General features: G+C 64.6%; 49 protein-coding genes and 1 pseudogene (1 of these 50 cut by a window edge). 17 read left to right on the top strand and 33 right to left on the bottom strand.

Annotation, left to right across the window (positions count from 1 at the left end):
- From NCR38_RS28190 to NCR38_RS28200, 3 genes are all read left to right on the top strand, one after another.
- Positions 1–860, top strand: the 3' portion of a protein-coding gene (locus NCR38_RS28190) for an acyl-CoA dehydrogenase family protein (protein WP_284502513.1). 289 nt of this gene lie to the left of the window's left edge; only the last 860 of its 1,149 coding nucleotides appear in the window; the start codon falls outside the window, past its left edge; its stop codon occupies positions 858–860.
- Positions 861–1,048: 188 nt separating this feature from the next.
- Complete coding sequence (locus NCR38_RS28195) at positions 1,049–2,701, top strand: sulfatase-like hydrolase/transferase (protein WP_284502515.1); 1,653 nt, start codon at positions 1,049–1,051, stop codon at positions 2,699–2,701.
- Positions 2,702–2,757: 56 nt separating this feature from the next.
- A complete protein-coding gene (locus tag NCR38_RS28200; RefSeq protein ID WP_250477977.1) occupies positions 2,758–3,885 on the top strand; it encodes a formylglycine-generating enzyme family protein in 1,128 nt (375 codons plus the stop codon).
- Positions 3,886–3,954: 69 nt separating this feature from the next.
- Here the strand turns inward: NCR38_RS28200 and NCR38_RS28205 are convergent, their stop codons facing one another.
- The 9 genes from NCR38_RS28205 to NCR38_RS28245 all read right to left on the bottom strand — a co-directional run bounded on the left by NCR38_RS28205 (position 3,955) and on the right by NCR38_RS28245 (position 14,042).
- Entirely contained in the window at positions 3,955–5,817 is a 1,863-nt protein-coding gene (locus NCR38_RS28205) for an acyl-CoA dehydrogenase (protein WP_250477978.1), read from the bottom strand.
- Between the two features lie 86 nt (positions 5,818–5,903).
- On the bottom strand, positions 5,904–6,344 hold the full coding sequence (locus tag NCR38_RS28210) for a thioesterase family protein (protein ID WP_250477979.1): 441 nt from the start codon (positions 6,342–6,344) through the stop codon (positions 5,904–5,906).
- A gap of 168 nt (positions 6,345–6,512) precedes the next feature.
- A complete protein-coding gene (locus NCR38_RS28215; protein ID WP_250477980.1) occupies positions 6,513–6,725 on the bottom strand; it encodes a hypothetical protein in 213 nt (70 codons plus the stop codon).
- A 283-nt stretch (positions 6,726–7,008) separates the two neighbouring features.
- Entirely contained in the window at positions 7,009–8,211 is a 1,203-nt protein-coding gene (locus tag NCR38_RS28220) for an acyl-CoA dehydrogenase family protein (RefSeq protein ID WP_250477981.1), read from the bottom strand.
- Positions 8,212–8,245: 34 nt separating this feature from the next.
- Positions 8,246–9,943: an ABC transporter ATP-binding protein gene (locus tag NCR38_RS28225; protein ID WP_250477982.1), complete on the bottom strand. Its 1,698-nt coding sequence runs from the start codon at positions 9,941–9,943 to the stop codon at positions 8,246–8,248.
- A 13-nt stretch (positions 9,944–9,956) separates the two neighbouring features.
- Positions 9,957–10,910 (bottom strand): ABC transporter permease, encoded by a 954-nt coding sequence (locus tag NCR38_RS28230; RefSeq protein WP_061118695.1) that lies wholly within the window; start codon positions 10,908–10,910, stop codon positions 9,957–9,959.
- Between the two features lie 19 nt (positions 10,911–10,929).
- Complete coding sequence (locus NCR38_RS28235; RefSeq protein WP_250477983.1) at positions 10,930–11,910, bottom strand: ABC transporter permease; 981 nt, start codon at positions 11,908–11,910, stop codon at positions 10,930–10,932.
- A gap of 12 nt (positions 11,911–11,922) precedes the next feature.
- Positions 11,923–13,521, bottom strand: coding sequence for an ABC transporter substrate-binding protein (locus tag NCR38_RS28240; RefSeq protein ID WP_061118697.1), 1,599 nt, complete (start codon positions 13,519–13,521; stop codon positions 11,923–11,925).
- 176 nt (positions 13,522–13,697) lie between these two features.
- Complete coding sequence (locus NCR38_RS28245; RefSeq protein ID WP_250477984.1) at positions 13,698–14,042, bottom strand: response regulator; 345 nt, start codon at positions 14,040–14,042, stop codon at positions 13,698–13,700.
- Here NCR38_RS28245 and NCR38_RS34370 point away from each other — a divergent pair.
- The 4 genes from NCR38_RS34370 (at position 14,041) to NCR38_RS28270 (ending at position 19,274) form a co-directional block, all read left to right on the top strand.
- On the top strand, positions 14,041–15,378 hold the full coding sequence (locus NCR38_RS34370) for a transglutaminase family protein (RefSeq protein WP_311765935.1): 1,338 nt from the start codon (positions 14,041–14,043) through the stop codon (positions 15,376–15,378). The two genes, NCR38_RS28245 and NCR38_RS34370, sit on opposite strands and share 2 nt — an antisense overlap.
- A 42-nt stretch (positions 15,379–15,420) precedes the next feature.
- Positions 15,421–16,479: a putative zinc-binding metallopeptidase gene (locus NCR38_RS28255; protein ID WP_250477985.1), complete on the top strand. Its 1,059-nt coding sequence runs from the start codon at positions 15,421–15,423 to the stop codon at positions 16,477–16,479.
- A 1,072-nt stretch (positions 16,480–17,551) separates the two neighbouring features.
- Positions 17,552–17,917: a BON domain-containing protein gene (locus tag NCR38_RS28265; protein ID WP_250477986.1), complete on the top strand. Its 366-nt coding sequence runs from the start codon at positions 17,552–17,554 to the stop codon at positions 17,915–17,917.
- A gap of 220 nt (positions 17,918–18,137) precedes the next feature.
- On the top strand, positions 18,138–19,274 hold the full coding sequence (locus tag NCR38_RS28270) for a branched-chain amino acid ABC transporter substrate-binding protein (RefSeq protein ID WP_250477987.1): 1,137 nt from the start codon (positions 18,138–18,140) through the stop codon (positions 19,272–19,274).
- Positions 19,275–19,381: 107 nt separating this feature from the next.
- On the opposite strand, the gene bluB is transcribed toward NCR38_RS28270, so the two are convergent.
- Positions 19,382–20,032, bottom strand: a complete 651-nt coding sequence (gene bluB, locus NCR38_RS28275) for a 5,6-dimethylbenzimidazole synthase (protein ID WP_250477988.1) — start codon at positions 20,030–20,032, stop codon at positions 19,382–19,384.
- 212 nt (positions 20,033–20,244) lie between these two features.
- On the opposite strand from bluB, the gene NCR38_RS28280 reads away from it, so the two are divergent.
- A complete protein-coding gene (locus NCR38_RS28280; protein ID WP_250478015.1) occupies positions 20,245–20,700 on the top strand; it encodes a ribonuclease in 456 nt (151 codons plus the stop codon).
- Between the two features lie 110 nt (positions 20,701–20,810).
- Here NCR38_RS28280 and NCR38_RS28285 read toward each other — a convergent pair whose 3' ends face one another.
- Positions 20,811–22,058, bottom strand: a complete 1,248-nt coding sequence (locus NCR38_RS28285) for an NAD(P)/FAD-dependent oxidoreductase (protein ID WP_250477989.1) — start codon at positions 22,056–22,058, stop codon at positions 20,811–20,813.
- Positions 22,059–22,183: 125 nt separating this feature from the next.
- Here NCR38_RS28285 and NCR38_RS28290 point away from each other — a divergent pair, with 125 nt between their 5' ends.
- Positions 22,184–22,924 (top strand): class I SAM-dependent methyltransferase, encoded by a 741-nt coding sequence (locus NCR38_RS28290; protein ID WP_250477990.1) that lies wholly within the window; start codon positions 22,184–22,186, stop codon positions 22,922–22,924.
- 51 nt (positions 22,925–22,975) lie between these two features.
- Here NCR38_RS28290 and NCR38_RS28295 read toward each other — a convergent pair whose 3' ends face one another.
- From NCR38_RS28295 to NCR38_RS28385, 19 genes are all read right to left on the bottom strand, one after another.
- Positions 22,976–23,410 carry a hypothetical protein gene (locus NCR38_RS28295; protein ID WP_061118706.1) on the bottom strand — a complete coding sequence of 145 codons (435 nt, stop codon included), beginning with the start codon at positions 23,408–23,410 and terminating at the stop codon, positions 22,976–22,978.
- A gap of 25 nt (positions 23,411–23,435) precedes the next feature.
- Positions 23,436–23,861, bottom strand: a complete 426-nt coding sequence (locus tag NCR38_RS28300; RefSeq protein ID WP_250477991.1) for a hypothetical protein — start codon at positions 23,859–23,861, stop codon at positions 23,436–23,438.
- A 59-nt stretch (positions 23,862–23,920) separates the two neighbouring features.
- A complete protein-coding gene (locus NCR38_RS28305; RefSeq protein ID WP_250477992.1) occupies positions 23,921–25,156 on the bottom strand; it encodes a beta-ketoacyl synthase in 1,236 nt (411 codons plus the stop codon).
- Positions 25,153–26,379 (bottom strand): beta-ketoacyl-ACP synthase, encoded by a 1,227-nt coding sequence (locus NCR38_RS28310; RefSeq protein ID WP_250477993.1) that lies wholly within the window; start codon positions 26,377–26,379, stop codon positions 25,153–25,155. Before NCR38_RS28310 ends, NCR38_RS28305 begins: the two co-directional genes overlap by 4 nt.
- Positions 26,379–27,104, bottom strand: a complete 726-nt coding sequence (locus NCR38_RS28315) for a 3-ketoacyl-ACP reductase FabG2 (protein ID WP_250477994.1) — start codon at positions 27,102–27,104, stop codon at positions 26,379–26,381. The genes NCR38_RS28310 and NCR38_RS28315 overlap by 1 nt, the downstream gene beginning before the upstream one ends.
- On the bottom strand, positions 27,101–27,583 hold the full coding sequence (locus NCR38_RS28320) for a hotdog family protein (RefSeq protein ID WP_250477995.1): 483 nt from the start codon (positions 27,581–27,583) through the stop codon (positions 27,101–27,103). Before NCR38_RS28320 ends, NCR38_RS28315 begins: the two co-directional genes overlap by 4 nt.
- Before the next feature lie 5 nt (positions 27,584–27,588).
- On the bottom strand, positions 27,589–28,770 hold the full coding sequence (locus NCR38_RS28325; protein WP_250477996.1) for a beta-ketoacyl-[acyl-carrier-protein] synthase family protein: 1,182 nt from the start codon (positions 28,768–28,770) through the stop codon (positions 27,589–27,591).
- Positions 28,767–31,196, bottom strand: a complete 2,430-nt coding sequence (locus NCR38_RS28330) for an MMPL family transporter (RefSeq protein ID WP_250477997.1) — start codon at positions 31,194–31,196, stop codon at positions 28,767–28,769. The genes NCR38_RS28325 and NCR38_RS28330 overlap by 4 nt, the downstream gene beginning before the upstream one ends.
- Positions 31,193–31,828: an outer membrane lipoprotein carrier protein LolA gene (locus NCR38_RS28335; protein ID WP_250477998.1), complete on the bottom strand. Its 636-nt coding sequence runs from the start codon at positions 31,826–31,828 to the stop codon at positions 31,193–31,195. The genes NCR38_RS28330 and NCR38_RS28335 overlap by 4 nt, the downstream gene beginning before the upstream one ends.
- Positions 31,816–32,253, bottom strand: a complete 438-nt coding sequence (locus NCR38_RS28340; protein ID WP_061118714.1) for a thioesterase family protein — start codon at positions 32,251–32,253, stop codon at positions 31,816–31,818. Before NCR38_RS28340 ends, NCR38_RS28335 begins: the two co-directional genes overlap by 13 nt.
- The gene (gene hutH / locus NCR38_RS28345) at positions 32,246–33,826 is read right to left on the bottom strand and encodes a histidine ammonia-lyase (protein WP_250477999.1); all 1,581 of its coding nucleotides are present in this window, start codon (positions 33,824–33,826) and stop codon (positions 32,246–32,248) included. The genes NCR38_RS28340 and hutH overlap by 8 nt, the downstream gene beginning before the upstream one ends.
- A complete protein-coding gene (locus NCR38_RS28350; protein ID WP_250478000.1) occupies positions 33,813–35,576 on the bottom strand; it encodes a glycosyltransferase in 1,764 nt (587 codons plus the stop codon). Before NCR38_RS28350 ends, hutH begins: the two co-directional genes overlap by 14 nt.
- Positions 35,573–37,276 carry an AMP-binding protein gene (locus NCR38_RS28355; RefSeq protein ID WP_250478001.1) on the bottom strand — a complete coding sequence of 568 codons (1,704 nt, stop codon included), beginning with the start codon at positions 37,274–37,276 and terminating at the stop codon, positions 35,573–35,575. The genes NCR38_RS28350 and NCR38_RS28355 overlap by 4 nt, the downstream gene beginning before the upstream one ends.
- Positions 37,273–37,923, bottom strand: coding sequence for a hypothetical protein (locus NCR38_RS28360; protein WP_250478002.1), 651 nt, complete (start codon positions 37,921–37,923; stop codon positions 37,273–37,275). The genes NCR38_RS28355 and NCR38_RS28360 overlap by 4 nt, the downstream gene beginning before the upstream one ends.
- Positions 37,920–38,177: an acyl carrier protein gene (locus tag NCR38_RS28365; protein ID WP_061118719.1), complete on the bottom strand. Its 258-nt coding sequence runs from the start codon at positions 38,175–38,177 to the stop codon at positions 37,920–37,922. Before NCR38_RS28365 ends, NCR38_RS28360 begins: the two co-directional genes overlap by 4 nt.
- Positions 38,174–38,473: a phosphopantetheine-binding protein gene (locus NCR38_RS28370; RefSeq protein WP_061118720.1), complete on the bottom strand. Its 300-nt coding sequence runs from the start codon at positions 38,471–38,473 to the stop codon at positions 38,174–38,176. Before NCR38_RS28370 ends, NCR38_RS28365 begins: the two co-directional genes overlap by 4 nt.
- The gene (locus tag NCR38_RS28375; RefSeq protein ID WP_061118721.1) at positions 38,454–39,245 is read right to left on the bottom strand and encodes a 1-acyl-sn-glycerol-3-phosphate acyltransferase; all 792 of its coding nucleotides are present in this window, start codon (positions 39,243–39,245) and stop codon (positions 38,454–38,456) included. Before NCR38_RS28375 ends, NCR38_RS28370 begins: the two co-directional genes overlap by 20 nt.
- Positions 39,232–39,927, bottom strand: coding sequence for a beta-ketoacyl synthase chain length factor (locus tag NCR38_RS28380; RefSeq protein ID WP_250478003.1), 696 nt, complete (start codon positions 39,925–39,927; stop codon positions 39,232–39,234). The genes NCR38_RS28375 and NCR38_RS28380 overlap by 14 nt, the downstream gene beginning before the upstream one ends.
- 533 nt (positions 39,928–40,460) lie before the next feature.
- Positions 40,461–40,781: a hypothetical protein gene (locus NCR38_RS28385; RefSeq protein WP_250478004.1), complete on the bottom strand. Its 321-nt coding sequence runs from the start codon at positions 40,779–40,781 to the stop codon at positions 40,461–40,463.
- 203 nt (positions 40,782–40,984) lie between these two features.
- Here NCR38_RS28385 and NCR38_RS28390 point away from each other — a divergent pair, with 203 nt between their 5' ends.
- Positions 40,985–41,263, top strand: a complete 279-nt coding sequence (locus NCR38_RS28390; protein WP_250478005.1) for a hypothetical protein — start codon at positions 40,985–40,987, stop codon at positions 41,261–41,263.
- 51 nt (positions 41,264–41,314) lie between these two features.
- Here the strand turns inward: NCR38_RS28390 and NCR38_RS28395 are convergent, their stop codons facing one another.
- Positions 41,315–42,343: a sensor domain-containing diguanylate cyclase gene (locus tag NCR38_RS28395; RefSeq protein WP_061118725.1), complete on the bottom strand. Its 1,029-nt coding sequence runs from the start codon at positions 42,341–42,343 to the stop codon at positions 41,315–41,317.
- Positions 42,344–42,488: 145 nt separating this feature from the next.
- Here NCR38_RS28395 and NCR38_RS28400 point away from each other — a divergent pair, with 145 nt between their 5' ends.
- From NCR38_RS28400 to NCR38_RS28410, 3 genes are all read left to right on the top strand, one after another.
- Entirely contained in the window at positions 42,489–42,869 is a 381-nt protein-coding gene (locus NCR38_RS28400; RefSeq protein WP_409219320.1) for a helix-turn-helix domain-containing protein, read from the top strand.
- Entirely contained in the window at positions 42,869–44,200 is a 1,332-nt protein-coding gene (locus NCR38_RS28405; RefSeq protein WP_250478017.1) for a type II toxin-antitoxin system HipA family toxin, read from the top strand. Before NCR38_RS28400 ends, NCR38_RS28405 begins: the two co-directional genes overlap by 1 nt.
- A 290-nt stretch (positions 44,201–44,490) precedes the next feature.
- Positions 44,491–44,937, top strand: a complete 447-nt coding sequence (locus NCR38_RS28410; protein ID WP_250478018.1) for a DUF2501 domain-containing protein — start codon at positions 44,491–44,493, stop codon at positions 44,935–44,937.
- Positions 44,938–44,973: 36 nt separating this feature from the next.
- Here the strand turns inward: NCR38_RS28410 and NCR38_RS28415 are convergent, their stop codons facing one another.
- A complete protein-coding gene (locus NCR38_RS28415; protein ID WP_250478006.1) occupies positions 44,974–46,221 on the bottom strand; it encodes a DUF1479 domain-containing protein in 1,248 nt (415 codons plus the stop codon).
- 94 nt (positions 46,222–46,315) lie between these two features.
- Between NCR38_RS28415 and NCR38_RS28420 the strand changes: the two genes are divergently transcribed.
- Together NCR38_RS28420 and NCR38_RS28425 are read left to right on the top strand one after the other, a co-directional pair.
- Entirely contained in the window at positions 46,316–47,251 is a 936-nt protein-coding gene (locus tag NCR38_RS28420; protein WP_250478007.1) for an AraC family transcriptional regulator, read from the top strand.
- Between the two features lie 145 nt (positions 47,252–47,396).
- Positions 47,397–49,193, top strand: coding sequence for an ABC transporter transmembrane domain-containing protein (locus NCR38_RS28425; protein ID WP_250478008.1), 1,797 nt, complete (start codon positions 47,397–47,399; stop codon positions 49,191–49,193).
- Here NCR38_RS28425 and prpR read toward each other — a convergent pair.
- The gene (gene prpR / locus NCR38_RS28430) at positions 49,177–51,123 is read right to left on the bottom strand and encodes a propionate catabolism operon regulatory protein PrpR (protein WP_250478009.1); all 1,947 of its coding nucleotides are present in this window, start codon (positions 51,121–51,123) and stop codon (positions 49,177–49,179) included. The genes NCR38_RS28425 and prpR overlap by 17 nt on opposite strands.
- Positions 51,124–51,321: 198 nt before the next feature.
- Between prpR and prpB the strand changes: the two genes are divergently transcribed.
- Positions 51,322–52,218, top strand: coding sequence for a methylisocitrate lyase (gene prpB / locus NCR38_RS28435; protein ID WP_061118732.1), 897 nt, complete (start codon positions 51,322–51,324; stop codon positions 52,216–52,218).
- 23 nt (positions 52,219–52,241) lie between these two features.
- Positions 52,242–52,357 (top strand): annotated as a pseudogene (locus NCR38_RS28440) (2-methylcitrate synthase); the annotation flags it as partial.

Raw genomic sequence — 52,357 nt, forward strand, 5'->3', positions numbered from 1 at the left:
TCACGGCGATGTGCATCGCGGAGCACGGCACCGAGGCGCAGAAGCAGCGCTTCCTGCCCGCGATGGCGAGCGGCGAGTCGATCGGCGCCTTCCTGCTCTCCGAAGCGCATGCCGGCTCGGACACGGCGGCACTGCGCACGAGCGCGGTGCGCGACGGCGATCACTACGTTCTCAACGGCTCGAAGCAGTTCATCTCGAACGGGAGCGAGGCCGGCGTCGGCGTGGCATTCGCCATCACCGACAAGGCAGCGGGCAAGCGCGGCGCAACGACGTTCATCGTCGATCCGTCGCAGCCTGGCTACGCCACGACGCGCGTCGAGGAGAAGCTCGGCCAGCATACCGCCCACACGGCGCAGATCGCGCTCGAAAACTGTCGCGTGCCCGTGGAGCACCGGCTCGGCGCGGAGGGTGACGGCTACCGGACGGTGATGAGCGGTTTGTCGGATGGCCGCATCGGCATCGCGTTCATCGCTGCGGGCGCGGCGCGCGGCGCGCTCGACGCGGCGGTGAAATATGCCAATGAACGCGAGGCGTATGGCGCGCCCATCGCGCAGCTCCAGGCCGTCGCGTTCGATCTGGCCGACATGGCCGCGCAGGTCGACGTCGCGTTCCAGTATTGCGTTCACGCCGCGCGCTTGCGCGACACCGGCGTGGATTGCGTGAAGGAAGCGTCGATCGCCAAGCTCTTCGCGAGCGAGATGGCCGAGAAGGTCTGCTCGAGCGCGCTCCAGATTCACGGCGGCTACGGTTATCTGTGCGACTTCCCGGTGGAGCGCTATCTGCGCGACGTGCGCGTCTGCAAGATCTACGAAGGCACGAGCCACATTCAGAAGCTCATCATCTCGCGCAAGCTGGGCTGATACGCACTCGAAGCGCGCCCCCTATTCACGAGGGGTATTCGACGCGTCCGACGCTGTTAATTTCGCAAGTGAGTCGCGTCCCGGGCGCAACGACTGCGCCTGCGAACCGCGTGGCCGCGTGCGTCCCCCGCTCCCACGCGCCGTTCGCCGGCCAGTCGCCGTCCATTACTACAACAGCAGGAGACGCCATGAAACGCATCATCCCGGTCTTGCTTCTTGCAGCAGGAGCAGCACTGGCCATCTCGCACGCCGTCGGCGCGCAGACGATCACCGAACCGACCAGACAACAGGGCCTGGCCGGCTATGACCAGCCCAACCAGTATCTGGCGTCCCGCACGGTCAAGCTCGCGGACAACATGGAGCCGGTCGTCGCGCACGCCGATCAGGAGCAGGAGGCCGTCCGCAAGCTGGAGGCCCTGCAGAAGAAGACCGGCAAGCGTCCGAACATCGTGGTCTTCCTGCTCGACGACGTCGGCTATAGCGACTTCGGCTTCAACGGGGGCGGCGAGGCCGTGGGCAATGCGACGCCGGACATCGACCGCATCGCAAACCAGAGCCTCGTCTTGAGTTCGGCCTATTCCCAGCCGAGCTGCTCGCCCACTCGCGCGACGATCATGACCGGCCAGAACATGGCCCATCACGGCATCCAGATTCCGCCGATGTACGGCCAGCCGGGCGGCCTCGCCGGTCTCACCACACTGCCGCAACTGCTCTCGAACGCGGGTTACACGACCCAGGCGGTCGGCAAGTGGCACATGGGCGAGAACACGGGCTCGCAGCCGCAGAACGTGGGCTTCGACGACTTCCGCGGCTTCCTGTCGGTCTCCGATATGTACACCGAATGGCGCGACCCGCAGTACAACCCGGAAATCGCGCTGAGTCCCGAGCGCTATCGCTACATCGCCAATCTGCCGTTCAACAAGAGCGACGTGCACGCCGTGAAGGGCGGCAAGATCGAAAGCCTGTACGAAATCAACACCGATACCATCAAGGACCTGGACACGAAGTGGCTCGACTACACCGTCGATTTCCTGAACCGCGAGAAGAACGCGACTAAGCCCTTCTTCCTGTACTACGCGCCGCGCGCGTGCCACTTCGACAACTATCCCAACGCGCATTACGCCGGACGCTCGGCATCGCGCACGAACTATGGCGACTGCATCGTGGAGGTCAACGACATGTTCAAGAAGTTGATCGACACGCTGCAGGCGAACGGCCAGCTGGATAACACGATCGTGTTCTTCGCGTCGGACAACGGCCCGGAGCAGGAAGTCCAGCCGGCGGCACGCTCGATGTTTCGCGGCGGCAAGGGCTCGACGTGGGAAGGCGCGGTGCGCTCGCCCTTCTTCGTCTACTGGAAAGGCATGATCGAGCCGCGCCGCTCCGACGGCCTCTTCGATTTTGCCGACCTGTTCAATACGTCGATCGCGCTCGCCGGCACGCCGGACAAGGGCCTTTCGAAACTCGTGCCTTCGACGACCTACATCGACGGCATCGACCAGACTTCGTTCCTGCTCGCTGACAAGGGTGTCTCGAACCGGCGCAGCGTCATGTACTTCTGGAACGACGAGCTTTCGGCCGTGCGCGTCGACGAATTCAAGATGATGAAGAAGTTTCAGCTTCCGGACGCCGCGACCCGGAAGGGTTACAACGGCGGCTTCGCGGGGATGGTCGGCGACGCGTGGACCGTGCTGGTCTTCAACCTCTACGCGGACCCGAAGGAAGAGGAGTCGATCGCGATCCGCCATATCCCGGCCAGCGTCCCGCTCGTGATGGAGTTCGCCCGCTACCAGCAGGTGCTCAAGAAGTATCCGCCCAGAACGCAGGCCTCGTTGAAGTAGGCTCGAAACGCGCCGATGTCCAGCCCGACGTCGGCGCTTTCGGCATTGGACAAGCAATGAAGTCATCGAACAAGCATTGGCACAAGGCGGGCGCCGTCGCGCTCGCGCTTTTCCTGACCGGCACCGCCATCGCCGCGTATCAGCACTTCAAGGGCCCCGCACCGCTCGCCGTGGGCGACGGCGCGGCCGGCCCGAAAGACATGGTATGGATTCCCGGCGGCGATTTCCTGATGGGCAGCGAGCACCCGCGCGCGTTGCCCAACGAACGGCCCGCACACGAGGTCAGGCTGCATGGCTACTGGATCGACCGCCACGACGTCACCAACGCGCAATTCGCCCGATTCGTCGCCGCGACCGGCTATCTCACGACAGCCGAGCGCAAGCCGCGCTGGGAAGATCTGGCGGTTCAGCTTCCGCCCGGCACGCCGCGCCCCGCCGACGACACGCTCGTTCCCGGCGGCCTTGTTTTCACCGGCACCGACGCGCCCGTCGCGCTGAACGACTATTCGCGCTGGTGGAAGTTCGTGCCCGGCGCGAACTGGCGGCATCCGACCGGGCCGGACAGCAGTATCGCCGGCAAGGAGACGCATCCCGTCGTGCAGGTGTCCTATGAAGATGCGCTCGCTTACGCGCACTGGGCGCACAAGCGGCTCCCGACTGAAGCGGAGTGGGAATATGCGGCGCGCGGCGGTCTGGAACAGGCCGACTATGCGTGGGGCAACGAATTCACGCCGCGCGGCAAAAAGATGGCCAATACCTGGGACGATACGGCCCGACCATTTCCCGTCACGCTGGATCGCGGCAGCCAGGAGAAGGTTCAGGTGGGCACGACGGCCGTGGGCAGCTTCGCGCCGAATGGCTATGGTCTCTACGATATGGCCGGCAACGTCTGGCAATGGGTGGCCGACTGGTATCGCGCGGACGCGTTTCGCATCGAGTCGGCGTCAGGACGTGTCGTCAGCAATCCTTCCGGGCCTTCGTCGAGCTACGACCCGGATAACGGCCCGACCGCGTCGGCACCCGAACGCGTGACGCGCGGCGGCTCGTTCCTCTGCAGCGAAACGTACTGCATCAGCTATCGGACCAGCGCACGCCGCGGCACGGACCCGATGAACGGCATGTCGCATCTCGGCTTCCGGCTCGCCATGGACCAGGACGACTGGGAACGCGAAGCCCGCCATTGAGTTTGCGTCGTGCCGGGAATGGCGCCGCTGCATCGTCGAATGCAGCGGCGAATCAGGCTCTCGCGCGCTTCAGAACCACGCGTCCTGCATGTCGAACGCCGTGCGATCCAGCGACGCGAGCAGCGTCAACTGCGGACCGACGCGCGGCAATTCCCATCGATAGAAATACGCTGTTGCGGCGAGCTTGCCGCGATAGAACGCGCGGTCGTACTCGTCGCCGGTGCTGACGAGCGCGGCCTGCGCCGCGAGCGCCTGCTCGAGCCATATCCACGCCATCACGACGTGACCGAACGCCTCCAGATAAACCGAAGCGTTCGCGAGCGTCAACGCGGGATCGCCGGCGGCCCATAGTGTGTCGCTGACGTGCAGGAGGCGCGTCACGGTCTCATCGAGCGTCGCGCCGTATTCGACGAGCGCCGTATCGGCGGCCGCCGTCGCGCGCGCGGCGCTGGCCCGCATCCGCTCGACCAGCACGCGTAACGCCTTGCCGTCCTTCATCGTGACCTTGCGGCCGAGCAGGTCCAGCGCCTGAATGCCGTGCGTCCCCTCGTGGATCGGATTGAGGCGGTTGTCGCGATAAAACTGCTCGACGTTATATTCGCGCGTGTAGCCATAGCCGCCGTGCACCTGAATCGCGAGGTTATTGGCTTCGAGACACCATTGCGACGGCCAGCTTTTGGCGATCGGAGTCAGGATGTCGAGCAACAGCGAATATTTCTCCGTTGCCCGAGCGGCGTCCGCGGCCTCGGCGGCACGCGCTTCATCGACGAGCTTCGCGCAATATAAGTTCAGCGCGAGTCCGCCCTCCGCGTAGCTCTTCTGCGCCAGCAGCATGCGGCGGATGTCCGCGTGCTCCACGAGCCTCACCTGCGGGCTCGCCGGGTCCTTGCCGCCCGCTCCCGTGACCCGTCCCTGCGGACGGTTGCGCGCGTAGTCGAGCGCATGCAGATAGCCGGTGTAACCGAGCGCCGCCGCCCCGAGCCCGACCCCGATGCGCGCCTCGTTCATCATGTGGAACATATAGGTGAGTCCCTGGCCGGCCTCGCCCACGCGATAGCCGATCGCACCCGCCCGGCCTTCCGGCCGATGCTTCACGCCCTCGCCGAAATTCAGCAGGCAGTTGGTCGCGCCTCGATAGCCCATCTTGTGGTTCAGACCCGCGAGGACCACGTCGTTGTGCTCGCCGCGCGAGCCGTCCTCGCCGACCAGATACTTCGGCACGATGAAGAGCGAAATGCCCTTCACGCCCGGCAGCAGCTTGCCGTCGGGGCCGGGGATCTTCGCGAGCACGAGATGCACGATATTCTCCGACAGATCATGCTCCCCGCCGGAGATCCACATCTTGTTGCCACGCAGACGGTATTGCGCGCCGAGCGGCGAGTCGCTCTCGTACTCGGCTCGCGTCGCGATGTCCGAAAGCGACGAACCCGCCTGCGGTTCGGACAGGCACATCGTGCCGAAGAAGCGACCCTCCATTTCCGGCCGCACGAACGTGTCGATCTGCTGACGTGTGCCGTGGGCCAGCAGCAGATTAGCGTTGCCGATGGTGAGAAACGGATACGTCGTCGTGCCGATATTCGCTGCGTTGAACCAGGCAAAGGCCGCTTTTTCGAGCACCATCGGCAGTTGCATGCCGCCCAGCTCGTAGTCCTGGCCCGCAGCCATCAGGCCGGCTTCGCAAAAGGCGGTGAGCGCGCGCCTGACTTCGGGAATGATGTGCACGGTTTCGCCGTCGAAACGCGGCTCCTGCTCGTCGTTCTTCTTGTTATGCGTGGCGAAGAGATCGGTGGCGATCTTCTCGCAGGTGTCCAGTGCGGCGTCGAAGGTTTCGCGGGAATGGTCCGCATAACGCGCGGCGACCGTCAGCTTCTCGACATCGAGCCATTCGTACAGCAGGAAGTCCAGGTCGCGGCGCGAGAGGATCAATGACATTGCAGTCTCCTTTTCAACGAGTTTTCGTCGGCACCGCCTCGGGGCTCGGCATGGCGCCGAAGTCGTTCATCGACGGAAACGCGCGTTCATCGCGCCACTTCGACAGTCTGAAGCGCCCGGCGCAGTTCGGGCGACAGCGGCATCGGCCTGCGTGTCACCCGATCGACGTACACGTGTACGAAGTGGCCCTGCGCCGAGGCTATCTGGCCGTCGTTGGCAAATAGCCCGACTTCGTACTGCACGCTCGACGTGCCGAGCCGAGCCACACGCAACCCGGCATGCACGAGGTCGGGGAAAGCGATGGACGAGAAGTAATTGCAGGTCGTTTCCACGACGAGACCGACCGCGGGACTTGCGGCAAAGTCCAACATTTTCTGTTCCAGCAGCCAGGCGTTGACGACGGTATCGAACCAACTGTAATAGACGACGTTGTTGACGTGGGCGTAGACGTCGTTGTCCATCCATCGCGTGGTGATTTCGCGGAAGTAGCGGTAGGCGCTACGGCCTTGCGGTTGCGGCTTGCTCATCGCTTCAGGCCTCCGCTGCCGTGCGACGCACGCGGATACCGGCCGGCCTTGGTCTGAGCCGATCGACCGCGCCTCATGATGTGAATCACGTGATTCTCCTTTGGATCTGAGATGCAACACGGCACAAGGTGCGCCGTGGCATCGGCGCTTGCCTTTCAACGCATTCTTTCAACGCATTGCGTCGCGTGCCGCCTTGGGGCGCAACATGTCGTCGAAATCGTCCATCGACGGAAAGCGCAGCGGTTCCAGTTCATCGAGTCGCCGCAGCCGCTGTCGATATTGCTCGAGCATCGCCGTACGCTGTTCGGCTTGATGTAGGGCACATGCCAAGCGACGAAAGGCGGCAGCACGGTCATGCTGCAAGACGACTGCCTGCGACATCGAATGGATATGCCTCAGGAGTCTAGGATCGACGATGGCCGCGCGCCCCTTCCTTTTCGGACGGGGACGCGCGGCACTTGTCCGTGAAATGCACCGCTGCGAGCGACTGCTTGACCTCATCGCGCTCGTTTTTGTGACGAGAAATTGTGCGACTTGAAACGGGATCGAGGCTCGAGTCCGGCCCGCGCGGTAGCGCGCTCATGCCCGGACTTTGCAGCGTCATGGCGCCGGCTATCGCGCAGCGGGCTATCGCATCAGCGTCATCGACGCAACGCGTCACGCATCAGAACACGCGCCCTTCGGTCAGATGCGTCGTCACGCCGTTCAGCGCGTAATCGCCTATCACGCGCGCCTTGTGCAGCAGCGGGTTGTGACTGAAGATCGTGCGCAGGTTGCGCCAGTGGCGGTCGAAGTTGTGCGCCCGCGATGTCGCCGATGCGCCGCCCGCCTCGAACATGCGCTCCGCCGCACTCAATGCGAGCTTGCTGACGACGATCTGCGTCCTGGCGGTCGCGAGCGCGCCTTCGAGCACGAGCGCGTCGGCGTTCGCATCGCCGTTGCGGATCGCTTGCGACGATCGTTCGAGCACGCGCGCGTTGTCGCGCACGAGCGCGTCGATCGCGTGGCTGTTCGCCGTGAGTTCGCCGACGACCTGCTGAATGAACGCATCCTCGCGCGCCGACGGCGCCGCGCTGTGCAGCACCGGACGCCCGTGCTTCAGCACATAGCGCTGCGCATCCGCGACGACATTGCGCACGATGCCCGCCGCCACCGCCACCAGATGCAACTGGCGCAATGCGCCGCCGTGGCGCCCCGCGAGCGTCGTCTGCACGCGCGGCGTGACTTCGTCGGCGTGCACGATGAGATCGTCGAACTCGAGGCTGCCGCTCGCGGTCATGCGCTGCCCCATGCCATCCCAGTCGTCGAGCACGCTCAGACCCTCGCGTCGAACCGGCACGACCGCAATCGCCGCTTCGCCGTGTTCGTCCTGCACGTTCAGGCGCGCGTAGTCGGAAAACGCCGTGCCCGTTGCGTAATACTTGCGCCCGGTAAGACGAAAGTGATCGCCTTCGCGCCGCAGTTGCGTCGTGATTTCACCGGGACGCGAGGTGCCCGCTTCCGTCGATGCGCCGCCGAAAATCGCGCCTTCCGCCACGCGCCTGATCTGCAATTCGTTGAACGGCGTGCGCGGCGAGAGCAGCAACGCTTCGGTCTGGTCGTAGTGGATGCGCAGTGCGTGCGCGACGTTGCTTTCGTGCGCGGCGAGCGTCGCGATCACCTCGAAAACGTCTTCGAGCGAGCCGCCGAGCCCGCCCCACTCCAGCGGGAAACGCAGCTTGCCCAAGCCCGATCGACGAAAGAGCGCGAACGCCTCGAAGGGCAGTTCACGACGCGTCTCGCGCGCGGCGGCGTCTTCGCCGATGGCCTTTGCCAGCTCGGGCAATGCGGCGAGCGCGGCTTCGAGGTTCTGATTTCTGTTCGACATGTGACGTGAATTTCCTGTTGTCCTGATGCGGGTTCTACGCGGCCTGCGCATCGAAGCGCTTCCCGGGGATCGCATCGAGCAGCGTGCGCGTGTAGGCATGCTGCGGCGCGCGCCATATTTCGCGATGATCTCCGCTCTCGACGATGCGCCCGCCGTGCATCACATGCACGCGATCGGCGATATAGCGCACCACCGAAAGATCGTGCGATATGAAGAGATAGGCGAGCCCGAGATCGCGCTTGAGCTCGACGAGCAGATTGAGTATTTGCGCCTGAATCGACACGTCGAGGGCGGACACGGGCTCGTCGCAAATCAGCAGCGACGGTTCGAGCACGAGCGCACGCGCAATGCCGATGCGTTGCCGCTGTCCGCCCGAAAACTCGTGCGGAAAGCGCTTGAGCGCAATGCTCGGCAGGCCGACGCGATCGAGCATCGTCGCGGCGCGCGTGCGTCTTCGATGCGCGTCGCCGATACCGTTCACGGCCATCACCGTCTCCAGAATCTCACCGACGGTGCGTCGCGGGTTCAGCGATGCATACGGGTCCTGAAACACCATCTGCACCTGACGGCGCAGCGGCCGCAATGCGCGCTCCGACAGCGGCACGAGATCGGCACCGCGCAAGCGTATCGCGCCATGCGTTGCAGGCACGAGTCGCAGGATCGCTTTCGACAGCGTCGATTTTCCGCAGCCGGACTCACCGACGAGCCCGACGGTCTCGCCTCGCGCGATATCGAACGACACCCCATCCACCGCACGCAATGCGCCCTTGCCGTGCCGATGCGCGTACTCCACCGTCAGATCCTGCAGCGAAAGCAACGGCGCGCTTTCATCGTGCGCGACGCCGTCCGCGCGCGCGGCGCTCACAGGCGCGAGCGGCGTGACATTGAACGCGGGCGCGCCGTCGTCGCTGCGCACGTGCCGGATCTCCGGCAGCTTCCAGTCGCGGTAATGCAGATCCGTCGATACATTGAGCGATGCGCCCAGCAGACCGCGCGTGTAAGCGTGCGACGGCCGCTCGAAAAGCTGCGCGACGGGCGCTTCCTCGACTTTCTCGCCCGCGAGCATTACCGCAACGCGGTCCGCGTGCTCGGCCACGACACCGAGATCGTGCGTGATGAGCAGCAGCGACATCGACAGTTCGCGCCGCAACTCGGCGAGCAAGTCGAGAATGCGCGCCTGAATCGTGACATCGAGCGCGGTGGTCGGCTCATCGGCGATCAAAAGACGCGGACGACAGGCCACGGCCATCGCGATCATCACGCGCTGCCGCTGACCGCCTGACAGCTCATGCGGATAGTCGGCCACGCGCCGGTGCGGCTCCGGGATATGCACGCGATCGAGCAGTTCGATCGCGCGCCGCGCCGCCGCTTCCTTCGACAGCGATTCATGCCGTCGCAAGGTCTCGACGATTTGCGCGCCGATGGACAGCACCGGGTTCAGCGACGTCATCGGCTCCTGAAAGATCATCGAAATCTGACTGCCGCGCACATCGCGCATCTCACGCGGCGTCAGGGCGAGCACGTCGCGTCCGTCGAAACGCACGCTGCCCGTCACGCGGCCGGGCTCGGGCACGAGCCGCATCAGCGAGAGCGCAGTCGCGGACTTGCCGCAGCCCGATTCGCCGACGAGCGCAAGCGTCTCCCCTTCGGCCAGGTCGAGGTCGATGCCGCGCACGGCGCGATGCGCGCCGAAACTCACACGCAAATCGCGCACTTCAAGAAGATTCGCCATGTATCGGCCTCGGTCAGGAACGTTCGCGCATGCGCGGATTGAGTGCGTCGTTGAGGCCGTCGCCGAGCAGATTGAGCGCGAGCACCGCGAGCACGATCGCCGCGCCCGGGAGCGCCGTCAGATACCACGCGGTACGCAACGAATCGCGCCCCGCGCCGATCATGCCGCCCCACGTGACGACGTTAGGGTCGCCCATGCCGAGAAACGACAGCGACGATTCGATCAGAATCGCGCTCGCGACCATCACCGATGCGGTGACGATCACCGGCGGCAGCGCGTTCGGCAGGATCTCGCCGAAGATGAGGCGCGCGTCGGAAAAGCCCTGACTGCGCGCGGCGAGCACGAAGTCCGCCTGGCGCAGCGTGCGGAATTCGGCGCGCACGATACGCGCGACCGTCGGCCATGAAGCAACGCCGATGGCGAGCGCGATCACCGTCACGCTCGGCCGTCCGATGGCGACGATCACGATCACGAGCAGAAACGACGGCACGGTCTGAAACAGCTCCGTGATGCGCACGAGGAGATCGTCGATCACGCCGCCGAAGAAGCCTGCGATCGCGCCGACGAGCGTGCCGATGACGAGCCCGATCGCCGCCGCCGATGCCCCGATCAGCAGCGATACGCGCGTGCCGTGCGCGATGCCCGCGGCGACGTCGCGGCCGAGCGAATCGGTGCCGAGCCGGTAGAGCGGATCGCTGCCGGGCCATTCGAAAGGCGCCGCGACCATGTCGAGCGGATCGCCGGGAAAGAGATGGGGCGCGGCGAGCGCGAGCGCAATGAACGCCGTCAGCAGGACGATGCCCGCGAGCGCCGAAGGATTGCCGAGCAGCGCACGCCAGACGCCCCGCGAGGCGTGCGCGGACGGCACGCCCCGAGCGCTTCGCGCGCCGAAGAGCGCGCCCGCGAGTTGTCGCCGCCATGCCGAGCCATGAGCGGATGAAGCAAGTTCGGTGGAATCGGAAGCCATGCGTATTCGAGTTGACGAGTCAGGCGATGCGCGGATCGAGCCACGCCTGCAACAGATCGACTGCCACGTTGGCGACGATCACGAGCAGCGACGAGAGCAGCAGCACGCCGAGCAGCACGCTGAAATCGCGGGCCATGACGGCATCCAGTGCGAGACGCCCGAGGCCCGGCCAGCTGAAGACGGTCTCGGTGACAGCCGCGCCGCCGAGCAGCGTGCCGAAATGAATGCCGATCATGGTCGTGAGCGGCATCAGCGCGTTGCGCAGCACGTGGCGCACCGTGACGCGCAATGGATGCAGTCCTTTCGCATGGGCGGTGCGCACGAAATCCTGGCGCTGGACTTCGAGCATCGCGGCGCGTGTGAGACGCGCGTAGATGGCGACGAAGAACGTCGCGAGCGTCACGGCGGGCAGCAGCACATGCCTCGCCACATCGGCGAACCGGGCGAAACCGTGCAGTTGCGCGCCGATGGTGGCATCGCCGCCGCTCGGCAGCCAGCCGAGATGCACCGAAAACAGCACGATGGCGAGCAGCCCGATCCAGAAGCCCGGCGTCGAATAGAGCAGCAGCGCGAGCACGGACAACACGCGATCCGGCCACTTGCCCGCCCAATGCGCCATGACCGCGCCCAGCACGACACCCGCGACGAGCGCAAGCCCGAGCGCCGTGCCCATCAGCAGCAAGGTGTTCGGCAGGCGCGAAAGGATCAGTTGCAGCACGGGCGCGTCGTAGCGCGGCGAATAGCCGAGACTGCCGTGCGCGAGATGCGAAAGATACGCGCCGAGCTGATGCAGCACCGGCTGATCGAGGCCGAACTTCGCGCGCAATGCCTGGAGCGTTTCGGCGGTGGCGGAACCCGCTTCGCCGGCAAGCACGTCGGCGGCGTCGCCGGGCATCAGCTTCAGAAGGAAGAAGTTCAGGATCACGATGGCGAGCACCGTCGGCAGAGCCTGCCATGCGGTGCGTCGCGCGATTGCGGCGAAGCGCGTGCGTCGGTTCATCGCTCGCAATCCTCAGGCGCTCAGATAGACATCGGCGAGATTGCCTTCGAGCCCCTGCGCCGACACCGTGTGATTGCGCACCCGCCGGTTCGCGACCGTGACCATGCGCGGCGCCACGAGATTGAGAATCGGCAGATCGCGATAGACGATCTGCTGAAACTGCTGGTACAGCGCCACGCGCTTTGTCTCGTCGGTTTCGATCGACGCCGATTCGAGCAGCGCATCCACTTGCGCGTTGCTGTAATGCGGCGCGTTCGAGAACGGCACGCCGGGCCGAATATTCTTCGACCAGTAGAGGCGCTGCACGCCGACACTCGGATCGAACAACGTATTCACTCCGATGCTCGTGAAATCGAACTGCCGGTCCGCATACACGCGTTTGAGGAACGAGGGCAAATCCTGCGAGCGCACGGTCACGTCGATGCCCACGCGCGCGAGCGCCGATTTCACGTAATCGGCCTGACGGCGGTACATATCGCCGTAGGGCAGAAAATCGTGCGTCAACTGAAAGCGCGGGCCGCCGTTCTTGCGGGGATAACCTGCGGCGTCGAGCAGCTTTTCCGCGTTCGCGGTATCGAACGGATAAGGCGCGAGCTTTGCATCGTGGTAGGGCGATGCGGGCGTGATCGGCGTCGGCGAGATATCCGCATAGCCGTAGGCGATCGTCTTCTGCACGACTTGCGGATTGATCGCATGCGCGATCGCCTGGCGCACGCGGACATCTTTCAGGATCGGATGATCGAGATTGAAGTCGATCTCCGAAAGCGGCTCCAGGAAGCGATAACCGCGCGTTTCCACGGCGAGTTGCGGCAATTGCGTAAGACGCGGCAAATCCGAGAGCGGCACGGGATTTTCGCCGCCGAGGTCGAGCGCGCCGGTTTCGAACGCGGCGGACCGCGCGGCGGCATCGGGAATCACCTTGAACACGAGCGAATCGATGTAGGGCTTGCCCGCGTCCCAGTAATCCGGATTGCGCTCGTAGACGATGCTCGCGCCGCGCGCCCATGACTTGAAGCGGAACGGCCCGGTGCCGATGGGCGCATTGTTGTGCGGGTTGGTGAGCGGATCACCGTTCGCATACAGATGTTTCGGCACGATCGGCGATTCGCCGGCGGACAGCGCCTTCAGCAGATACGGCGCGGGCTTCGACAATTCGATGATCGCGGTGCGCGCATCGGGCGTCGATACGCGCGTCACGTTGGCGAAGGTGCTGCGTCCGCGCGGATGAATCGATTTCAACAGTTCGATGGAGAACGCGACATCCGCCGACGTGAACGGCTCACCATCGTGCCACTTCACGTTCTGACGCAGCGTGAACGTGTATTTCAGGCCGTCCGGGCTCGCGTTCCATGCGGTCGCGAGTTGCGGCTTCGGTTTGAGATCGAAGTCATAGGCGAGGAGGCCTTCGAGCACCTTGGAACTTGCGACGAGCGCGGGTCCTGTCGTCTGAAAGATGGAGACGAGCACGGGCGGCTCGGGGTTGATCAGCATGTTGAGCGTGCCGCCGCGTTTAGGCGTTGCGTCTTGCGCGTATGCGAGCGGAGACAGGCCGGCGGACGCGAGCGCCACGCCCGATGAAACCAGAAAATCGCGTCGGTTGAAGCCTGCCATGTCTTGCCGTTCCTATTTGTTCGTTGTTCGACGACGGCCTGTGATGCGCCGCAGCGAGCACGATAAAACGGCGGCGCGCGCGCGTGAACGAACGGTTACGCATAAGAAAAGCATGACGCTTCGAAAAGCATGTGACGCTGTAAGCGATAACGAATCGCAACGATAAGAACGGCGCCTCAGCAGCCCTGGATGATGCGGGTCAGGCCGACGTCGGTTACTGGCTTGGTGACGTAACCGTCGAATTCCGCGATTTCGTCTTCTTCGAGATCGACTCTACCCGTTACCGCGACGATGCAGGCGTGCGTCGAGCTTCCTGCCGAGCGGATGTATTTACACAGGGTGAGACCGTCGATATCGGGCAGGCCGATGTCCATGAAAATGGCGTCGTATCGGGTTTCGGCGGCGAGGCGCAGCGCGACGCCGCCGTCATGAGCGAGGTGCGATTGATGACCGAGAGAAACGGCAAGCGCTGCAAACGCCTCGGCCGAGCCGACGTCATCCTCGACGAATAGAAATAGCATGTCGTCCTCGAAAAATGATCGTAGCTTGTCTGTAAAGGGCGTTGCGCCTGAATCGTCATCGCTGATGGTTCGCGTGATGTCGACGCCGGCGCGTCAGGCCGGTGCAGAGCCGCTGAATGTTGACAACTTCCGAGCATGGGCCGTGCCCGCGTCATCTTTGGCTCGCTCGGCTGACGGCGGCGGCAGAGGATGTTCATTGGTCTGCGGGTCCTTTCGTCCGCTGGCGCGATGCTGCCAAGCGTTTACCGCTTATTTTCGCGGCTTGCAGCGTGTGAATCTCGCTTTGTGCGAGTCCGCGTGCTTATCCATCAATTTTGGGTACGACGGTTGCGTTCTATATAGCGAGCGCCGCGTGCTCTCCGCGTTGGGCGGGCTCATGCACGCAATCGGTGAAAACGGGTCAATTTCGCAATCGCTCCATGCCACCCGATGGCAGGCGTGCTCCGACCCGCCGTATCAGAACGCCTTGTCGATCCCGACGCACTCGCGGGATCTCTTTTTATCCGGTAGCAGGAGCGTCGGTTCCATGAAACTTCGTGTTGGCTTCCAGTTGACCTATGCCTGCACACAGGCGACGCCTGCTGTGCTGATGATGAACACGCACCCATCGATGGCGCAAAACGTGTTGGAGGCCGATCGCATTTCATTCGATCCGCCATTGTCTTTCACGCACTACTACGATGCATTCGATAACCTTTGCACACGCATCGTCACGCCCTCGCAGGGTCCGCTCATCGTGGCAACCGAAGGGGTGCTCGACGTGCCGGATACGCAGGAGACTTATCCCGCGGACGGCAGTCAGCATCCGGTGGAGTCTTTGCCGGTCGATTGCCTTCAGTTTCTTCTCGGCAGTCGCTACTGCGAAACGGATCTGCTCTCGGACACGGCCTGGAGGCTGTTTAGCGGCGTTCCCGCCGGTCGCGCCCGGGTGCTCGCCATCTGCGATTACGTGCATGGTCATATCAAGTTCGACTATCGCTTCGCCCGACCCACCAGAACGGCATTCGAAGCCCACAGCGAAGGAATCGGCGTTTGCCGGGACTACGCGCATCTGGCTATCGCGCTGTGCCGCGCCATGAATATTCCCGCCCGGTATTGCACGGGCTACATCAGCGATGTCAATCTCCCGCCGCCCTACGCGGATCAGGATTTCTGCGCATGGTTCGACGCCTACCTCGGCGGCACGTGGCAAACCTTCGATCCGCGCAACAACGCACCGCGCACGGGCCGGGTGCTCATGGCGCGTGGCCGTGACGCGGCCGACGTGCCGATCAGCATGACTTTCGGAGACGCCGATCTGATCAAGTTCAAGGTCATTTGTGAGCCGCATGAATAATCCCCGGGCTTGTCGCGCCGCTTCAATCTTTCCAGGCCCACAATGAAGACCTTCCACTGCACCGCTTGCGGCCATCTGATCTTCTTCGAAAACGTTCAATGCGAACGCTGCGGCATGTTGCTCGGTTTTATCCCTGAATCAGGTGAGATGAGCGCGTTCGTCAAGGAAAGCGCGGGTCGTTGGAGGGCACAGCTCACGGGCGACGGTGCGCTTTACAGGCCGTGTCATAACTACGCCGTCGAGAAGGTATGCAACTGGATGATCCCGGTTGAATCCGACAATCGGTTCTGTCAGTCGTGCCGCCTCACCTCCGTCATTCCGAATCTCAGAGCGCGTCGACGTAAAGGTTATTGGTCGAGATTGGAAGCCGCGAAGCGCCGCTTGCTCTACACGCTGGCCGTCCTGGGACTGCGGATCGAGACGCGCGAACAAAATCCCGAAACGGGTCTGCAATTCGAGTTTCGCGAGAGTCTTCGTGATTCAAAGGTCACGACGGGCCACGACAACGGTCTTATCACCATGAACATCGCCGAGGCCGACGATCTTCGACGGGAGCGAGTGCGCATTGCGTTAGGGGAACCGTATCGGACTTTGCTCGGGCACTTCAGGCACGAGATAGGACACTACTATTTCGACCGGCTGGTGGCGGGCACGAAGCATTTGCGAACGTTCAGGGCGCTGTTCGGCGATGAGCGCATCGACTATCGCGATGCGCTGAAAACGCACTATCGGAACGGCGCACCGGCGGATTGGGGAAAGGCGCACGTCAGCGCTTATGCCACCATGCATCCCTGGGAGGATTGGGCCGAGACATGGGCACATTATCTACATATGGTGGACACGGTCGGCACGGCTCGGGCATGCGGAATCAGTATCGATCCCGAGAATTTAAGCGAGCCCGACGCAGTGGATCGAGCGAAGTCCTCTTCGCCGTCCTTCGATGAGCTCATCAAACAGTGGTGTCCCCTCACCTATGCGATGAACAGCCTGAATCGAAGCCTGGGCATGCCCGACCCTTATCCGTTCACGCTCGCACCGGTAGCCGTTCAGAAACTCGAATTTGTACATCGCGTAATCGATGCACAAAGGACGGCTGTATAAGCGGATAGTTTGGAGAGGCGAAACCGGCGGACAGCGCCGGCATCGAACCAGCAGCCGGATGCGTGCCCGCGGTCGCCCGAGTCCTGTCGACGGAGCCCTTTAAAGCAGCGAGACTGAACGGCTACTTCTTCTTTTGAGCACTCGTCAAACCCGTGGTCCTGGGAACGGGGACCTTGAAGGGATCGGCGACTGGAGAAGAGATTTTCTTCGGTTGCTTGGGCTTTTTCGCCTCGCGATTACCACGTAATTGACCCTTTGCCATTTTTCCACCCCTGTTCGGCGACCATGAACAGGTCGCTCTATCGGCCATTTTGGACCTGTTCGCGGTTGCTGTCGCGATCTATTTCGAGAGTTGGCCGCATACCGTGCAAACGCGGCCTTTACATGAACGATCCGACGATTGTCCTTGCTTTGTCGGTTCATTCGGCGCACCCTTGCGCGGCCGGCCGCATCGCTGCGAGTGAATGAAGTTTCGTGGGCGGTCGACATCATGTCCAGGAAATCCGCGTAGGACGCTGCGCGCGAAAGGGCGCCTGACGCCCCTTTTTCTTTTTCGTCGTGCATCGAAGCCTCTGTGTCAACGACCTCCTTCTTATGGGCATCAATATGCAAAAGCAACCCTCGGTCTACCCCGCTACGCAGTTCAGAAAGCCGGAAGTTTCGATAACCCAGAAAGCGCGAGCCGAGTCCTTGCGGCAAGCGGATTTGGATCGCGCCGAAAAGCGGCTTCGGGACGATGCGCGCATCGATGTCAACGCTGCGAAATGGCGTTACGTCTGTACGGGCAGTTAGGCGAGAAAAGAATAGAAGTTGGCTCTGCCGATACCGAGCCGATTCATCGTACCAATCGGTTGCTCTTTCGGTCGTCGACGTCAACATTGATGCGCCGCAAATTGGCCGCAACAAGCAGTATTCAGCCACGCGCGATATCAGAACGCTCACCTGACAATACCGCGCAGATCGGCGTATCTTTACTTCCCAGCGCACTTCCCGGGCTTGCCGCCGTCCGCGTGCGAGGGCAATGTCCATCGTCCAGTGCGTTTGAACAACCTCGTCAAAAGGGAGATTCACAATGAATGCACGAAAACCACTCGCCGTGGCGGCCAGCATCCTCGTGATCGCCGCATCGTTCAACTTGGGAATCGTGAGCGCCTACGCCCAGAGCAGCGGCGCCGCATCGGCGGCACCGGCCGCGCCGAGCGCGAAATCGACCAAAGCGGCCAACAGGCAGCTCGCCAAGGATGTGCGCAAGAGCCTCACCAAGGTAAAGGGTTTGAGTACATCGAACATATCGGTTCGTGCGAACGGCGGCGCTGTGACGCTCGCGGGCACCGTCCCCGATGCCGCGCAAATCGACCAGGCAACCGAAGCGGCCAAGGCGACGGCCGGGGTGACGTCCGTCAGGAACGCGCTGACGATCCGCGAAATCGGGCAATAAGTCAGGCCTGCTTCGCCACGTGGATCGGCAACGAGAATTCATGCCGGTCCACGGCGGATAACGATGCGGCATGTCTCTGCGGAGCTTGATGTCGCTGGGCGTATCAATGCCTTCCGAAACATGTCTTGAACCGGGAACATTGGCGATATAGTGACTCGCAAAGCGGCAGACTCGCTGTACTGGCTCGACCGCGTGACATTCCTCCAACGAGTGCCCTGTCATGAAAACGATCCTTTCCCTTCTCGCGGCGACCGCGCTCTGCATCGCCCCGCTCGTAGCCAGTGCGCAGCAAAACGTTCGTATAGGTGTTTCCGCGCCGCTCACGGGCATGGGCGCGGCCAATGGCAAGGACATCGAAAACGGCGTGCGTCTGGCTGTGGAAGAGGCGAACGCTCAACACATGAACATCGGCGGACAGCCGGTTCAGTTCGAGCTTGCTTCCGTCGATGATCAGGGCGATCCGCGCATCGGCGTTCAGGTGGCGCAGAAGCTCGTCGACGACGGCGTCGTGGCCGTGGTCGGCTACTACAACTCAGGCGTGGCACTTCCTTCCTCGCCGATATTCGCGCGCGCGGGCATTCCGCTGATCGATCCGGCGGCAACGAATCCGGCCATCACGCGGCAGGGGTTGAACAATGTGTTTCGCATCATCGCGACCGACACGCAGAACTCCGGCAACGCCGGCACGTATGCCGTCAACGTGACGAAAGCCAAGCGCATCGCCGTGATGGACGACCGGACCGCCTTCGGACAAGGCGCGGTCGAGGAATTCAAGAAGGCCGTGAAAGCGGCCGGCGGCCAGATCGTATCGGAGGAATACACCAACGACAAAGCCGTCGAATTCAACGCGCAACTCACGAACATCAAAGCGGCCAACGCCGATCTTCTGTATTTCGGCGGGCTCGACGCGCAGGCGGGCCTGATCGTCAAGCGCATGAAGCAGCTCGGCATACGCGCACAGTTTGTCGGAAGCGGCGGGATCGCCGATAGCGTCTTCATCAGTTCCGCGGGAAGCGCGGCGGAAGGCGCAATGGCCTGGGAATACGGCCGGCCCGTCGATTCCTTACCCGAAGGCCGCGCGTTCGCGGAGAAATTCAAGAAACGCTTCGGCGCGGAAACGCTGACCTATGCGCCATTCGCCTATGACTGCGCGTGGCTTGCCATTACCGCGATGAAACAGGCGAATTCCGTGAAGCCTGCCGTGTTCATGCAGACTCTCCGTACGATTCAATACAACGGTATCACCGGACATATTTCATTCGATAAATACGGAGATCTGAATAACCCGACATCGACGCTTTATCAGGTGAAGTCGATGAAATGGCAACCGGTGACGACCATCGGCGCGGAGAAGTAAAGAAGGTCGCCGCATGTAGCAGTTTTATCGACCTTCGACGACCGGTATGCACAGCTTTATCCACAGAATCTGTGGATAAAGTGGTTGTCATTAGACGGCCGCGCTGCCTAATCCTTCGCTGACGGCCATTCGTTCTCGAAGACGCATTCTTCGATGGAACGGCGCTTCGCCCAATGCTCGGTCTCGAGCATCGGTGCATCGTAGAAGTGTTCGACATGTCCCACGCAGAGAATCGCGATGGGTCTCGCGCCCACGGGCATACTCAACAACGCGGCGACTTCCTGGGGATCGAACAGGGAAACCCAGCCCATTCCGAGTCCTTCCGCGCGTGCGGCGAGCCACATGTTCTGGATCGCGCAGGCTACCGAAGCGAGGTCCATTTCGGGAAGTGTGCGCCGTCCGAATACATGGTTCTCGCGGCCGTCCATCAGGGCCATGACGAGCACCTCGGCACAGTCACGCAGGCCCTCCACCTTGAGTCGCATGAACGAATCGCGCCGCTCGCCGAGGGCATCGGCTGTGAGCAGGCGTTCTCGTTCGACAGCGTCCCGCAACTGCGCACGACGGTGCGCACACGTGATGCGCACGATGCGCCAAGGCTGCATGAAGCCGACACTCGGCGCATGCAGCGCCGCGTCGATGAGCCGCTGCATGACGGGCGGCGCGATGGGGTCGCTCACGAAGTGACGCATGTCGCGACGCTCGTGAATGGCGCGGTAGACCGCTTCGCGATCCGCCTCGCTGAATGCTTTTTCCATGGATTTCGGCGAAGGTTCAACTCGTGGACAAGCATGATACTGCGGGGGCTTTGGAACTCGCCCGAGAAGCCTTCCCACGCGGTGTGGCACTCAACCTGCTTGTCCTACAAAAGCCGCCAAATCGCAGCCGAACATTGATTCGCCCCGCTATTAGCGATACCTTTACATCCATCCTGGTCGTCGAATCCCGTCAACGCGTGGAGAACCGTTTCGTGAAGAATGCGTGGGTTTTCTGCTGCATCGTTGCCTCGAGCGCGATTGTCGGCGGATGCGGCAAAGGGGGATCGCAAAACGCTACGGAGGCATCGGGCGCATCCGCGAGCCAGGCGCCGGTCCAGCCGGCGCAGGGCGCGAGCGATATACCCTCCGCATCCGGTGCGCTGGGCGCTATCGCCAAGGCGCAGCTACCCGGCGAAGCAGCGGAGACACTGCGGCTGATCAAGGCGGGCGGCCCGTATCCTTTTAGCGAGGACGGCGTCGTGTTCCGCAACAGTGCGCTCTTGCTGCCGAAGCATCCGCGCGGCTACTACCACGCATACACGGTCCGCACGCCCGGCTCGACCGATCGCGGACAGCGCCGGATCGTATGCGGCGGACCGCGCGGGCAAACCGGCGAGTGCTATTACACCGACGATTACTACGTCAGCTTCAAGCGCATTGGGGAATGAGGACTAGCGGGCGCGGCAAACCGCGGACCGTGCCAACACACTTCCGCGGCGCGCCGCCGATCGAGAACCCTCGTTCGTCCGCCGAAGCCGATCATCGCTCCACAGGCCCGTCACTCGCGTCGCGTGCATACCTCATGCAAGGTGTTCAACCGCCGCACCGGCTCGACGACATAAGGATTCGTCTCATCCCACGCGTAGCCGGCCAGCACCGCGCTGATCATTCGGCGTATCGCCGGCGTCTGCTCGCGCGCAAAGATGATGTCCTGCAGCTTCCCTGTGTACCAGTTCTCGACGAAGGCGCGAAACGTGTCGATGCCCTTGCGCAGCGGCCAGTCGTATTGCGCCTGCCAATCGACGACCTCGCCGTTCAACTGACGCTTCAGCGTCTCGGCGGCGAGATGCGCCGATCGCAACGCGATCGTCACGCCCGACGAAAACACGGGGTCCAGAAACTCGCCCGCATTGCCGAGCAGCGCGTAGCCGGGACCATGCAGCCGCTCTACGTTCGCCGAATATCCGCCGATATGACGCACGGGCATTAGAAAAGGCGCATCGCCGATCAGACGATTCAGCGTCGGTTCGCTGCGGATCAACGCACGGAGCTTCGCCTCGCGCTGCGCTTCGGGCACGTCGAGAAACGCCGCTTCCGCCACGCATCCGACGGAGGAACGTCCGTTCGCCAGCGGAATCATCCAGTACCACACGTCACGATGCTCGGGATGCACGGCGACGGTGATCTTGCTGCGATCGTGCGCATCGACAGGAATGCCGTCACGCACGTGCGTGAAGATCGCGGCGCGCGTCGGCATGCGCGTGGGCGCTTCGAGGTTCAAGAGACGCGGCAGCACGCGGCCGAAACCGCTCGCATCGAGCACGAAGCGCGCGTGCACCTGGTATCGAGTGCCCGCCTCGTCGGCAACTTCGAGCACGGGCGCGTTCCCGGTTTTCATCTCGAGCACCGTATGGCCGAAACGCACTTCGGCGCCCTGCTTCGCCGCGCGACGGATCAGCAGATCGTCGAACACCGCGCGCTCGACCTGGAATGTCGTGCCCCAGCCGTCTGAATGCTTGTCGCGGAAATCATAAGCCGACGCCTGATTGCGATGGACGAAGTGCGCCCCGTTCTTGTACTGAAAGCCGGCTTCCACGATGTCCTGCAACATGCCGGCCTCTTCGAGATACGCCATGCTTTGCGGCAAGAGACTCTCGCCGATCGAAAAGCGCGGAAAGTGCTGCCGTTCGAGCACGAGCACCGAACGCCCCGCTTTTCGCAGCAACGCCGCGGCGACCGCGCCCGAAGGGCCGGCTCCGATGATGGCGACATCGACGGAGGCATTCATTGAACATTCCTTATTCATTGCTATTCCCTTGAAGCGGACTTCGAACCGTAGGGCAAATACGACGTTTGCGCGACGAATCAGCGATTACAATCGAGCCGCCTCGTATCAAAGATTCAACTTCTACTTCATTACCGGATTCAATTGTGCAGAACACCGAATCATCCAGCGTGCCGTTCGTTTCTGAAACGGCGTTCGGCGTCTGGTTCCTGCGCACGCATACGTGGGAACATCATGTGCTGCGCGTCGCCATCAACGACCTCAAAGGCCTGATCGACGGCCCGCTGCCCGTTCGTCCCACGATCGTCGATGTCGGCTGCGGCCAGGGCATTTCATTTCGCCTGCTTGCAAAAGCGTTCACACCGCGACGGATCGTCGGCATCGATTTCCACGAGCCATCGCTCGCGCTCGCCGCGAAAGCCGCGCAAGCCTGCGAAGACAATGCCGACACCGCCGCCACACGCATCGAAGTGCTGCATGGCGACTGCGCGAATCTGCCGCTAGGCGATGCCAGCACGGATATCGTCTTCTGCCATCAAACGTTTCATCATCTCGTCGAGCAGGAACGCGCGCTCGCCGAGTTCCGCCGCGTGCTCAAGCCCGGCGGCGTACTACTGTTCGCCGAATCCACGGACGCGTACATCAAGTCCTGGGTCATCCGGCTGCTATTCCGTCATCCGATGCACGTGCAAAAGAGCGCGGACGGCTATCTCGACATGATCCGCAACGGCGGCTTCAGCTTCGATTCCCGCAACGTGTCGCTGCCCTACTTGTGGTGGAGCCGCGCGAAGGACTTCGGACTGCTGGAGCGCATCGGCCTCTATACGCCGAAGCCCGGCAAGCGGCGCGAGACGCTTGTCAATGTCGCGGCCGTCAAGAGCGGCTGAGTGCGAAGCGCGGCGCGCCATTCGACGTGCGCGCCGCAGCCCGGTCCCGCGTTACTTCTTCAGCGTCACTACTTCGCCCTTCAGCGCGACGCCTGCGACAATCGCACCCGCGCCGCAAGTGAACTCCGTCGCGCTTTCGCGCTCGACGTTGCGGTAGTTGCTCCTGATGTTGATGACCGCATTGCCGCCTTCCTTGCGCACGCGGTCCTGCAACTCCAGCACCGCCGACAGAAACACGTGCTGGCACGCCGTCTCATCGCTCTTGCCGAACGCGTTGGTCTTCTTGTTCGTTGCGAATTCACCGAACGATTTCGCGACGCCGGGATGCGGCTGTCCCGCGAAATACAGCGGTATGTCCTGATCGACCTTGCCGCCTTCGCTCTTCAGTGCGGAGTCGACGGAATAGTTCGCGACCGAATCGCGCGCGAACGCGTGCGACGACAGCAAGCACGCGAATACCGTCGCGCAGATCATCTGACGCTTCATGATGTTGATCCTCCTGGTTATGTACTTATTGGGCGTCGAGCTGCACGACATCGCCGCGCACGGCGAGCGTCGAGCCGTTGTTGCTCGCCCCGCACGTGAACTCCTTCGATGACGACGTTTCCGTGTGCTGGAAGCGCGTCGTCACGTTGACGACTGCGTTCGCCTGGTGCGCGCCCGCATAGTCGCGCAACTGCTGAAGCGCCTTGCCGAGCGCCATGTTGCACGTCGCTTCCTGACCGCTCATCTCGCGCGGCAGACGCACGCGCACTTCCTTGGTTTCGATCAGCTTCTTCACGTTCGCATGGGACTCGTCGCTGAAATACAGCGCCACGCCCTGCTTGTTTTGCGCGAGCACGTCGGCAGGCATCGGCAGCGAGCGGATCTGCGTCGTGCATCCGGCTTGCGATATCACGATGCCGGCCATCACGCCGAGGACGATTCTGGTTCTCATTCTTGGGTCACTCTTGGTTGCTTTTGAATCACGCCCGTCATTGCACCGACGGGCACCGGTCAAACATTCCTGAAGACCACGGCCGCGCAGCTTCCGCCAAAGCCGAAGGACACCGACATCGCGCGGTCGATGCGCGCCTCGCGCGTGGTCTGAACGAGCGGCATATCGCGCACGAGCGGGTCGGGCGACTCGACTATCCCCGTTCCCGCGATGAAACCATCGCGCATCATCAGCAGCGTGTAGATCGCTTCGTGCGCGCCGCACGCGCCGAGCGGATGCCCCGTCATCGCCTTGGTCGACGAGAACGGCGGCACCTGCGCGCCGAACACGTCGCGCAACGCGCGCAGTTCTTCGGCATCGCCGAGCGGCGTGGACGGTGCCTGCGTATTGATGTACTCGGGCCATTCGTCGATGTCGCCCGCTTCACCGAGCGCCATGCGCAATGCCCGCGCGATGCCGCCGCTGTGCGGCGACACCATGCCCGCACAGTCGGTGGCCTCGCCGAAGCCCGCCAGTTCCGCGTAGATGCGCGCGCCGCGCGCCCGCGCATGATCGAGCGATTCGAGCACCAGCACGCCCGCGCCGGAGCCCATCACGAAGCCATCGCGCGCCGCGTCGTAAGGACGCGAGGCGCGCGCCGGGGTGTCATTGAAGCCGCGCGAGAGCGCATGCATCGCATCGAACATCAGCGTCATGTTGTCGTGCAGCGCCTCGCTGCCGCCCGCGAGCACCACGTGCTGCCTTCCGGTCTGGATGAGCTGCATCGCCTGCCCGATCGCCAGAGCGGACGTCGTGCACGCCGACGAAGGCGAATACGCGACGCCCTCGATGCCGAAGGTCTGCACGACGTTCGCCGACGCGGTGCTGCTCATCGCGCGCGGCACCGTGTACGGCGGCGTTCTGTCCATGCCGTGCGCCCGCACCGCGGCGATCGCCGCGTCATATTCCGCCATCGCGCCGACGCCCGAGCCGATAACCGCGCCCGTCTTCGGCGAGCGCAGCGTGGCGTCGTCGAGCCGCGCATCGTCGATGGCCTTCTTCGTCGCGTGACACGCGAAGCGCGCCGTGTCGCCCATGAAGCGCTCCAGCTTGCGGTCGAACGGCGGCTCGTGAGCGACCGACGCCACCGCCGCGACCTGCGAATGAAAGCCGCGCTCGCGCCACGCGTCGATGCGCGTCACGCCGCTTTTACCTTCGCGCAATGCCTGGCTCACCGCATCGAGCGAATTGCCGAGACACGAGACGATGCCCATGCCCGTCACGACGACGCGCCGCATGACCCGCGTCCCGCTCATCGACCGCGCCGGAAAATCAACGACGTATTGATGCCGCCGAACGCGAAGTTGTTGCTCATCACGTATTCCGCGTCGATCGCCCGTGCTTCGCCCCTGATGTAATCGAGCGGCGCGCACGCGGGATCTATCTCGGTGAGATTGAGCGTCGGCGCGTACCAGTTGCGCTTCATCATCTCGATGGTCCACCACGCCTCGATTGCACCGCACGCGCCGAGGGTGTGCCCGACATAGCTCTTGAGCGAACTGATCGGCATGCGCTCGCCGAAAATCTGTGCGGTCGCCTGGCTTTCCGCGACATCGCCGCGATCAGTCGATGTGCCGTGCGCGTTCACGTAGGCGATCGCCTGCGCGTCGAGCCGCGCGTCTTCCAGTGCGAGTCGCATCGCGTGCGCCATCGTGCTCGCGGTCGGCTGCGTGATGTGCGCGCCGTCCGAGTTGCAACCGAAGCCGACGATCTCCGCGTGAATCGTCGCGCCGCGCGCCTTCGCGTGTTCGTATTCTTCGAGCACGAGCGTCGCCGCGCCCTCGCCGACCACGAGACCGTCGCGTTTCGCATCGAACGGGCGCGGCGTGAGCTGCGGCTCATCGTTGCGCGTGCTCGTCGCGTAGAGCGTGTCGAACACGGCGACAGCCGGCCCCGAGAGTTCTTCCGCGCCGCCCGCGAGCATCATCGTCTGCTTGCCCGTCGCGATGGTTTCGTACGCAAAGCCGATCGCCTGGCTGCCCGACGCGCACGCCGACGACGCCGGGATGACACGTCCCTTCAGATCCCAGAACAGGCTCACGTTGACGGCGGTCGTGTGCGGCATCATCTGCACGTAGCTGTTCGACGTGACGTCGGTCATCGAGCCGGTGTTGAGCATCGTGCCGAACGCGCGGATCGGCGCGACCGAGCCGGACGACGAACCGTATGCCACGCCCATGCGCCCGTCGCCGATCGACGCGTCGCCGGCAAGGCCCGCGTCCGCGAGCGCGAGTTCGCTCGCGCGCACCGCATACATGGACACGAGACCCATCGAACGCGTCTTCTTGCGCGGCCAGTCGGCGGGCTGCGCGAACGCGGGCAGCGGACACGCGAGACGCGTATGCAGCGCTTCGAAGAAGTCCCATTCGTCGATGCGGCGCACCGCGTTGCGGCCCGCCTTCAGCCCGCACTCGACATCGCTCCAGCAATCGCCCAGCGCGGTGACGCCGCCCATGCCCGTAATGACGACTCGTTTCATCAGATCATCCCGCCGTTCACGCCGATCACCTGGCGCGTCACATACGACGCCGCATCCGACATCAGGAAGCCGACCACGGCCGCCACCTCGCCCGGCTGGCCGACGCGGTTCATCGGCACTGTCTTCAGTACCTGCTCGACCGGCACGTCGTCCAGCATGCCGGTCTCGATCAGCCCCGGCGCCACGCAATTCACCGTGACCTTGCGCGACGCGAGCTCGACGGCGAGCGCCTTGGTCGCGCCGATCAGCCCGGCCTTCGCGGCGCTGTAGTTGACCTGGCCGCGATTGCCGATCACGCCCGACACCGATGCGATCGTCACGATGCGGCCGCCCTGCTTCGCGCGGACCATCGGCATCGTCAGCGGATGGATCACGTTGTAGAACGCGTCGAGACCGGTTTCGATCACGACGTCCCAGTCTTCCCCGGTGAGCGCGGGGAACGCGGCGTCGCGCGTCACGCCCGCGCTGCACACGATGCCGTAGTACGGGCCGTGGGCGGCGACGTCTGCTTCGAGCGCCGCGCGGCAGGCGGCGCGGTCGCGCACGTCGAACTGCATGACGCGCGCCGAGCCGCCCTGCGCGGCGATGCCCGCGGTCACCGCCTCGGCTTCGGCGCGGCCCGTGCGGCAATGCACGGAAACGGCGAACCCGTCCGCGGCCAGTTGATAAGCAACGGCGCGGCCGATACCGCGGCTTGCGCCCGTTATGAGAACTCGACGGCTCATGCGCTCACGCTCCCTTCGATGAACGTCTGAAAATCATGCGGCTGAAATACTTTGATGACGGCATCGGCATAACGCTCGCCGTCATGCTCGATCGTGCATTCATACGCACCGTGGCCTTCCTCGCTGCGCAGCACTTCGCGCACGCGGATCACGAGCTGCGCGCCGCGCGCGAACGCGCTCGCGTGCGCCTGATAGCTGCGCGTACCCAGCAGCAAACCGGGGCGCGCCCGCCCGCCCGCGCGCATCGCGCACAGCGAAACGTGCGCGGCCACGCTCTGCGCCATCAGTTCGATGCCGATCCACGCCGGCATCGCGCCGCGCTCGTCCGCATACCATGCGTCGGGCCGCACGCTCGCGTGCGCCGTCAGCGTCTCGTCGCCGTACGACGTGACGGCCTCTATCAGCAGCATCGTGCCGCGATGAGGAATGATCGATTCGATCGGCGGAAAGGTCGTGTTGTTCGTGTCGCTGATAGTCATAATCGTCAACCCGCCAGAACCAGGCTGACATTGCTGCCGCCGAATGCGAACGAATTGCTCATCACATGGCGCGTGCCCGCCGGGGCGAGGCGGCGCTCCGTCTCGACGAGGTCGAGAACGGGCAACGCGGCATCGGCTTCGCCGTCCCAGCGATGCAGCGGCAACGTCACGTCATCGCGCGCGAGCGTGAGCCACGCGAAGCCGAGCTCCGTCGCGCCCGCCGCCCCGAGCAGATGGCCCGTGAACGGTTTGGTGCCGCTTGCAGGCACGCCGTCCGGAAACACGCGCGCCATCAGATGCGCTTCCATTTCGTCGTTCTTGCGCGTGGCCGTCGCGTGCATGTTCACGTAACCAATGTCGGCGGGCGTCACGCCCGCATCCGCCAGCGCCGTTCGCAGCGCCGTTTCGCCGCCGACGCCTTGCGGATCGGGCGCCGATACGTGATACGCGTCGCTCGATTCGCCGACGCCGGCAAGACGCACGGCGCCTTCGTCGCGCGTCATGAGAAACACCGCCGCACCTTCGCCGACGTTGATGCCGTTGCGGTTGCGGCTCATCGGATTCGTGCGCGCGAGGCTGACCGAATCGAGCGACGCGAAGCCCTGCACGGTGAGCTCGCACAGCGTGTCGACGCCGCCGACGATCAGCGCGTCGCACAGATTCAGTTGCAGCAGACGGCGCGCGGCCGCGAACGCCTTCGCGCTCGACGTGCACGCGGTCGATACCGTGAACGCCGGACCTTGCACGTTCAGCGCGGCCGCCGCGAACGGCGCGGCCGTGCCGATTTCCATCTGCCGATAGTCGAAGTTGTCAGGAAAAGCGCCCGTCTTCGTGCGATGCGCGAATGCCTCTTCCGCCGCGCCGACGCCCGACGTGCTCGTGCCGAGCACCACGCCGATGCGCGCGGAGCCGTAACGCTCGCGCGCCGCCTCGATCTCGGCGCGGATGCGTTCCAGCGCCGCGAGCAGCAGGCGGTTGTTGCGGCAATCGAAGCGTTCGAGTGCCGCGGGCGGCGCGATGTCGAGCGGCGCGAGTACGCGGCCGACGAACGCGTCACCGGTTCTCATGGGCATCGGTCCCATGCCCGGCGATTGTGATGCGGCGAGCGCGGACACGATTGCATCGGTGTCGTTGCCGAGCGCGTTGATCATGCCGAGCGCATGCAGATACACAGACGGCAGCGTCATGCGTGTTTTCTCCCTTCGGTTGGCATGCCCATCGGCGCGAGCAGCACCGCCACCAGAATGCCGAGCGTGAGGGTGACGCCGAAGCTCTTCAGCGCGGGCATGGCGCTCATGCCGAGCATGCCGAACGACAGCAGCGTCGTCGCGGCCGAAAGCAGCACGCCGGTCCAGACCGCGCCGAGGTCGGCACCGTCACGCAGGCACCCTTCGCGCAGAAACACCGCGTAATTCGCGCCGACGCCGAGCACCAGCATCAGCGCGAGGCAGTTGAACAGATTAAGCGGCACGTGCGCATAGCCGAATGCTGCGAGCGTGACGCCGACGGCGAGCAGCACGGGCAGGATGATCGCGATGCCGCCGCGCAGGCGATAGCGCGCGATCACCAGCACGAGCACGAGCAGCAGCGCGCCGCCGAGCCACATGCCGCTATCGACGCGATATTCGCCGAACAGCTTCGACACGCTCGCGGCCTTGTCGACGAACGCGACGCCTTCCATCGCGTGCGCGGTCGCGATCAGCGCGGGCAGATTCTGCGGCGTCACGCGGCGCGGCATCACGATGGCCGCGTAGCCGCGCTGCCCGTTTGCATCGACCGCGCCAAGCCACAAATGGGCGAAGGGCCTGGACCAGCGCGCCGCGAGCCAGCGCTCGACGGTCAGCGGCTGCCCGTCCGATTCCGCGAAGGAGCCGATCCATGCGTCTGCGATGTCGTCGCGAAAGCCAGCCTGCAGCAGCGTCGCGCGCATGGCGGCGGGATCGGCGAAGACGTGTCGGGCGAGCAGCGCGCGGTCTTCGCCCTGACGCCGCGCCGACGGCACGAACTGCGTGACCGAGCGCCAGCCATCCACCGACTGATCGCCCGGCAGCGCGTCGAGCTTCGCACCCAGCGCTTCCGCGCGTTCCAGCACGCTGTCCTGCGTGGCGCCCTGCACCACGAAGAACTGCGCGGTGTTGTCGATGCCGACCGCGTCGCGCACCTGATTTTCCTGCGCGACGAGGGCCGGATCGCGCTGGATCAGCAGATGGATATCGTCGTCGCTCGTGAGCATCAGCCAGCCCGGCGCGCAGATGGCGACGAGCACGATGGCGACGGCCCACGAACCCTTCCCGCCGATCGCGCGCTGCCAGCGCGCGAGCAGCACTTCCGCGCGCGCGAAAAGACGCCGCTGCGTGGCCTTCGGCCCCTTTCGAATCGATGCGGGCAGCAGGGTGGGCAGCAGCCACATGACCGAGGCGAACGCGACGCAGATGCCCGTCATCGCGAAACAGGCGATCTGCTTGAGCGCGGGAAACGGCGCCCACGCGAGGATCGCGTAGCCGAGCAGGCTGGTGGCGAGCGCCACGGAGAGCGCGGGCCGCACCGAGCGCGCGCCGCGCTTCGCATCCCAGCCGCGCGGCGCACCCAGATAGACGACGAAGTACTGGATCGAATAATCGACGGCCTCGCCGATCAGGCTCGCGCCGAACACCAGCGTCAGCAGATGCAGCTTGCCGAACACGGCCAGCGTGAGGGCCAGCGCGCAGGCGACGCCGAGCGCGGTGGACAGGAAGCCGAGCAGCAGCAGACGCGGCGAGCGAAACACCCACAGCATCAGCAGCGCGATGCCGCACGCGGACGCGATGCCGATCAGATGCACCTCGCGCTCCGAAGCGCGCCGCGCCGACTCCGCATGGAACACGGCGCCCGCCCGCGCGACGGACGCGTCGGGCCATGCGGACCGCAATGACGCCTGAGCCTGCGACACCGCGGACAGCACCGAGCGCTGCACGCGCGACTCGTATGCGGAGCCGTGCAGCGTCGTGTCGACGAGCACGCTCGTCGTGCCGCCGCGATGTGCGACCAGCATGTTGTCTTCGAGATCGAGATTCGATGTCGCGAGCGGCAGATCCGACAGCCAGTGCTCGAGCCAGCCGAACGGATCGTCGGCGAGTTGCGTCGCGAGCGGGCCGCGCACGGGGTTGTAGATGCGCTGCATCAGCGCGTCGCGCAGCGATGCCGCTCCGCCGGACGAGTGCGCGAGCGCGTCGCGGTCGTCGCGCGTCAGCAGGCCGAAGCGATACGGCGCGTAGAGCGCCCCGATTTGCGCGATATCGAACGGCGGCAGCTCCGCCGTCACGGACGCGAACGCGCCGCTCTCCTGCAGCGTCGCGCCGAGCCGCCTGGCGGCGGCCTTCGCGTGATCCGCGTCACGACTCGACACGAGAAACACCGTGCGGTCCCCGAGCGCGTTCGCGAGCTGAGCGACTGCCCTTTCGGCGACGGGATTCGCTTCCGTCGCGGGCAGCAGCGCGAGCAGGTTGGTCTCCAGCGGGGACGGCCCGCTGAAACGATGCGCGCAATACAGCACCGCGACGAGCGTGAGCGCGAGCCATGCGGCGCGAACGCGCCACAGCGAGGTCGCCGGGCGTTGGAAGAGCCGGGATGTCACGGCGCGCTCAGCAAGGTACGTTCCGCGGGCGGCAGATCGTCGGCCGCTTCGCTCTTCGTGAACTCGATGCGCGTGACGTCGCCATTCGCGAGATCGATTCGCAGGCTGCGCAAAAACGCGCCGCCCGTCATGTGCAGGCCCTTGATCGCCTGCGCGAGTTGCGGCTGGTTCGGCTTCAGGCCGAGCGTCCAGTCCGACGCCGAGCCTTCAGCATCGACATCGAACTGCGAGTAGAGCGCGGACAGATCGCCGCCGAGCATCGCGCGCATCATCTTCGATACCTGCGCGACGCCGCGCACGCCTTGCGCGCTTTTCGTGCGGATGCGACGGCCGTTCGCATCGACCTCGGCGACGCCCGCGTCCGTGATGACGTAGGTCGCTGCGTAAGGCGTGTCCACGCGCCAGATCACCCCGCGATCGCGCTCGAACACGAGCATGCCCGTGCTGACGAGCGGCTGTTTCATCGCGGAGAGCGTCTGTGTCTGCGTGAATTGCGCGCGGACGCCCTTCATCTGCGCAAGGCGGGACGTCACTTGCGAGACGAGCGCGGAATTGCCGTTCGCGGCCTGCGCGGGCGCTGCGGCGACCAGCAGCGCGACGAGCAGCGCGCGGAATATCGTCAACGCGCCCATACGCGCTCCAGCTTCTCGAACACCACGGGCGGCGAGACGAACTGCAATTCCTGCGTGGCTGCATCGACGGCGACCTGGATCGTGTAGCCTTTGGTCAGCCGCTGGCCGGTCTCGCAATCGACAAGTTCATAGCCGATCTTCAGCCGGTTCTCGTATTCGAGCAGTTCCGCGCGCACTTCGATGCGCTGCCCGTAGGTCGCGGGACGCACGTATTTCAGATGCGCCTCGACGACCGGCCACACATAACCCGACGCCTGCATCTCGCGATAGTCGTAATCGAACGCGCGTTGCAGCGCCGAACGTGCCGCTTCGAAATACTTGAGATAGTGGCCGTGCCAGCACACGTTCATCGCATCGACGTCGTGAAACTGCACTTCGACGATCGCGCTCGCCTTGAGCGTGCGGGTTTGCATCATCTCAGCCATGACGGGGCTCCTCTGCACTGACATCGACCAGCGCGCATGCTGCGATGCGTGCCGTCAACGCGCGCAGATCGTGCTCGAGCGCGCGGTCTTCGGCGACGAACGGCGAAATCGATGCGATCGTTGCCGCGAATTCGCGCAGCGGCGCGGGCACGGGCGTTTCAGAATCGAGACGCAGACGCAGGTTCAACGCCTGGACGGCGGCTAGCGTATGCGCGGCGGCGACCTGCTCCGTCAGTTCGAGCACGCGCAGGCAGTCGCGCGCGGCAATCGTGCCCATGCTGACCTTGTCCTGGTTGTGCGCTTCGGTCGAGCGTGAGAACACGCTCGCGGGCATCGTGTGCTTGAGCGCCTCGGCCGTCCACGCGGACGCCGATATCTGCACGGCCTTGAAGCCGTGATTGATCGGCGCGCGCGCGTGCGTCGCGCCCGTCAGATTACGCGGCAGGCCGTTGTTGAACTTGTCGTCGACGATCAATGCGAGCTGGCGGTCCATCAGGTCCGCGAGATTGGCGACGGCTGTCTTCAGCGCGTCCATCGCGAAGGCGATATGCCCGCCGTAGAAGTTGCCGCCGTGCAGCACGCGCTCTTCGTCCGGGTCGATCAGCGGGTTGTCGTTCGCGCTGTTCAGTTCGTTCTCGATGTCGCGGCGCATCCACGTGAGCGCGTCGCCCGCCACGCCGATCACGTGCGGCGCGCAGCGAATCGAATAGCGGTCCTGCAGGCGATGGCCCGGCGTGTCGTCGCGGCCCGCGAGATCGGCGCGGATCCATGCGGCGGCTTCGGCCTGGCCCGCGTGCGGTTTCACCGCAAAGATCGTCGCATCGAAGTGCGCGGCGCGGCCGTCGAGCGCCAGCGTCGACAGCGCCGTGAGACGCGCGGCAAGACGTGCGAGATGACGCGCGCGCGCGAATGCGAGACACGCGAGGCCGGTCATCACCGCGGTGCCGTTCATCAGTGCGAGCCCTTCCTTCGGCGCGAGTGCGAGCGGCGTCACGCCGAGCGCGGACCACACGCCCGCGGCATCGCGCAAGGCGCCGTCGAACATCACGTCGCGCTCGCCGACGAGCGCCGCCGCGACATACGACAGCGGCGTCAGATCGCCGCTCGCGCCGACCGAACCTTCCGACGGAATGCGCGGCAACACGCGATGATTGATGAGGTCGGCGAGCCGTTCGAGCAGCACGAGACGCACGCCGGAGAACCCGTACGCCAGCGAATTGAGTCGCGCGGCGATCACGGCGAGCGTCGCTTCATCGTCGAGATATGCGCCCATGCCGCAACCGTGATAGCGCGTGAGCTGCAGCGGCAGCGCTTCGACGAGCGCCATCGGCACATCGACGACGCACGCGTCGCCGTAGCCGGTGTTCACGCCGTACACGGTCTTGCCGGCCGCGAGATGACGGCGCAGGAACGCCGCGCCGCGCTCGATGCGCGCGCGCCAGGCGGGATCGCGATTCAGTGCGACCGGCGTGCGGCGCGTGGCGATCGAGACCACTTCTTCGATCGTCAGGCGTCGGCCGCCGAAAGTCACCGTCTGCACGCGCAGGCCGTCGATCAGATCATGCTCGGACATCGTTCCCTCCGGGCGCTGCGCCTTGCGTCATCGTCTTGCCGGGGCGCGCCCAGAAATCGAAGAAATTGAACCATTGATAGGGTGCCTTGCGGCAATAGTGTTCGAGACGCGACGCATAGCGCTGCGCCCACGCCGCGATGTGCTGGCTGCGCTCGCGGCGCGGCAACGCGATGCGCTCCGCGAACGGCTCGAAGTACAGTCGATGCCGCGTGCCACCGTCCGCATCGCGCTCCTTCAAGCAGAAAAAGAGATAGACCGGACAGCCGAGCGCGTGCGCGAGCACATACGGCCCTTGTGCGAACGGGGCCGTCGCGCCGAGAAAGCGCGCGTCCGTCGTGCGGCCCGATTCGCGCGCGGGCACGCGATCGCCGACGATCACGAGCAATTCGCCCGCGTCGATGCGTTCCTTCATCATCATCGACGTCTCGGGGCCGAAGTCGCTCACCTGCATGAGCCGGCTGGCGAAGTCCGCGTTCGCCGACGACAGCACGCTGTTGAAGCGCTTCGCGTGCTCCGTGTAGACGATGGCCGTCACCTTCGCGCGGCCGTTGCGCACCGCGAGTGCCCGCGTCATTTCGAGATTGCCGAGATGCGCGCCGATCACGAGCGCGCCGCGCCCGCTCGCGACGAGCGCTTCAAACGCGGCGGGCTCGTCGAACACGAGCGCGTCGTCGGCGATGCGGCCCGACCACGCGGCGAACCTGTCGAGCCCCGATTGCGCGAAGGCGAACATCTGCCGGTACGCCGAACGCCAGCCCGGACGCGGCGTGCGCTCGCCCGGCGCGGCGTGCTCCAGATGCGCGAAGTAGCGATGCGACGCCGCCCGTGCAGCGCGTCCCGTCAGCAGGAAATAGCCGACGACCGGATGCAGCCACAGCCCCGTGACGCGCACGCCGCAGAAACGGCAACTGAGCGCGAGCAGCGCCATGCCGAGCCGGCTGCCGCGCTCGGCGACGCGCCACCAGCCGCCCTCGGCCCGCGCGGCGGCGGACGTCTTGCGCGGCATCGCCTTGTGCGCGAGGAGCATCGGCAGACGCAGCAGCATGCCGCATACGAGCCGCGCATGGCTCGCGCTGATGCGCACGTTGTCCCACAGGACGTCGAAGTGCGAGATGCCGTCCGTCGCGTAAGTGACGCGCGTCGGCACGGTGCGGAATGCGAGCCGCCGCCAGTGCAGCCGCACGAGAATTTCGATGTCGAAGTCCATGCGCGTGCCGATTCGCACGCTGTCGATGAGCGCGCAGACCGCATCGAGCGGGTACAGGCGAAAGCCGCACATCGAATCGCGGATCGTGAAAGACAGCGTTTCGATCCATACCCACACGTGCGTCACGTAACGGCCATAGAGACGCGACTTCGGCACGCTCTCGTCGTAGACGGGACGCCCGAGGATCACCGCGCCCGGTTCGGCGCGCGCGGCCGCGAGAAAGCGCGGCACGTCGTTCGCGTCATGCTGGCCGTCGGCGTCGATCTGCAACGCATGCGTGTAGCCCGCGCGCCGCGCCTCGCGCAGGCCCGCCATCACGGCCGCGCCCTTGCCGCCGTTGACGGGCAGACGCAGCAGCGTAATCTGTTCGCCGTATTGCCCGACGATCTGCGCGAGAACCGCTTGCGTGGCCGCGTCGCTGCCGTCGTCGACGACGAACATCGGCAGGCCGTGCACGGCGAGGCGCGAGACGGTGTCGCCGATCGCTTCCTTGTGGTTGTAAATCGGAATGACGATGCAGGTCCGCAGGTTCGCGCCGCTCATGCGTGCTCCCGATAGACGACCACGCCCGACGAGCAGTCGCGCCCGTTCAGCCGATACGCGAACTGCATGCGGCGGCGCGCCGTATCGTGCGCGATCCGCAGGTCGAGCACCGCGCCGGGCGGCACGGGCGCCATGAACTTGAGACGATCGACCGATGCGGTGTCGCGCGTTCCCGCGACATGCTCCGATGCGAGCCGGATGGCCCAGTCGACCTGCACGACGCCCGGCAGGATCGGCAGATCCGGGAAATGTCCGCCGAAATGCGCGAGCGTCGACGGCACGCGCAACTCGTAGCGCAAGTTGTCGCCGTCGCGTGCTTCCGAGAGCAATTCGAAGCCTTCGGCGCGGGTGCCGAAGGCCGCCACGACCGACGCGACGGGCAGCTTGCCGCGCGCATCGACCGGCAGCGCGATCCGAAAGCGCCAGCGGCGCGGCAAGAGCACGACGTCGAAATACGCGGCGAGATGACGGCGCAGCGACTTCGCGAGTGCCACGCGGCCTTCGTCGCGCAACGCGGCGCCGCCCGCATCGCTCAACGCGACCACGGCGCCCACGCGTTCGCGCGATGCGCCCGCGAGCGGCACGACGCACGCCTGCGCTACATACGGATGCAGCGCGAGCCGTGCTTCCATTTCGGGCAGCGACACGCGCTTGCCGTCGAGCTTGATCACGCGGTCGAGGCGGCCTTGCAGGCGAAACCGTCCGTCGTCGTCGAGAAGAATCGCGTCGTCGGTGCGATGCCAGCCGTCGTGGCCCAGATGGGGCGAGCGCACTTCGAGCGCGCCGTCGTTCCCGCGGCGCACGCCGACGCCGCTGAGCGGTCGCCACGCCTGCGTTTCATTCTGCCTGCGCCACGCAATGCCGCCCGTTTCGGTGCTGCCGTAAATCTCGACGGGCGCATCGCCGAACGCCCTCGCGTAGCCGTGCGCCGCGTCGGCCGCGAGCGGCCCGCCCGATGAAAAGAACACGTGCGGCGCAGGCGTCAGTTCCGCGAAACCGGCGAGCGCGGCCCAGCGTACGAGTTGCGCCGGCGAAGACACCACCACGGTCCCGCCGCAGCGCGCGATGCGCGACTGCACTTGCGTCGGTTCCGCGCACACGGCGCGATCGAATGCACGGCCCGCGGCGAGCGGCCACATCACGCGAAACAGCAGCCCGTAAATATGGCGATGCGGGACGCTCGCGAGCACGGTCGCGTCACCGATAAGCGCGCCCCATTCGCGTTCGAGCGTGCGCACTTCGGCATCGAACTGGGCGAGCGTCTTGTGGATCGGCTTGGGCGTGCCGCTGCTGCCGGACGTGTAGAGCGTGAGCGGCGCGCCCGGGTCGATCGGCGCCGGCGGCATGGCGCGCGTGATCGATTCCGTTGCGGCCAGCGCGCGGATGTCGTCATCGGTCAGCATGGCGTCATAGGCGCTCGCGAGATCGGCGAGATAGCCGGGAGCGGAACTCGCGGGAATCACCGGCTCCTTGCCGCACGCAAACAGCGCGAAGAGCGCGCAGGCGAAGTCGAACGGATCGTCGATGCAAAGGGCATAGCGGCGCGCCGGCTGCTCGCGCAGCCACCACACGAGCGCCGCCGTGCGCGCGAGGAATGCCGCATGCGTGATGATGTCGTTCGCGGTCCCGGCGCGGTCGTCGCGGCAGACGGGCGTCTGCGCATCGCGTTGCACGCGCAGCACATCGTGCAGTGCGATCATGCCGCCTCCACGCGCCGCGCGCGCGGCAGAATCACGAGATAGCGCCACGCGATTTCACCGGCGAGCAGCGCGCCGACGAGTCCATACGAGATCGCGCCGTTGTAAAGCGACCATGCCTCGCGCTGCCAGTACAGCGCGGTATAGAGCGAGAACAGGCCGTTCGCGGCGAAGAAGCCGCACCAGATCTGCGTGACGCGGCGCGTATGCACCACGGCGGCGTTACTCAGGTCGGGCGTGCCGATGCGCGCGAACTTCTCGATCATCGACGGGCCGCGCACGAGCGTCGCGCCGAACGCGATCAGCAAGCCGAGATTGACGAGGGACGGATAGATGTGCAGCAGGCGTTCGCTGTCGGTCCACACGATTGCGGCGGACGCGATGCTCAGCATGAACGCCACGATCCAGTCGACGCGCGTGAGCCTGCGCAGCGATACGCTGACCATGCCCGTGCCGAGGCAGCGTTGCATCCAGATCAGCGCGAACAGCAGGCAGCCGGCATAGCGCGGCGCGTTCCAGAACCACGCGCCCAGAATCACCGCCGGATACGCGAGCTTGAGCACGACGTTCAGCGCGAAGCCGGTCCGGCCGCGCGAGTTTGCATCGGCGGCATCGGGGTTCTGCGCACGCGCGGTCTGCGATTGCATCATTCCTGCTCGACGAGCAGCGACTCGACGGCGGCGACCACATCCGCGACCGTGCGCACCGACTTGAATTCTTCCGGCTTGATGCGGCGGCCCGTCATTTCCTGCAGCTTGATCGCGAGGTCGACGGCGTCGATGCTGTCCAGATCGAGCTCTTCGAAGAGATGGGCCTCGGGCGTCACGCGCTCGGGCGCAATCGCGAAGTTTTCGTGGAAGATGGCGCGGATGCGCTCAAGGATCTCGTTCCCGGTCACGGTCATTCCCCTTCTTTCGTGGATCCGTCCACCACATGCGCGAGCTCGCGCTGGCTCGCCACCAGTGCGGCAAGCGTGTTGATCGAACGGAAGTGCTCTCGCGCGTGCTCGTCGTTGGCCGCGATGTTCAGTTGATAGTGTTCGCGCAGCACGATGCCGATCTCGAGCGCGTCGATCGAGTCGAGACCGACGCCTTCGGTTTCGAAGAGCGGCGCGTCGTCGTCGATGTCGCCGGGCTGCATGTCTTCGAGATCGAGGGCTTCGATCAGAAGCCGTTTGATTTCAAGCTTTAAAGAATCCATAGTCGATCAGATGCTGGGTGATGTGGGCTTCGATCGCGCTCGTCACCGTCCGGGCGGCAAGCGCGGGCGGCTCGTCGCGCGCGGCGAGTTCGTCGGCGCGCAGGGGCGCGAGCACGTTCACTTGCATGTGGAACGCGCGTTCGGGCACGTCGTGCCAGCGCATGTCTTTCGTGAACGCGGGCGGATCGCAGTCCATCAGGACGGGCAGGATCGGCGCGCCGGACTGCAATGCCATGTGCGCGAATCCGCGTGAGAACGCGTGCATCCGGTTGCGTGTCGGACTGCGCGTGCCCTCCGGAAAAATGATCATCGTGTAGCCGCGAGCCAGTTGACGCGCGCCCGCGTCGACGAGTTCGACGGGGTCTGCATTGCTCACGTACTCGGCCGCGCGCATCACGCCCCAGAAGAACGGATTGCTCCAGTGCGCGCTCTTCACGACGCAGCATGCGCGCGGCGTGAGCGACAACAGCACCATCACGTCGAGCCAGGTCGGGTGATTGGCGACGACGATGGCCGCGCGCCGCGAGTCGGGCCGGAGCGCGCGCGCGCCATGCACGTCGAGCGTCATCACGCCCACGCGCACGAGCACGGCGACGAGCGCGCGAAAAAACGTGTGAATGATCGCGACGATGATGCGCTGTCTGGAGTCCCGATGCGGCCAGAGTGAGGCGAGCGGGAATACGATCAGCGAGAAGCCGAGTCCGCAGACGCCGAACGCGGCGAATGCGAGAGCCGTCGCGACGAGACGCCAGTGGTATTCAAGCGCCTTCATGCCAGCACCATTGCCACGTGGAGCTCATGCCATGCCATTCGCTCGACGCGCGCGTGTCGAGACAGTGCTGCACGGCCGCGCTTTGCGACGGAAATGACGTGCGCAATGTATCGGCATCGTCGCTGGCCGCATTGCGCGCGCATTCGAGGCGACCGGTTTGCGCGGATGCATCGAGCAGGATCGCAAGGGCGCCGCCATCGACTTCGTCTTCGACCGGGCCGTATGCGGGATCGGCCGGTTCGTCGGCATAGACGAGCAGCACCGGACTCGATGGGTCCGTAGCGTATTGCGCGTAGGCTTCGAGCAGGGCATAGCCGAGGGTTTCATTGCCCGCCGACAACGCGCTGGCCGGGGTGCGGTCGCCGCGCACGATGCCGAAGATACCTGTCATCGTGTTGAGCACGGACAGACTGAAGGACGTGGGCGAAACGGTCTTGCCGGCATCCATGGTGTGCAGGACGTCGGTCGTGCGGCGCAGTTCGCCGTGACGCGAAGCGAAGACGAGACGCACTGCGGGCACATGCGCTGCGCAGTCGTGCGCCACCTTTAGCCCGGCGCGCGACAGCGTGCTGAGCCTGCGCCGCGTCAACGGCTCGATAAAGCCGATGTCGGGGGCGACGGATGCGGCGGCAGGCCATATTGACGAGCGAGCAACCGGAATGATCCAGTGGAGATCGGGCATGTCGGTGGTTCGCGCTCGGAAACGTATGGTATTCAGGCTGGACGGCCGACGAACACACGAGTAGATGCGCTCCACCCGGCGGCAGAGCCATCCGATACTTTTCTAATGATTGGTTTGTCTTGCGAGCAGGTTAACGGCGCGACGCTGGAATAATTTAGAGTGCGGCGATGAAATCGCCGGGACGCCCGTTCGGTCTTTTTTAGCTCGCCGCGATTCTACCGAGCATCAAGACCGGAGAACATCAAAATTGGTCGCTCGTGGCGGGTTCGTCTCTTTGCTGCGACAGAGCGCGGCGAGCGAGGAGTCGCAGCGTTGCAGTTCATGCAATGGATCTGCGCATGGCGTCGCTAATACCGAACGAAGTCGCGCCGCTTCGCGCCGTGCAAGATCGAAATGTGCCAGTCGCGCTCTTCCGTCCCAGCCGCGCGACGACTCCGCAGCATGAGAACCTATAACCGCCTCGACGCGAACCCGAAGATTGCTATCTGCAGGCTCGCGCCGATTCGCGGCCCATTGTCATTTCTACACAGTCGTTATTGGCCAGCAGCAGGCGACTTCACGCTCGGCGTCGCCAGGGTGTTGTTGCTGGTAGTCGGCGCAGTGGTACCTGACGTTGCCGAGCTGTTCGTGCTGCTCGGCAGGCCCGAGTTGGGCTTGGCGGACATGCCGCTTTCCGAATTCGTCATGCCCGGCGTGCCGTAGCCGCCCGTTGCGCCGTTCACCTGGTTTGCCGGGCTAGCCGTGCTGCCTGCCGAACCCGCGCCGCTCGAACCCCCCGCCGTCTGCGCATAAGCGCCCGCTGACAGGGTGAGTGCGGCTGCCGCCGCGATCAGTGTGCTGATTGCCTTGTTCATGTTCCGTCCCTCCTTAGTCGGGCTGAAGATGGAGGCAGACGAGGGTCGCCTGCTTGAGCAGAAGGCGCGCAATCAGCGTGCCGGGTCCTTAACCGCACCATACAATCGGTCGCGCCATGAGCGCTTCAGAATTGAAAGGTCCATGCCGATAACAAGCCATGGACACCTGTGATAGCAACATTGTCAGCGCATTCGAGCTTCGGATGATCGACGCTGACATTGCCCACATTCGAATCGCGATCGAAGCGGTTCTCTACGCGTCGAATCCGGCGCTTCCGCTGTTGTATTGGCGTCGCCGGCTCGAGCGCCTGTTGCAAAGCCGTCACCTTCTTCACCACCAGTTCTCGACGGTAGCCGACCTGCTCACCAGGATCGAAAAAATGAGCGAAGCGGAGCGCGGCGCGCCGGACTCATCCGATACGTTGCCCTCACGCGATGGCCGGTCCGGTTTCACTGATGCACGCTATCGCCCCACGGCGTGATGGCGTTGTCGTCAATAGGTGATCGTCAACGCCCGCATCGGCGAATCGACATCATTCTTTCGCCGATGCAGCCTCATTTCGCCCCCGCTTCCGCTCGCGCTTGTTCTCGTACATAGCTGTATCGGCAAGGGCGATCGCCTGATCGGCGCTCACGAACCGTACCGCAACGGCACCGATGCTCACGCCGAAAGCGCCCGCCTGATGACGTCCGGGCAAGCTCGTTCCACTTCCGGCCCGCGCAAAGCGCGCCTGAATCTCGGCTGCAATCCGGTTCGCCTCGTCGAGATCGGAAGGACCCGGACCCACGAACGCAAATTCATCGCCGCCGATGCGCGCGAGCATATCCGTGTCCCGCGTGACTTTCGCAATGCGTTCGGCGCAGTCGCGCAAATGACTGTCGCCGGCCGCATGACCGAACTCGTCGTTGATCTTCTTGAAATCGTCGAGATCGATCATGCCGACGATCACATACGACCCATCTCTTGCGGCCCTTGCCAGCAGCCGGCCCAGTTCGTCCTGTAATGCGCGCCGATTCGGCAGCCCGGTCAGCGTATCGGTCAGGGCGAACTTCGTCAGATATTCGTTGGAGCGGCGCACTTCCTCCAGCAAGCGTTCCCGCTCGATATGCTGAGCGATGATCTTCGAGAACACGTTGAGCGCACTGCGGGCGCGCGGCCCGATAGCCTGACTCTTCCTGCTCGCGCCGCAGAGCGTGCCGATGATCAGGCCGTTGCTCGCGCATATCGGTGCGCTCGCATAGGTTTCGATGCCGAGCGCTCTGGCAGCCTGAGAGTCGCCCCATACTTCGCTGACATTGGACGTGAAGCGGCGTCCTTCGTCGATGCATCGCTTGCAAAGCGTATCGGCCCAGGGCACCTCCAGTCCTTCATCGATGCGAAGCTCGCCCGAGTTCCGCGCGAAATCGACGAACTGAATCCCGGCGGCTTCATCGATGGAAGTCAGATAGACCGACTCCAGCCCCGTGACGATTTCAAGCATTTCAAGCAACGGTCTCGTGAGCTGCTCCAGACTTTCCGCTGAAGCCACCGACTCCGAAAGCCGCTCGAGCATCAATTCCATAGACACCTCGCTTATCCTTGAGAAACTGGATTGTAGCGGTGCGGATACCGGCCACACCCGATTTACAGACGATAGACTGTTTTTTCCTGAAACAGCCAATAGACTGTAAGATCGCATTACAGTCCAAAGCCTGTAGGAGCGCGTGGTGAACTATTCCCTGAAAACACTGAGCCAGCTCAGGCCTATCCTGCTCGGCTTCCGCAAGGCCGCGGGCCTCACGCAAGCGATGGTCGCCGCGCGTCTCGGCGTCACCCAGCAGACTTACGCGCAACTCGAAGCCAATCCCGCGGCTGTGAGCGTCGAGCGCTTATTCAAGGTTTTGCGCGCGCTAGACGTGGAACTTGCGCTAACCCGAGCCGCAACCGCCCGTTCTGCCCAGGCAAACGAAGCCGCGCTGACCGACCCGCCCCCCGCCGCCGCGAAAGCCACAACGGCGCGGTCCCGCCGCGCATCGCGACAGACCGAGGTCACGCCCGCGCGTAAAAGCGCCACGACCGCCGCCACGAAGAAACGGGAGCACTGGTAATCATGGCGCGCCGCACGCAAACGGGACGGCTCGACCTGTGGATGAACGGCCTGCCCGTCGGATACTGGGAGAACGGTCCCGCCGGCGAACGCCTCGTCTATCGCGATGACTGGATCGCCGATACGCAGGGCCGTCCGCTATCGCTCTCGCTGCCCTTTACGCCAGGCAATCAGCCGTGGCGCGGGCAGGTCGTCACGGATTTCTTCGACAACCTCTTGCCCGACAGCGAGCCGATCCGCCGCCGCATCGCCACGCGATTCCGCACCGGCGGCACGACGCCGTTCCAGTTGCTCGCCCAGTTGGGCCGCGATTGCGTCGGCGCGCTTCAGATGCTACCGCCCGGCGAAGCGCCTGTGGATCTCGAAAGCATCAAGGGCCGCGCGCTCACCGAATCGCAGATCGCGCGTCTCTTGCGCGAGACGACATCCGCGCCACAGCTCGGACAGCACGAGCCGGTCGACGACCTGCGCCTTTCCATCGCCGGCGCGCAGGAAAAGACCGCGCTTCTGCGTCACGGCAGGCGCTGGCTTCTGCCCGAAGGCAGCACCCCGACCACGCATATCTTCAAGCTGCCGCTTGGCCTCGTCGGAAACATGCGCGCCGACATGCGCACGTCGGTCGAGAACGAATGGCTTTGCTCGAAGATCGTTGCCGCCTATGGCCTGCCGATCGCGCGCTGCGAGATTGACCGGTTCGCGGATCAGAAGGTGCTGGTCGTCGAACGCTTCGATCGCCGCCTGTCGAGCGACAAGTCGTGGATTCTGCGCCTGCCGCAGGAAGACATGTGTCAGGCCACCGGTACGCCCGCGCTGCACAAGTACGAATCGGACGGCGGCCCGGGCATAGAACGGATCATGGACGTGCTCTCCGGATCGACGCACGCCGCGCGTGATCGCCGTCACTTCTTTCTGACGCAGATGATCTTCTGGCTGCTCGCCGCCACCGATGGCCACGCGAAGAACTTCAGCATCGCGCATCTGCCCGGCAACCAGTACGAATCGACACCGCTCTATGACGTGCTTTCGGCGCATCCGGTCATCGGACGAGGGCACGACAAGTTCGCCGCGCGGCGCGTGCGGCTCGCGATGGCCGTGCGCGGCAAGAACGTCCACTATCTGATCGGCGAAATCCAGCGCCGGCACTGGGTCGCGCAGGGACGGCGCGTCGGGCTCGCCGCTGCCGAAGTCGAGACGATGATCGATGAACTCGGTACGCGCACGCCAGCTGTCATCGACGAAGTGGCCGCGCTGCTGCCACGCGAATTCCCGATGGACGTCGCCGATTCGATCTTCGACGGCATGCGCCGGCTGGCACGCAAGCTCGCGTCGTGACGCGCAGGCGTCGTGCGGCGTCACCGTTGATCATGTCGACGGTCGGCCCGGACGCCGTGCGTCGCCGAGGCGAGCGGCGGGCGGCAGCGGGCGCGCAGGTGATCGACGCGCCGTGGCGGGCGGCACCGCGCGCGAAGCGCGGCGAGCTCGTGATCTTCGCGGCAACCGTCGTGCGCATCAATCCTGCCGATTCTTTCGGTCCTGTTACGCGATATGCGCAGGCTGATCGCCTGCGGCCTGCACGAGCCTTCAGAAGCACTATAGTTAAAGCTCCCCAAAAAGGAGGCAGCATGATCTCGTGCAAACGTCACCTCTGGGTCGGTGGAATGCTGGCCGCGACCTTGCTTTACGTTCCCATGACCTACGGCCAACTCGGCAACCTGCTCGATCAAGGCAAGAACGCCGCGGCGGGCGGCGGCCTCGGCAATCTCGGCGGAATGGGCAACGGTCTGTCGCTGGACTCGCTATCCTCCGGCAGCACCGGCAATGTCGCCGGCGTACTGGAGTACTGCATCAAGAACAACTATCTCGGAGGCGGCGCATCGCCGGTCAAGGACGGGCTCATGAGCAAGCTCGGCGGCTCGGCGTCGAGCAACGGCGGATACCTCGATGGCGCCAAGGGAATCCTCGATAGCGGCAACGGCAAGCAGGTCGATCTGAGCGGCGGCGGCCTGAAGGAACAAGTCACGAAGCAGGTTTGCGACAAGATCCTAGCGCAGGGAAAATCCCTGCTGTAGACGCCGCGCGAAACATTCTCGAACTGACCGCACGGATCAGAGATCGAATCCAAGTTGCTGCTTGCCGAGGGCAGTCAGACTGCCTTCGGTGGAACGGCCGACGAAATCGGTCTCGAAGTTATCGGCCGGGAAGTCGGGCGGGCTCTCGCCCTTGATGAATGCCGGCAGTTGCCGTTTGAGGTATTCGTCGTTCTTCGCGCAGCCGGGCGCCGCCGCGATGTACATCACGTTGCTGTAGCCCTTGCCGCGATGTTCATCCTCCACCGCGTGAATCACATCGCTGTGCCAGAAGACGGTGTCGCCAGCCTGCATCGGCGGAATCGACGAGAGCGCTTCGTGCAAGGGCGCGTGCCATGTCGAACTGATCGACAACGCGCGGCCCGGCGTCGCGCCGCACAGGTCGTCCTCGGCGATATCGTCCTGAAGCGCGCGCAGCAGCACGTAGACCATTGCATTTGCGATCGGCACCAGTTGCAAGGTTCCGTCGCCGGGCTCCTGCGGGGTGAGCGCCGTCCAGCCCTGGAAGGTGCGGAACATCGAACAGACTGCGGGAGACGGAATCTCGCGCGCCTCGGGGCGATACGCCGCGTCGAAGGGGTCGTAACGGCGCCAGTCGCCGCTGAACACATGTCGATACACACGCCGGAAATTGTCGTCGAGCCATCGTTCGACAGAGCCGCCATCGCAATGAGGAGAAAGCCCGAGCGACGCTGAGCCCGGCGGCCGCCGGCGCAGGCGATCCGCATACACGGGCACCTGGTCGGGATCGAAATGAACGCGCCCTTCGCTCTCCCATTTCCACAGCCGGTTCAGAAACACGCGCGTCTGCGTGAGCTCCCGTGACTGGCGCGCCTCGACCTGCGGGCCGGACCAGTAGATGCCGTAAATCTGCGGCTTGCCCGATGCGAGATTGCCGAAATATTTGTCCTCCGCCCGATGCGCGAGCTTCTCGTCCAGACGGTTGGCCTCGACATAGTCCGCGATCGCCTCGTCCCATCCCGCCGCGCGCTGCGCACTGAAGACGCCGCGCACGACGCACGCGCCGCGATCCCTGATTGCGGCGATCGCATCGTCCCCGACGCGTCCCGCGACGATGTCGGCATACCGGATCTCCGGAATCACCGGTTCGCCGCGTCGACGAAGTTCCGCGATCTCATCGACCTTGCGCCTCATTTCGGCCTCGACCTCCTGAAATACTTCCTTGTAGCGGGGCAGCTCGTTGCGAAGCTGCTTTTTCACCGCGCGGATGGCAGCGGGCAGATCTTGAATGTTCAGGGATTCCACAGCGGGTCTCCAGATGTTTTCGAGTGCCTACAGCTTAGACGGGCGCACGCTTTCGCTGCGATACAATCAGGACAATCTATTTGCATATCCGGTCATGAAGCCCGCTTACGAACACGTCACGATGGAAGCCGGCTGCTCGATCCGGGTTTTTCATCGCAAGCTGCCCCGGATACCGTTCGAATGGCATCACCATCCGGAGTACGAGCTCACGCTCACGATGAACAGTCGCGGAAAGCGTTATATCGGCGATTCGATCGTCGCTTACGAAGGCGACGACCTCGTGCTGGTGCCGCCGGATCTACCGCATACGTGGGCCTCGAACAAGTCGATCGACGCCGGTGCGCCGCAAGTGGCGATCGTTATCTGGTTCAGCGGCGATTGGGCGCGGCGTCTCGCGGATTGCTGCCCCGAGTACGAACCGCTGCGAAAACTGCTGCGCCGCGGGGCATCCGGGCTCGCGTTCGCGCAGGAGGCCGGCGAGATCGTCAGTCGAAGGCTCGCAGCGTTGTTGTCCCGATCGCCCAGAGAACGCCTGGGCGCCGTGCTGGACGTCCTGTGCGAGCTCGCGGACCGGGACGCCACGCCGCTCGCCTCGCCCCGAGCGTTCGATAAAGGGCAGCCGGGACGGCCTTCCGGTCACGAACCCGAGCGTATCAATCGCGCCCTTGGCGTGATCGACGCCCGCTTCGCAGAGCGCCTGACGTTGCGCGAGCTTGCCGACGCAGCGACGCTCTCGGAGCGAACGTTGAACCGCTACTTCGCGCAGCATCTGGGCGAGAGCGTCGGCAAATATCTGAACCGCGTTCGCATCGGTCATGCATGCCGGATGCTCGCCGATACTTCATGGCCGGTTTCGGTGATCGCTTCGCAATCGGGATTTCCGAACGTGGCCAACTTCAACCGGCAATTTCGCGCGTTGAAGCACACCACGCCGGCGGCTTATCGCAGGGAGTTCGCGGGGACGAACCGGGCGCCGCTGGACTCGTCGTCTTTGGAGTCGCGATCGCCTTCGCTGGAGAAACGCCGATAAGTATCGTTTCGTTTGCGCGCCCGAACGCGTATCGCTCGCCGCAAGAAGATAATCTGGCTTGGCAACGGACGAACGTCAGAACCCGCAAGCGGTTCTCTTCGACGCTCGATGCCATCGACCGCTCTGTCCACCACGCCAGGATTCCATGTCATCTGCAGCAGCCCCTTTGCCGCGCGTCGGCCTGCTCTTCTCTCTCGCTCCGTACCTGCGGCCGTATGCCGGTCGCTGGGCGCTCGCGTTCCTCGCGCTGGTGACGTCGGCGGGCGCGACACTGGCCCTGCCGATGGCCTTCAGATATCTGATCGATCGCGGGTTCGCCAGCGGGGACCGGACGCATATCGATCGCTATTTCATCGCGCTTTTCATCGTCTCACTCGTCCTCGCGGGCGCGACGGCACTGCGCTTCTACTGGGTATCGTGGCTGGGCGAGCGCGTGACGGCCGACATGCGGCGCGCGGTCTACGATCACATCATGGGCATGAGCCCCCAGTTCTTCGAAACGACGCAGACGGGCGAAGTCCTCTCGCGCCTCACCGCCGACACCACTTTGATCCAGACGGTGGTGGGCACCAGCCTGTCGCTGGGATTGCGCAATGCCTTGCTGACGGTGGGAGGCATCGCGATGCTGGTGACGACGAGCCCGGTACTGTCCGGCTACATCATCGCCGTGCTGATCGTGGTCGTCGCGCCTATCGTCTTCTTCGGCCGTCGTGTCCGGCGGCTTTCGCGCGCCAGCCAGGACAAGGTCGCGAACGCAAGCGCGCTGGCGGGCGAGATCCTCAACGCCATGCCAACGGTGCAGTCATACACGCAGGAAGCCTACGAAGCGCGGCGCTTCGGCGCGGCGGTGGAATCCGCCTTCGAGACAGCGCTCACGCGAATCCGCGCCCGCGCCGGGTTGACGGCCGTGGTCATCGTGTTCGTGTTCGCCGCCGTCGTCTTCGTGCTCTGGCTCGGCGCGCAGGCCGTGCTGGCAAGGCAGATGACAGCGGGCCAGTTGTCGCAGTTCATCCTCTACGCGGTGTTCACGGCGGGTGCCGTCGGCACGCTCGCGGAGGTGTGGGGCGATCTGCAGCGCGCCGCCGGCGCAACCGAACGGCTCATGCAACTCCTGGCCGCGCGCTCGCCCGTGGCGCAGGCCGCAACGACGGTGCCGATGCCAGCCGCGGGCGAAGGCATACGCTTCGACGACGTGAGCTTTTCCTATCCTTCCCGCGAAGGCATCGCGACGCTATCCGGGTTCTCGCTCCATGTCCGCCCTGGCGAGCATGTCGCGCTCGTCGGGCCATCGGGAGCAGGCAAGACCACGCTGTTTCAATTGCTGCTGCGGTTCTACGACCCGCAATCCGGCAGCATTTCGATCAACGGTGTCGCGACCCGGCACATGTCGCTCGGCACGTTGCGCGGCGCGCTCGGCGTCGTGTTGCAGGACTCGGTGATCTTTTCAGGAAGCGTCTTCGACAACATCCGGTACGGCATGCCCGACGCAACGCTCACGCAAGTACGACGCGCCGCCGACATGGCTGCGGCCGCCGGTTTCATCGAGCAGCTTCCGCAGGGCTACGACACCTTTCTCGGCGAGCGCGGCGTGAGGCTGTCGGGCGGCCAGCGTCAGCGCATCGCGATCGCGCGCGCGATCCTGCGTGACCCGCCGATCCTGCTGCTCGACGAAGCGACCAGCGCGCTCGACGCAGCGAGCGAACGACTCGTGCAGACGGCGCTGGACAATGCCGCGCAGAATCGCACCACGCTCGTCATCGCGCATCGACTGGCTACTGTCCAGCAGGCCGACCGGATCGTCGTCATGGAGCACGGCCGCATCGTCGCGCAAGGCCGTCACGCCGAGTTGCTGCAAAGCTCGCCGCTGTATGCGCAGCTCGCCGCCCTGCAGTTCGGCGAGCCGGCCGCTGCCGCCTTCAGGAATTTCAACGCTTCGCGTTGAGCCTTCGCCACAAGGTCGTCTTGCTGATGCCGAGCGCCTTGCAGACGGCGTCCCGATCGCCCCCGAACGCGGCCATCGACGCACGGATCTGATCGGCTTCCACCGAACGGCCGAGGTCGCGAAGCGAAAGATCCGCGTTGGCTTCGGTCTTGTTTTCGAACAGCTCGGGCGCGATCGCCTGCAAGTCGTCGAGCGTCAACGCGACGGGCCGATCCTTCTCGATCTCCATGTCCGGGATCTCCACGGCAATGCGCTCGACGATGTTCTGCAACTCGCGGACGTTGCCGGGCCACGGATAGAGGCGCAGCGCCTGCTCAAGCGGCGCGAGCAGGCGCTGCGCGTCGTCGCGGCCGGGCACGCAGAGCGCGAGCGCCTTGTCGCGCCTCGCGGCCTGCATCAGCAACTCCGTCGCCAACGGCAGGATGTCGCTGGATCGCGCGCGCAACGGCGGCACAGCGACACTCAGAATATTGATGCGATAGAAGAGGTCGGCCCGAAACGAGCCATCGGCGACGCCCTCGGCGAGCGTGCGATGCGTCGCGGCAATGACGCGGATATCGACGCGCGTCGGTTCCGTCGATCCGAGGCGGATGACTTCTCTTTCCTGCAGCACACGCAACAGGCGGCTTTGCAGCGAAGGCGGCATTTCGCCGATTTCGTCGAGAAACAACGTTCCGCGATGCGCTGCTTCGATCAGGCCGGCCTTGCCGCCCTTGCGCGCGCCCGTGAACGCGCCCTCCTCGTAGCCGAACAGCTCGCTTTCGAGCAGCGCTTCGGGGAATGCACCGCAGTTCATCGCGACGAATGGAAAGTCCTTGCGACGGCTCAGGCGATGCATGCTTTGCGCGACCATTTCCTTGCCTGTGCCGCTTTCGCCGAGAATCAGCACGGTGGCATCGGATTTCGCGTAGCGGCGCACGAGCGCTCTTACCCGCTCGATCGGCTCCGATTCACCGACGACGTCCTCCAGCCGGTACCGCGCGACGAATTCCTGCGCGCCCTGCCGTGAACGCAGCGTCCGGTCGAGGCGCTCGACTGCGCGCGATTCCTGAAACGTGAAGATCGTGCCGCCCGCTGCGCCCTCGCTCGCCAGCGGTCCGCGATGGATCGCGTAGCTCACGCCGCGCACGGCGCCGAACACATCGCCGTCGGCGACGGGCAAGACGCCGTCGAGTTCGGGCGCGACATCGAGCAGCGCCCGGCCGACCGCGCGCGATGCATCGGCAATGCCGAGCGCGGCGGCGAGCCGGCGATTGATCGCTTCGATGCGGCCGCCCGCATCGACCGCGACGACGCCATCGCGAAGATGCTGCAAAAGGTTGTCGAGGCGATTGCGCCGTGCGACTTCGTGGCGCATCGCCTGGGCAACTTCCAGTGCGGTCTCGAACGCGGCGACGACGGATGTACGCGAGTAGAGGAACACCGAGCTCATGCCCGCGTCGGCGGCCAGGTCCGCGACGAGGCCCGGGCCGACCACGACGTCGACGCCGCGATCGCGCAAGTCCAGCACGAGGCTCTCCGCGTCCTGCGCCGAGCGATACGATTCGCAGATCATGTCGATGCCGTATGCGGCGAGGAACCGGCGTATTTCCGCGGGCGTATCGCCATGCGTGACGAGCGCGACGCTCGCGCCCTCGCGCCGCGCCTTCGTGAGCGCGTGCATGACGTCGAAGCCGGTCGGGCTGATCACGACGACCGGCACGGACACGCGGCCCTTGAGATAGGCGCCATTGGAGCCGCCGGCCACGACGACATCCGGCCGCTCGTCGCGCGCGCCTTCGATGCTTCGCGCGGCGTCCTCGTAGCCGAGCGGGACGACGTCGAGTTCGGCGCGGTCGGCATAGGCGCCGGCGATATCGATGAATAACGCTCTGAGCCGGCTGATACCGACCGCCCAGATGCGCGGGCGAGACGCGGAATCCGTTTGCATGGTCTTCTGCCTTGAATGACGCGGTGGTGCGCGTTTAGTATGCAGCATTCATTTCAGCTTCGAAATCTGAAATTTCAGCCGTGAAAACAACCATGTTTTGCCAGAATGTTCTTGGTCAGTAAAATCAATGACTTACGCCGATGACTCGGACTGGCAAGCAACTTGCTCTATAGGGCCGACTTCATCAGGAGACGAAACGTGAGTTCCGAAAACCAGTCCGCACAGACCGCAGGCGCGCGGTTCCGCCAGGCCGTCAGAGACGAATCGCCGTTGCAGGTCGTGGGTGCGATCACCGCCTACGCCGCGAAGATGGCCGAAGCCGTCGGTTTCAAGGCGCTCTATCTGTCCGGCGGCGGCGTGGCCGCCAATTCGCTCGGCATTCCCGATCTCGGCATCAGCACGATGGAAGACGTGCTCATCGACGCGCGCCGCATCACCGACGCGTCCTCGCTGCCGCTCATGGTCGACATCGACACGGGTTGGGGCGGCGCCTTCAACATCGCGCGCACGATCCGTTCGTTCATCAAGGCGGGCGTGGCTGCCGTCCATATCGAGGATCAGGTCGGGCAGAAGCGCTGCGGGCATCGCCCGGGCAAGGAAGTCGTGCCGACCGGCGAAATGGTCGATCGCGTGAAGGCCGCCGTCGATGCCCGCACCGACGAATCGTTCGTCATCATGGCGCGCACCGACGCGGCTGCCGCCGAAGGCATCGATGCGGCGATCGAGCGCGCCATCGCCTATGTCGAGGCGGGCGCCGACATGATCTTCCCCGAAGCGATGAAAACGCTCGACGACTATCGCCGCTTCAAGGCCGCCGTGCGCGTGCCGATTCTCGCGAACCTGACCGAGTTCGGCTCCACGCCGTTCTTCACGGTCGATGAACTGAAGGATGCAAACGTCGACATCGCGTTGTATTGTTGCGGCGCGTATCGCGCGATGAACGCCGCCGCGCTCAACTTCTACGAGACCGTGAAGCGCGACGGCACGCAAAAAGCCGCCGTCGAAACGATGCAGACGCGCGCCGATCTGTACAAGTATCTCGGCTATCACGCCTACGAAGAGAAACTCGATCAGCTTTTTGCTGCGAAGAAATAACCCTTGTGAAGGAGACGAAATCAATGAGCGAAGCAGACAACAGCACCGCATCCGCAGGCGCATTCAAGCCGAAGAAATCCGTCGCGCTGTCCGGCGTGACGGCGGGCAATACCGCGCTGTGCACGGTCGGCAAGACCGG

The organism is Caballeronia sp. INML1, from assembly GCF_023631085.1.
GTDB lineage: Bacteria > Pseudomonadota > Gammaproteobacteria > Burkholderiales > Burkholderiaceae > Caballeronia > Caballeronia turbans.

Excerpts from the sequence above, each read along its gene's own strand:
- NCR38_RS28195 (WP_284502515.1), top strand. The coding sequence starts at position 1,049 with ATGAAACGCATCATCCCGGTCTTGCTTCTTGCAGCAGGAGCAGCACTG.
- NCR38_RS28200 (WP_250477977.1), top strand. The coding sequence starts at position 2,758 with ATGAAGTCATCGAACAAGCATTGGCACAAGGCGGGCGCCGTCGCGCTC.
- NCR38_RS28205 (WP_250477978.1), bottom strand. The coding sequence starts at position 5,817 with ATGTCATTGATCCTCTCGCGCCGCGACCTGGACTTCCTGCTGTACGAA.
- NCR38_RS28210 (WP_250477979.1), bottom strand. The coding sequence starts at position 6,344 with ATGAGCAAGCCGCAACCGCAAGGCCGTAGCGCCTACCGCTACTTCCGC.
- NCR38_RS28215 (WP_250477980.1), bottom strand. The coding sequence starts at position 6,725 with ATGTCGCAGGCAGTCGTCTTGCAGCATGACCGTGCTGCCGCCTTTCGT.
- NCR38_RS28220 (WP_250477981.1), bottom strand. The coding sequence starts at position 8,211 with ATGTCGAACAGAAATCAGAACCTCGAAGCCGCGCTCGCCGCATTGCCC.
- NCR38_RS28225 (WP_250477982.1), bottom strand. The coding sequence starts at position 9,943 with ATGGCGAATCTTCTTGAAGTGCGCGATTTGCGTGTGAGTTTCGGCGCG.
- NCR38_RS28230 (WP_061118695.1), bottom strand. The coding sequence starts at position 10,910 with ATGGCTTCCGATTCCACCGAACTTGCTTCATCCGCTCATGGCTCGGCA.
- NCR38_RS28235 (WP_250477983.1), bottom strand. The coding sequence starts at position 11,910 with ATGAACCGACGCACGCGCTTCGCCGCAATCGCGCGACGCACCGCATGG.
- NCR38_RS28240 (WP_061118697.1), bottom strand. The coding sequence starts at position 13,521 with ATGGCAGGCTTCAACCGACGCGATTTTCTGGTTTCATCGGGCGTGGCG.
- NCR38_RS34370 (WP_311765935.1), top strand. The coding sequence starts at position 14,041 with ATGTCGTCCTCGAAAAATGATCGTAGCTTGTCTGTAAAGGGCGTTGCG.
- NCR38_RS28245 (WP_250477984.1), bottom strand. The coding sequence starts at position 14,042 with ATGCTATTTCTATTCGTCGAGGATGACGTCGGCTCGGCCGAGGCGTTT.
- NCR38_RS28255 (WP_250477985.1), top strand. The coding sequence starts at position 15,421 with ATGAAGACCTTCCACTGCACCGCTTGCGGCCATCTGATCTTCTTCGAA.
- NCR38_RS28265 (WP_250477986.1), top strand. The coding sequence starts at position 17,552 with ATGAATGCACGAAAACCACTCGCCGTGGCGGCCAGCATCCTCGTGATC.
- NCR38_RS28270 (WP_250477987.1), top strand. The coding sequence starts at position 18,138 with ATGAAAACGATCCTTTCCCTTCTCGCGGCGACCGCGCTCTGCATCGCC.
- bluB (WP_250477988.1), bottom strand. The coding sequence starts at position 20,032 with ATGGAAAAAGCATTCAGCGAGGCGGATCGCGAAGCGGTCTACCGCGCC.
- NCR38_RS28285 (WP_250477989.1), bottom strand. The coding sequence starts at position 22,058 with ATGAATAAGGAATGTTCAATGAATGCCTCCGTCGATGTCGCCATCATC.
- NCR38_RS28295 (WP_061118706.1), bottom strand. The coding sequence starts at position 23,410 with ATGAAGCGTCAGATGATCTGCGCGACGGTATTCGCGTGCTTGCTGTCG.
- NCR38_RS28300 (WP_250477991.1), bottom strand. The coding sequence starts at position 23,861 with ATGAGAACCAGAATCGTCCTCGGCGTGATGGCCGGCATCGTGATATCG.
- NCR38_RS28305 (WP_250477992.1), bottom strand. The coding sequence starts at position 25,156 with ATGAGCGGGACGCGGGTCATGCGGCGCGTCGTCGTGACGGGCATGGGC.
- NCR38_RS28310 (WP_250477993.1), bottom strand. The coding sequence starts at position 26,379 with ATGAAACGAGTCGTCATTACGGGCATGGGCGGCGTCACCGCGCTGGGC.
- NCR38_RS28315 (WP_250477994.1), bottom strand. The coding sequence starts at position 27,104 with ATGAGCCGTCGAGTTCTCATAACGGGCGCAAGCCGCGGTATCGGCCGC.
- NCR38_RS28320 (WP_250477995.1), bottom strand. The coding sequence starts at position 27,583 with ATGACTATCAGCGACACGAACAACACGACCTTTCCGCCGATCGAATCG.
- NCR38_RS28325 (WP_250477996.1), bottom strand. The coding sequence starts at position 28,770 with ATGACGCTGCCGTCTGTGTATCTGCATGCGCTCGGCATGATCAACGCG.
- NCR38_RS28335 (WP_250477998.1), bottom strand. The coding sequence starts at position 31,828 with ATGGGCGCGTTGACGATATTCCGCGCGCTGCTCGTCGCGCTGCTGGTC.
- NCR38_RS28340 (WP_061118714.1), bottom strand. The coding sequence starts at position 32,253 with ATGGCTGAGATGATGCAAACCCGCACGCTCAAGGCGAGCGCGATCGTC.
- hutH (WP_250477999.1), bottom strand. The coding sequence starts at position 33,826 with ATGTCCGAGCATGATCTGATCGACGGCCTGCGCGTGCAGACGGTGACT.
- NCR38_RS28350 (WP_250478000.1), bottom strand. The coding sequence starts at position 35,576 with ATGAGCGGCGCGAACCTGCGGACCTGCATCGTCATTCCGATTTACAAC.
- NCR38_RS28355 (WP_250478001.1), bottom strand. The coding sequence starts at position 37,276 with ATGATCGCACTGCACGATGTGCTGCGCGTGCAACGCGATGCGCAGACG.
- NCR38_RS28360 (WP_250478002.1), bottom strand. The coding sequence starts at position 37,923 with ATGATGCAATCGCAGACCGCGCGTGCGCAGAACCCCGATGCCGCCGAT.
- NCR38_RS28365 (WP_061118719.1), bottom strand. The coding sequence starts at position 38,177 with ATGACCGTGACCGGGAACGAGATCCTTGAGCGCATCCGCGCCATCTTC.
- NCR38_RS28370 (WP_061118720.1), bottom strand. The coding sequence starts at position 38,473 with ATGGATTCTTTAAAGCTTGAAATCAAACGGCTTCTGATCGAAGCCCTC.
- NCR38_RS28375 (WP_061118721.1), bottom strand. The coding sequence starts at position 39,245 with ATGAAGGCGCTTGAATACCACTGGCGTCTCGTCGCGACGGCTCTCGCA.
- NCR38_RS28380 (WP_250478003.1), bottom strand. The coding sequence starts at position 39,927 with ATGCCCGATCTCCACTGGATCATTCCGGTTGCTCGCTCGTCAATATGG.
- NCR38_RS28385 (WP_250478004.1), bottom strand. The coding sequence starts at position 40,781 with ATGAACAAGGCAATCAGCACACTGATCGCGGCGGCAGCCGCACTCACC.
- NCR38_RS28390 (WP_250478005.1), top strand. The coding sequence starts at position 40,985 with ATGATCGACGCTGACATTGCCCACATTCGAATCGCGATCGAAGCGGTT.
- NCR38_RS28395 (WP_061118725.1), bottom strand. The coding sequence starts at position 42,343 with ATGGAATTGATGCTCGAGCGGCTTTCGGAGTCGGTGGCTTCAGCGGAA.
- NCR38_RS28410 (WP_250478018.1), top strand. The coding sequence starts at position 44,491 with ATGATCTCGTGCAAACGTCACCTCTGGGTCGGTGGAATGCTGGCCGCG.
- NCR38_RS28420 (WP_250478007.1), top strand. The coding sequence starts at position 46,316 with ATGAAGCCCGCTTACGAACACGTCACGATGGAAGCCGGCTGCTCGATC.
- NCR38_RS28425 (WP_250478008.1), top strand. The coding sequence starts at position 47,397 with ATGTCATCTGCAGCAGCCCCTTTGCCGCGCGTCGGCCTGCTCTTCTCT.
- prpR (WP_250478009.1), bottom strand. The coding sequence starts at position 51,123 with ATGCAAACGGATTCCGCGTCTCGCCCGCGCATCTGGGCGGTCGGTATC.